The sequence below is a fragment of the Frankia sp. AgB1.9 genome (genome assembly GCF_016786355.1).
Lineage (GTDB): Bacteria > Actinomycetota > Actinomycetes > Frankiales > Frankiaceae > Pseudofrankia.
The window spans coordinates 57,672-98,055 of the sequence record NZ_JADWYX010000015.1 but is presented as its reverse complement, the minus strand read 5'-3'; the positions used below and the strand labels follow the sequence as shown (position 1 = coordinate 98,055).

At 70.9% G+C, this 40,384-nt stretch carries 34 protein-coding genes and 1 pseudogene (1 of these 35 running past the window's edge); 14 read left to right on the top strand and 21 right to left on the bottom strand.

Annotated features, from left to right (window positions below; translation table 11 throughout):
* From I6A60_RS08035 to I6A60_RS08025, 3 genes are all read right to left on the bottom strand, one after another.
* Positions 1-1,111: acyl-CoA desaturase (locus tag I6A60_RS08035; protein WP_238434987.1), on the bottom strand; the 1,111-nt coding region annotated here is incomplete at its 3' end.
* 42 nt (positions 1,112-1,153) lie between these two features.
* Positions 1,154-2,263: a ferredoxin reductase gene (locus I6A60_RS08030; RefSeq protein WP_307873582.1), complete on the bottom strand. Its 1,110-nt coding sequence runs from the start codon at positions 2,261-2,263 to the stop codon at positions 1,154-1,156.
* Positions 2,264-2,656: 393 nt separating this feature from the next.
* Complete coding sequence (locus tag I6A60_RS08025; protein ID WP_013427725.1) at positions 2,657-2,860, bottom strand: cold-shock protein; 204 nt, start codon at positions 2,858-2,860, stop codon at positions 2,657-2,659.
* Positions 2,861-3,395: 535 nt separating this feature from the next.
* On the opposite strand from I6A60_RS08025, the gene I6A60_RS08020 reads away from it, so the two are divergent.
* Positions 3,396-4,625, top strand: a complete 1,230-nt coding sequence (locus I6A60_RS08020; protein ID WP_203025202.1) for an RNA polymerase sigma factor — start codon at positions 3,396-3,398, stop codon at positions 4,623-4,625.
* 19 nt (positions 4,626-4,644) lie between these two features.
* On the opposite strand, the gene I6A60_RS08015 is transcribed toward I6A60_RS08020, so the two are convergent.
* From I6A60_RS08015 to I6A60_RS08000, 4 genes are all read right to left on the bottom strand, one after another.
* On the bottom strand, positions 4,645-5,502 hold the full coding sequence (locus I6A60_RS08015) for a class I SAM-dependent methyltransferase (protein WP_203025201.1): 858 nt from the start codon (positions 5,500-5,502) through the stop codon (positions 4,645-4,647).
* A 102-nt stretch (positions 5,503-5,604) separates the two neighbouring features.
* The gene (locus tag I6A60_RS08010; protein ID WP_203025200.1) at positions 5,605-5,949 is read right to left on the bottom strand and encodes a glyoxalase/bleomycin resistance/extradiol dioxygenase family protein; all 345 of its coding nucleotides are present in this window, start codon (positions 5,947-5,949) and stop codon (positions 5,605-5,607) included.
* 1 nt (position 5,950) lies between these two features.
* Positions 5,951-6,130 (bottom strand): CopG family transcriptional regulator, encoded by a 180-nt coding sequence (locus tag I6A60_RS08005; protein ID WP_203025199.1) that lies wholly within the window; start codon positions 6,128-6,130, stop codon positions 5,951-5,953.
* A 436-nt stretch (positions 6,131-6,566) separates the two neighbouring features.
* Complete coding sequence (locus I6A60_RS08000) at positions 6,567-6,770, bottom strand: cold-shock protein (protein ID WP_013427730.1); 204 nt, start codon at positions 6,768-6,770, stop codon at positions 6,567-6,569.
* Between the two features lie 2,197 nt (positions 6,771-8,967).
* Here I6A60_RS08000 and I6A60_RS07995 point away from each other — a divergent pair.
* The 3 genes from I6A60_RS07995 (at position 8,968) to egtD (ending at position 12,749) form a co-directional block, all read left to right on the top strand.
* A complete protein-coding gene (locus I6A60_RS07995; protein WP_203025197.1) occupies positions 8,968-10,191 on the top strand; it encodes a radical SAM/SPASM domain-containing protein in 1,224 nt (407 codons plus the stop codon).
* A gap of 204 nt (positions 10,192-10,395) precedes the next feature.
* Positions 10,396-11,724, top strand: a complete 1,329-nt coding sequence (gene egtA, locus I6A60_RS07990; RefSeq protein WP_203025196.1) for an ergothioneine biosynthesis glutamate--cysteine ligase EgtA — start codon at positions 10,396-10,398, stop codon at positions 11,722-11,724.
* A 29-nt stretch (positions 11,725-11,753) separates the two neighbouring features.
* Positions 11,754-12,749, top strand: coding sequence for an L-histidine N(alpha)-methyltransferase (gene egtD / locus I6A60_RS07985; RefSeq protein ID WP_203025195.1), 996 nt, complete (start codon positions 11,754-11,756; stop codon positions 12,747-12,749).
* Positions 12,750-12,829: 80 nt separating this feature from the next.
* Here the strand turns inward: egtD and I6A60_RS07980 are convergent, their stop codons facing one another.
* Entirely contained in the window at positions 12,830-13,627 is a 798-nt protein-coding gene (locus tag I6A60_RS07980; protein ID WP_203025194.1) for an SAM-dependent methyltransferase, read from the bottom strand.
* A gap of 387 nt (positions 13,628-14,014) precedes the next feature.
* Here I6A60_RS07980 and I6A60_RS07975 point away from each other — a divergent pair, with 387 nt between their 5' ends.
* On the top strand, positions 14,015-14,878 hold the full coding sequence (locus I6A60_RS07975) for a helix-turn-helix transcriptional regulator (RefSeq protein ID WP_203025193.1): 864 nt from the start codon (positions 14,015-14,017) through the stop codon (positions 14,876-14,878).
* 68 nt (positions 14,879-14,946) lie between these two features.
* On the top strand, positions 14,947-15,312 hold the full coding sequence (locus tag I6A60_RS07970; RefSeq protein ID WP_013427738.1) for an FKBP-type peptidyl-prolyl cis-trans isomerase: 366 nt from the start codon (positions 14,947-14,949) through the stop codon (positions 15,310-15,312).
* Between the two features lie 99 nt (positions 15,313-15,411).
* Here the strand turns inward: I6A60_RS07970 and I6A60_RS07965 are convergent, their stop codons facing one another.
* The 7 genes and pseudogenes from I6A60_RS07965 to I6A60_RS07935 all read right to left on the bottom strand — a co-directional run bounded on the left by I6A60_RS07965 (position 15,412) and on the right by I6A60_RS07935 (position 22,552).
* Positions 15,412-16,200 (bottom strand): SDR family oxidoreductase, encoded by a 789-nt coding sequence (locus I6A60_RS07965; RefSeq protein WP_203025192.1) that lies wholly within the window; start codon positions 16,198-16,200, stop codon positions 15,412-15,414.
* Between the two features lie 162 nt (positions 16,201-16,362).
* On the bottom strand, positions 16,363-17,427 hold the full coding sequence (locus I6A60_RS07960; RefSeq protein WP_203022007.1) for a dihydrodipicolinate reductase: 1,065 nt from the start codon (positions 17,425-17,427) through the stop codon (positions 16,363-16,365).
* Positions 17,428-17,674: 247 nt separating this feature from the next.
* On the bottom strand, positions 17,675-18,931 hold the full coding sequence (locus I6A60_RS07955) for a wax ester/triacylglycerol synthase domain-containing protein (RefSeq protein WP_238434985.1): 1,257 nt from the start codon (positions 18,929-18,931) through the stop codon (positions 17,675-17,677).
* 366 nt (positions 18,932-19,297) lie between these two features.
* A pseudogene (locus I6A60_RS07950) lies at positions 19,298-20,305 on the bottom strand (DUF3445 domain-containing protein); the annotation flags it as partial.
* Complete coding sequence (locus I6A60_RS07945) at positions 20,305-21,327, bottom strand: PDR/VanB family oxidoreductase (RefSeq protein WP_203022009.1); 1,023 nt, start codon at positions 21,325-21,327, stop codon at positions 20,305-20,307. The pseudogene I6A60_RS07950 and the gene I6A60_RS07945, both read right to left, overlap by 1 nt.
* The gene (locus tag I6A60_RS07940; RefSeq protein WP_203022010.1) at positions 21,327-21,893 is read right to left on the bottom strand and encodes a dimethylamine monooxygenase subunit DmmA family protein; all 567 of its coding nucleotides are present in this window, start codon (positions 21,891-21,893) and stop codon (positions 21,327-21,329) included. Before I6A60_RS07940 ends, I6A60_RS07945 begins: the two co-directional genes overlap by 1 nt.
* A 17-nt stretch (positions 21,894-21,910) precedes the next feature.
* Positions 21,911-22,552 carry a TetR/AcrR family transcriptional regulator gene (locus I6A60_RS07935; RefSeq protein WP_307873581.1) on the bottom strand — a complete coding sequence of 214 codons (642 nt, stop codon included), beginning with the start codon at positions 22,550-22,552 and terminating at the stop codon, positions 21,911-21,913.
* 296 nt (positions 22,553-22,848) lie between these two features.
* Here I6A60_RS07935 and I6A60_RS07930 point away from each other — a divergent pair, with 296 nt between their 5' ends.
* The 7 genes from I6A60_RS07930 (at position 22,849) to I6A60_RS07900 (ending at position 30,378) form a co-directional block, all read left to right on the top strand.
* Positions 22,849-24,114, top strand: coding sequence for an aromatic ring-hydroxylating dioxygenase subunit alpha (locus I6A60_RS07930; RefSeq protein ID WP_203022012.1), 1,266 nt, complete (start codon positions 22,849-22,851; stop codon positions 24,112-24,114).
* Positions 24,115-24,155: 41 nt separating this feature from the next.
* Positions 24,156-24,920: an SDR family NAD(P)-dependent oxidoreductase gene (locus tag I6A60_RS07925; protein WP_203022013.1), complete on the top strand. Its 765-nt coding sequence runs from the start codon at positions 24,156-24,158 to the stop codon at positions 24,918-24,920.
* A gap of 80 nt (positions 24,921-25,000) precedes the next feature.
* A complete protein-coding gene (locus I6A60_RS07920) occupies positions 25,001-25,813 on the top strand; it encodes an Fpg/Nei family DNA glycosylase (protein WP_203022014.1) in 813 nt (270 codons plus the stop codon).
* 209 nt (positions 25,814-26,022) lie between these two features.
* A complete protein-coding gene (tatA, locus tag I6A60_RS07915) occupies positions 26,023-26,295 on the top strand; it encodes a Sec-independent protein translocase subunit TatA (RefSeq protein WP_203022015.1) in 273 nt (90 codons plus the stop codon).
* A 685-nt stretch (positions 26,296-26,980) separates the two neighbouring features.
* Positions 26,981-28,195 (top strand): amidohydrolase family protein, encoded by a 1,215-nt coding sequence (locus tag I6A60_RS07910; protein WP_203022016.1) that lies wholly within the window; start codon positions 26,981-26,983, stop codon positions 28,193-28,195.
* Positions 28,196-28,310: 115 nt separating this feature from the next.
* The gene (locus I6A60_RS07905) at positions 28,311-29,459 is read left to right on the top strand and encodes an alkaline phosphatase family protein (protein WP_203025393.1); all 1,149 of its coding nucleotides are present in this window, start codon (positions 28,311-28,313) and stop codon (positions 29,457-29,459) included.
* Positions 29,460-29,511: 52 nt separating this feature from the next.
* Complete coding sequence (locus tag I6A60_RS07900; protein WP_203025394.1) at positions 29,512-30,378, top strand: CoA ester lyase; 867 nt, start codon at positions 29,512-29,514, stop codon at positions 30,376-30,378.
* Between the two features lie 158 nt (positions 30,379-30,536).
* Here the strand turns inward: I6A60_RS07900 and I6A60_RS07895 are convergent, their stop codons facing one another.
* The 3 genes from I6A60_RS07895 to I6A60_RS07885 all read right to left on the bottom strand — a co-directional run bounded on the left by I6A60_RS07895 (position 30,537) and on the right by I6A60_RS07885 (position 33,470).
* Positions 30,537-31,703 (bottom strand): acyl-CoA dehydrogenase family protein, encoded by a 1,167-nt coding sequence (locus tag I6A60_RS07895; protein ID WP_203018266.1) that lies wholly within the window; start codon positions 31,701-31,703, stop codon positions 30,537-30,539.
* A gap of 45 nt (positions 31,704-31,748) precedes the next feature.
* The gene (locus I6A60_RS07890; protein WP_203018340.1) at positions 31,749-32,210 is read right to left on the bottom strand and encodes a MaoC family dehydratase; all 462 of its coding nucleotides are present in this window, start codon (positions 32,208-32,210) and stop codon (positions 31,749-31,751) included.
* Positions 32,211-32,471: 261 nt separating this feature from the next.
* The gene (locus tag I6A60_RS07885; protein WP_203018268.1) at positions 32,472-33,470 is read right to left on the bottom strand and encodes a threonine/serine dehydratase; all 999 of its coding nucleotides are present in this window, start codon (positions 33,468-33,470) and stop codon (positions 32,472-32,474) included.
* An 83-nt stretch (positions 33,471-33,553) separates the two neighbouring features.
* On the opposite strand from I6A60_RS07885, the gene I6A60_RS07880 reads away from it, so the two are divergent.
* Entirely contained in the window at positions 33,554-34,486 is a 933-nt protein-coding gene (locus I6A60_RS07880) for a LysR family transcriptional regulator (protein ID WP_238434984.1), read from the top strand.
* A gap of 103 nt (positions 34,487-34,589) precedes the next feature.
* Here I6A60_RS07880 and I6A60_RS07875 read toward each other — a convergent pair whose 3' ends face one another.
* The 3 genes from I6A60_RS07875 to I6A60_RS07865 form a co-directional block, all read right to left on the bottom strand.
* Positions 34,590-37,094, bottom strand: coding sequence for a glycosyltransferase family 39 protein (locus tag I6A60_RS07875; RefSeq protein WP_203018270.1), 2,505 nt, complete (start codon positions 37,092-37,094; stop codon positions 34,590-34,592).
* 202 nt (positions 37,095-37,296) lie between these two features.
* The gene (locus I6A60_RS07870) at positions 37,297-38,664 is read right to left on the bottom strand and encodes a bifunctional glycosyltransferase family 2/GtrA family protein (RefSeq protein ID WP_203018272.1); all 1,368 of its coding nucleotides are present in this window, start codon (positions 38,662-38,664) and stop codon (positions 37,297-37,299) included.
* A gap of 309 nt (positions 38,665-38,973) precedes the next feature.
* Positions 38,974-40,384 carry the 3' portion of a cell wall metabolism sensor histidine kinase WalK gene (locus I6A60_RS07865; protein ID WP_203018274.1) on the bottom strand. 515 nt of this gene lie beyond the right edge of the window, so 1,411 of the gene's 1,926 nt are visible here — the last part of the coding sequence; its start codon lies beyond the right edge, outside the window — the gene reads right to left on this strand; the stop codon is at positions 38,974-38,976.

Genomic DNA, 40,384 nt, shown 5'->3' with positions numbered 1-40,384 from the left:
GGGCCCCCGCCCCGGGGGGCGGCGCCCCGGGGGGCCGGGGGGCGGCGGCGGGCCCGGCGGCGCCCGGGGGGGCCGGCCCCGGCAGGGCCATCCGCAGGACCCGCTTCCAGACGTTGGCGGCCTGCCTCGGGAGTGAGCCCGTCGTGTAGGGGATCCCGTACCGCTCACACAGCGCGCGTACCTGCGGGGCGATCTGGGAGTAGCGGTTGCTGGGCAGGTCGGGGAAGAGGTGGTGCTCGATCTGGTGGCTGAGGTTCCCGCTCAGGAGGTGGAAGAGCGGGGGGCCCTCGATGTTGGCCGAACCGCGGATCTGGCGCAGGTACCACTCGCCGCGGGTCTCGTTCTCGGCCTGTTCGGCGGCGAAGACCTCGACGCCGTCGGGGAAGTGGCCGCAGAAAATGATCGTGTGCGCCCAGAGGTTACGGACGATGTTCGCGGTCAGGTTGCCGAGAAAGACCGGGAGGAAGGCCGGCCCGGCCAGGACCGGGAATACCACGAAGTCCTTCAGGACCTGCCGACCGCCCTTGCGCAGCACCGCGCCGAACTGGCTGAGGGCCTCTTTCCAGGTCTTCTCGCCGTTCCAGGCGCGATCGACCTCCACGTCGAAGATCGCGATGCCCCACTCGAACGTCGCCGCGAGGCCGAGGTTGTAGAGCGGCTGCGCGAGGTATATCGGGTTCCAGCGCTGCCCCGGCGTCATCCGCAGGATGCCGAAGCCGATGTCGCGGTCCTTGCCGAGCACGTTCGTGAACGTGTGGTGCCGGTAGTTGTGCGCCTGGCGCCAGTGGCCGGCCGGGGACACCGCGTCCCATTCCCAGGTGGTGGACTGGATCCTGGGATCGCCCATCCAGTCCCATTGCCCATGCAGGACGTTGTGGCCGATCTCCATGTTGTCGAGGATCTTGGCCGTCGTCAGCATCGCGGTGCCCGCGATCCAGGCCGGCGGCAGAAAGCCGGCGAACATCGTGATCCGCCCGCCGATCTCCAGGAGGCGCTGAGCGCCGATCACCCTGCGGATGTAGCGCGAGTCATTCTCGCCGAGGCTGGCTACCACCGAGGCCCGAAGCTGGTCGAGCTCGTGGCCCAGCTCCTCGATTTCCGCCACGGTCATCTCGCGTCTGTCCGGCAACGTGCCTCCCTGTGTGCTGGTGAACTAAAGATCGATGTCGACGTCGCCGGCAGCCGCCGACACACAGGTCTGGATGAAGTCGCCGGGTTCGCCGTGCTCGACACCGGTGCGCAGGTCCCGGACCTGGCCGGAGCCGAGCCGGACGACGCACGTGCGGCAGATACCCATCTGGCAGCCGCTCGGCATCAACACCCCGGCACGCTCGCCGGCGGACAGCAGTGGCGTGGCCGCGTCCGTGGCCACCCGGCGGCCGCTGCGGGTGAAGTGCACGCTGCCCTCGGCAGCCGTGCCGGCGTCGAGACCGGCGAGCGCCGGGCGGAACCGCTCGACGCGCAGCCGGTCGGGGATGCCGGTCTCGCGCCACAGCGTCTCGGCCGCGGCCAGCAGGCCGGACGGCCCGCACGCCCAGGTCGATCGCCGCGCCCAGTCCGGGCAGGTCGCCAGCAGCTCCACCAGCGGCGGGCGCTCGCGGTCGGCCGCCTCCGGGGTGTCCGCTCCCGGGCGGGTGTAGTGCTCATGCAGCTGTAGCGGCGTACGCCGAGCCGCGAGCCCGCGCAGCTCAGCACCGAAGATCACATCGGCGCGGGAACGGGCCAGGTGCAGCATCACGATGTCGGGCATCTCGCCGCGCAGTTCGAGATCGCGCAGCATCGACATCACCGGCGTGATCCCGCTGCCGGCCGTCAGGAAGAGAATCCGCTCGGGGAGTGTTCGCGGTAGTACGAACTCCCCGGCCGGCGAATCGAGGCGCACGACGGTGCCTGGCGACACCCCGAACACGAGCTGGCCGGACACCCGGCCGCCGTCGACCGCCTTCACCGTGATCTCGAAGCAGCCGTCCGGACGGCCCGGTGCGGACGACACCGAGTACGTGCGCTGCCGCCACACTCCGGCCACCTGGACCGCGATCCCGACGTACTGGCCGGCGCGGTGTTCCCGCCAGCCCCGCCCGGGTCTGATCGTCAGCGTGGCGGCGTCGGTGGTCTCCGGGCGCACGGCCAGCACCCGGCCCCACAGCTGGCGGCGCGACCAGAGCGGATTGACGAGCTCGACGAAGTCGTCCAGCCGCAGGGGAGTCATCAACAGCGAAGCGGCGTTCGACGCCAGCCGATACGGGGCGGTTCGCACGGTCACCTCACCCGCGCCGTCTCCGGCGGGCCCGTAATGATCACAGCCGCGCCCCCTCGGTCGCGCGGGCGGAGGGCCGCCTGCGTCGGCGTGCTCCGGAAGGACCAGGTCTCGGCCCGGGAAGCTACCCGGAAGTCAGGCCTCGGGCACGCGGAGGGCTCAGCGACGCGCCGCGGCGGCAGTTTCGCCGACAAGGCGGGCGTGACGACGGAAAGGTGGTACACGCGCTCGAATAGCTGCTTAACGTGTCTGCCTCTCAGCTTGTCACCTTATATCCGGCATCACACCGCGTAAAAATACCGCCGGTCGCCCAGGGAGGCCCGACGTTCTGGGTCTGGGTAGGACAAAAAAGCGCGCGGCCAGCCGGTCGCGCGCTTTTCCGTTCAGGTCTGTGTGTCGTCAGACAGGCATGACCTTCTCAGCCTGCGGACCCTTCTGGCCCTGCACGATCTCGAACTGCACGGTCTGTCCCTCGTCAAGCGACTTGTAGCCGTCGGCCACGATCGCGGAGAAGTGGACGAACACGTCCGGGCCGCCCCCGTCCACGGAGATGAAGCCGAAACCCTTTTCCGCGTTGAACCACTTAACAGCGCCCTGAGCCACGAGCGTTCTCCTTGCTAGCTTTCCCGGCTGACGTCTCTCGTCTCCCGGGTCTCGCTCCGGCCGCAGATCGCTCCACGCTCGGCCGTTCCGTTCGACGATGCATGACGCTCACACAGCGGAGAACAGGTAACGCCGCCATCGTACTCGTCATCGGCCCTGCGGGCTCCACCGCGCGCCGGTCCTGGCCCCGGTCCACAGGGCACGAACAGGAAACCGATCGGGATTGAGCCCCGCACGGGACCGGCATCCCTGAGCAGGCCAGGGCTGTTCCGGCCGGGGGCGCCGCGCGGGCTCGGGTCCCGGTCGGCGCTGTGTGGTGGCGTAGCCTGGCGTAGATCGCCGCACACTCCTGCCACCCGTTCCATCGTCATACACAACCGACGCTGGACGGCAGCACTACCCAACTGCAACCATCGCCCGACGACAGTCGCATGCCGCCGCGAACGATGCCCCACGGACATGAGGCAGCCTGGGTCGTGACCCATGACTTTGGTGACTCCACCGCACAGATCCCTCCAACAGGCTGGAGTTAGCCATGCAGAGCACGACCCGGGTCGCCAGCGGACGCGCCCCCACGGGCCGGCGGACCACGACGATCCCGGTTCGTCTCGTAGGCGAGCCTGACGGCGAGAACGGCCTCGGACTCAACGGCACCGGCGGCGACACCGGCCGCGGCACCGGCGGCGGACGTCCGGAGGTCGAGGGCGACATCGACGGCAACGAACCCGAGAACAGCGTCGACAACGGTGCGGACGACGCGGCGCAGGACGACCCCCAGGACGACGGCGACCCGGCCGACGAGCCGAAGACGCCCGCGCGGCGCCGGGCGGCGACCCGGACGACGGCGACGACGACCGTCTTCGACCCGGTGCGGATGTACCTGGCGAGCATCGGCAAGACGCCACTGCTGACCGCCGAGGGCGAGGTCGACCTCGCGAAGCGGATCGAGGCGGGGCTGTTCGCCGGCCACAAGCTGGAGACCGCGGTCGAGGAGATGTCCCCGGGGCAGCGGCTGGACCTCATCGCCATCGAGCGGGACGGTCAGGTGGCCAGCCGGCAGCTCGTCGAGGCCAACCTCCGGCTGGTCGTCTCGATCGCGAAGCGGTACGCCGGACGCGGAATGCTCTTCCTCGACGTCGTGCAGGAGGGCAATCTCGGCCTCATCCGGGCGGTCGAGAAGTTCGACTACACCAAAGGCTACAAGTTCTCGACCTACGCCACCTGGTGGGTGCGGCAGGCGATCACCCGGGCGCTGGCCGACCAGTCCCGAACGGTCCGCCTTCCGGTGCACCTCGTCGAGCTGCTCAACCAGCTTGTTCGGCTGCGCCGAGAGCTGCTGATGGAGCTCGGCCGCGAGGCGACCCGGGAGGAGCTCGCCACCGCTCTCGGCGTCACCGCCAACAGGGTCGACGAGCTTCAGCGCATCTCACGAGAGCCGGTATCCCTCGACAGCCCGGTCGGCGACGACGCCGATACCGAGCTCGGCGACCTGATCGAGGACACTGCCGCGATCGAGCCGGTCGAGGCGGCCATGGTCTCCGTTCGGGCGGCGCAGCTGAGTGCCGTCCTGCGCGCCCTGCCGGACCGGGAGCGACGGGTGATCCAACTGAGGTTCGGCCTCGCCGACGGCCAGGTCCACACGCTGGAGGAGATCGGCCGCGAGTTCGGGCTGACCCGTGAGCGCATCCGCCAGATCGAGCAGCGGACGCTGGCGAAGCTGCGTCATCCCGCGCGGTCCGAGGCCCTGCGCTCGTACCTCGAATAGGTCGCCCCGCCGCCAGCCGTCAGGTCGTGGCCACCAGGATGTCCTCCCCGCTCGACGGGCGCAGGCCGTCGGCGCGACCGGCGAAGTAACGCTCGGCGAGGAGCGCCCCCGGCACATGCCGAACCTCGGTGAAGCCCGCCTCGCGGGCCAGCGCGAGCATCTCGTCGGGGGTGTAGAAGCTGACGAACGGGGTCCCCGAAGCCTGCGCGCCCTGCTTCGACGCCTGTAGCCCGACCCGGTCGGCCTCGTCGAGAAGCTCGGGGGGCAGCAGGAACGTCATGGCGAACGTGGAGCCGGGAGCGAGCCCGGCGATCTGACGCAGCGTCGCGGCGGTGGCCTCCTTGGAGAGGTACATGGCGACGCCGGTGGAGACGACGAGCGCCGGCCGCCGGTCGGAGAAGCCGGCGACGGACAGCTGCTTCAGCCAGTCCCCGCCGGCCTCGAAGTCGACGGGTACCAGCCGCAGCCAGTCGGGGACGCCGTAACCGAGCTCGACCAGGCGCGCGCCTTTCCAGGCCTGGGGCCCGGGCTGGTCGACCTCGAAGACCGTCAGCCCGCCGGCGACCTCGGGCCTGCGCTGCGCGAACGTGTCCAGGCCCGCACCGAGAATCACGTACTGGCCGAGGCCCTGCGCGGCCCGTTCGACGAGCAGGTCCTCGATGAAGCGGGCCCGCGCCACGATTGACGCCCGGAACGGGCTGGTGCCGCGCGGGTCCATGTCCGGCCGGGACCGCCAGCCGTCGTCGGGCCCGACCAGTCGTAGGCCGACCTCATCGACGAAGACGTGCGGCGCCGCGTCGGCCTGGACGTGCAGCGCCCGCCAGAGCGCGACTCGGACCGCCGAGCTCTCCGGTTCCTCAGCCTGTCTGTCTGCCATGTCGTCTCCCTTTCCCCGCGATCGACTCCTGGTTCCCCGCGGCCAGTTCTTGGTGGTCGGCGTCAGTTCTTGGTGCCCGCTGTCAGTTCTTGGTGCCTGCCGTCAGCGCCTGGCCGGGGCCTGCAGGCTCCACAGCCGCCCGTCTGGGTCACGGACGGTCATCATCCTGGTGCCGAAGTGGGTCTCCTCGAACGGCGTGACCACCTCTACGACCGGGTCCGCCTGGAAGGCATCGGCGTCCGGCACCTTCAGCACGACCTGGAGTCCCGGCTCGCGATGCTCGGGGATCTCCGCGATGAACACCGTGGCGCCGTCACCGTTGCGGAGCTGGCCGGAGTTGTGGTCGGTCTCGAACTCGAGCTCGAATCCCAGCGCCTGGAAGAACCGCGCCGCCTTGCCCCAGTTGTGGGTCTCCAGGAACACCGCTTCGATTCCGTCGGTACTCACGTCAGCTCTCCGTCTCAGCCGATTGCTCGCGCGGATCGTAGGTGTCGTCGAGGTAGCCACGCAGCGCTTCGGCGACCAGCGCGGACAGCGACAGGCCCGACTCGATGGCGCGGTGCTTGACCTGCTTGATCAGCCCGATCGGCAGGTACACGTTGAACTGCTTGACGTCCTCATCGCCCACGGTTCGATGCTAGCAAGCTAGCACGAGGGTTGGAGTGCCGTCGGGCAAAGTCGCGCGGAGATGGTCTGAACGGGGCCCGCCGAGTCGACAGCCCGGCCGCTGCTCGTCGGCGCCAGTGGCGTGACGACCAAGGTCTACCCATCGCCTTGATCGCTGTTTAGGCCCTCTGGTGGCTACGAAACAGACTCGGGCACGACCATCGGAGGGCCGAAACAGCGCTCAAGGGGATCTAAGGACCGGCCGCACCTTCTCGGAGGCGGCGCCGGCTGGTCGGCACCGGCATGTCTGCGCTGTGGCAACCGCGGCTGCGACTCGGCACACGCGGCTCGCATGAGGTGCTTCGGGGTCTCACATGGCCCGAGGCGACGAACGGCCGTGGAACGAGAACAGCGCGCGGCCCCCGGCCGCGCGCTGTTCCGTTTGAGGTCTGGGTGTGTCAGACAGGCTGAACCTTGTCGGCCTGCGGGCCCTTCTGGCCCTGCACGATCTCGAACTGCACGCTTTGCCCCTCGTCCAGCGACTTGTAACCGTCTGTCAAAATCGCCGAGAAGTGGACGAACACGTCCGGACCGCCACCGTCCACGGAGATAAAGCCGAACCCCTTCTCCGCGTTGAACCACTTGACGGTACCCTGAGCCACGAGCGTTCTCCTTGATGTTTCTCCGGTAGACGTCCGTCGTCTCCCGGTCTCGCATCGGCCGCCGATCACCGCACAGCCGGTCGTTCCGTTCGACGATGCATGACGCTCATACAGCGGAGAACAGGCAACGCCACCACCTTACGCGCCATCGGCGCCCCGGGTCCCACCGGTCCGGGCCCCGGTCCGCGTGCGTCGCGGCGGGAACCGGCAAACGGCCGCGCTCACGGCCGACCGGGCGCCGCTGGACATGCCCAAGCGGTTCAGCCGACATAGACCGCGGCCGGAGCGGTGACCCGAGTCCTGGCCCGCACCCAGCCATGACGAGGCCTGCCGGCCCCACCACACACCCGCCACCAGAGGGGGAGTCGGCCAGTTCAATCATTGCCCGACGACATCTGCGCCTCGCCACCGACGAGGCCCAACGGGCACCCGCCGACGCTCACGCCACGCTCATCCGGGGTACCCCGCCGCGCAGCCCCCTCCGACGAGCCAAGACGGCGACGGCCAGCATGGACCGGACTCGGTTTGGGCGCTGGGACGACGCGGCCCGGCCTCCGACCAAGCCTGACCCGGCTGAGCGCCGGACCCTTCCGGCGCCTGTCCCCCGAGGCCACGATCTCGCCGCACGGAAACGCCCACCGGAGGCTCGGGTGGCACCGCGGGCGCGACCGACCGCGTCGGCGGCGGCCGGTACGCGGTTCGACGGACTTTCACGTCCGCCGGCGGTCTCCGACCGACGACGCAGCTGGAGAACACCCGACCGTTCGGGCCCGGACGACCACCTGGCACCGGCGCGGCTGCTCGGTAATCGTGGGTATCTCGGACCCTCATTCCAGCCGGTACATCCTCGATGAAATGGTGCAATGCGCCGAGGGCGCAAACGCGGCGTACCGAAAGAGTCGGGCATTCCGCTGCCGATCGCCGCCGCCGCCCTGTGCTCTGTCCTGTCCGCGGCGCCCGCCGAGGCCTCCGTGGCCAGAGCGCCGGCCGCCGGACAGTCGCACCCGAGCGGCATTGCTCGCCCCGATTTCCCGACAGGCGAGCAGCCTCCGGCTGTGGGTGCCGCTGGATGGCGCCCGTCACCCGCTGGCACGCCTCCCGGCTCGGGCTGCCACGGCCAGGGACGCCGGCCCGGCCCGGGCCACGCCACCCGGCCCGGGCCGCCACGGCCAGGGGCGCCGGCCCGGCCCGGTGAACCGACTCGACCGAGCTGCGCCTGGCCCACCCGCGCGGTCCCGCCTGGCTCGCTGGCGCCGACTTGCCTGCGCAGACGCCGATCATCCGGCCGGCCGGGCAGGCTGCTGCATCTTGATCGAGAACTGCGCAGGGATAAAGAGGACAAATTGGGGTACCGGGCGCCCTCTTGCCTGCGCAGCTAGTGATCAAGGCTCGACGATCGGACGCGAGGTCGCATTGATCACCAGGTGCGCAGGGGGACTGGTGGGTCGGCCGGGGCCCCGCTCCCGACTTCATGCCCAGTGCCGGTCCGGACGGCCGTCGTCGCGCCGATCGCGGACCTGACCTCCGTCGCCGTCACCATTAGCCTGGGGATGTCACGCACTGTCTGGACTTTTCGCGCTTCCGGCCCTGAGTGGGCCGGCCGCTCCGCCAGCGGACGGGCCCCACGGAAGGTGACGCCTGTGCCACAGGACTCCCCCGAACCGCGCCTGCCCCGCGGACCTGGCCGCGAGGACCAGGTGAGCCGGGAGCGGGCCGACGACATCGCGCGCCGGCTCGCCGCCGAGGAGGCCGAGGAGAAGGCCGACGCCACGGCCGAGGGCGAGACCACGATCGACCTGGGCGAGGGCGGGTTCCCCCGAGTCGCTCCCGGACCAATCCCGCCAGCCACGCCCTGGACCGACCAGCGTGGCGACCCGCCCATCCCCCATGGCGCGCCGTCGCCCCACCCGTTCGGGCACCCCACCGGCGATCTCCATCCTCCCTTCCCCGCTCCGCCCCCGGCACCCGTCTACGGCGGACCACCACCGCCTTGGCCCACTCACGTCGGACCGACACCACCGCCACCACCACCGGCACCCGTTTACGGCGGACCGCCCATGTCTGGGCCCGCTTACGTCGGCCCACCACCACCGGCACCGGTCTATGGCGGCCCGCCGCCAAGAATCGACCATCGCTCGCGGACCGAGCCGGGACGCCCGTCGGGCTGGCGCCAGCTGCTGGCGCGGATGCTGGGCCGATGACCACGCCCCGGCGGACGTACGCGGTCTGGGAGCTGACGCTCGCCTGCAACCTGGCCTGCGGGCACTGCGGCTCCCGCGCCGGCAGTCCCCGGGACGCCGAGCTCACCACGGCGCAGGCCCTGGACGTCGTCGCCCAGCTCGACCAGGCCGGTATCGACGAGGTGACGCTCATCGGCGGCGAGGCCTTCCTGCGCCGGGACTGGCTGACGATCGCTGCCGCGATCACCGGCCGCGGCATGACCTGCACGGTGACGACCGGCGGCTACAGGCTGAGCGCGGCGATGGCCCGGGGGCTGCGGGCCGCCGGCGTCAGGCAGTGCTCCGTCTCGGTGGACGGGATGGCCGGCACCCACGATCGGCTGCGCGGCCGCGCCGGCTCGTGGCAGTCCTGTTTCGTCACGATGGAGCGCCTGCGCGCCGCGGGCGTCACCGCCACCTGCAACACGCAGATCAATCGGCTGACCGCGCCGGAGCTGCCCGAGCTCTACCTCGCGCTGCAGGCCGCCGGAATCGCCGCCTGGCAGTGGCAGCTGACCGTCCCGATGGGAAACGCGGCCGACCAGCCCGAGATCCTGCTCCAGCCGGTGGAGCTGCTGGACGTGTTCCCGATGCTCGCGCGGGTCGCCCGGCAGGCGGCGTCCGACGGCATCGGCATTCATGCCGGGAACAACGTCGGGTACTACGGCCCGTACGAGCGGCTGCTGCGCTCGCCGGAAGGCACGGCGTTCTGGACCGGCTGCCAGGCCGGCCTGTCCACCCTCGGTATCGAGGCGGACGGCACGATCAAGGGCTGCCCGTCGCTGCCGACACGGGACTACGCGGCCGGCGACATCCGCGAGCGACCCCTGGCCGACCTGCTGCGCGACGCGCCAGAGCTCGCCATCAACACCGGGGCGGGCACCGCGGCGGCCAGCGACGGCACCTGGGGATTCTGCCGGACCTGCGAGTACGCCGACGTATGCCGCGGCGGCTGTACCTGGACGGCGCACACGTTCTTCGGCCGCGGCGGCAACAATCCTTACTGCCATCACCGGGCGCTCACCCGTCAGCGGGCCGGGGTCCGGGAGCGGCTGGTCCAGACGGTGCCCGCCCCGGGCCGCCCGTTCGACCATGGCCTGTTCGAGCTCGTAGAGGAGGACCTCACGGCGCCCTGGCCAGCCGGCGAACGCGCCCGCCTCACCGCTGCTGACATCCGATGGCCGACGTCCTGGGGTAGCTGACCCGGCTGCGTACGGCTCGCTCCGCTGGTCCCAGGTCAGCCAGGTGCACGAAAGCGGGATCCGGCGGCCGCTGGCCGGAATGTCCGTGCATGAGCAGTCGTTAGCTGTCTGGGCAGAAAACCTGCCAGCAGACTCGACCACCACGACCCGCGCCGACCCGCGGCCAGCCCACCACGGCTGACCGGTCCGGACCTGGAGGGGTTCATGGCACGACGGCAAACGCCGGAGGCGTCGACGCGCCCGGCGGACGACCTCGGCGAGGTGGTGGAGCGGCCCGCCGACGTCCACGACTTCGCCGAGCGGACGATGCTCGCCGACACGGCCGTCGGCCAGGTCGGGATCGAGACCGAATGGTTCGTGGTCGACCGGCATTCCCCCGGCAGCCCGGTCGCGCCGGAACGGACCCGGGCGGCGCTGGGCGGCTGCGGTCCGGACCTTCCCGGCCGGAGCCGGATCACCTTCGAGCCGGGTGGCCAGTTCGAGCTGTCCGGCCCGCCGCTCGCGCTTCCCGCCGCGCTGCGGGCGATGTCCGCGGACCTCACCGCCGTGCGCCAGCGCCTCGCCGACGAAGGCCTGCTGCTGGCCGGCCTCGGCGCGGACCCGCTGCGCGCGCCCCGGCGACTGCTGACCGAAAGTCGTTACGCCGCAATGGAGGAGTATTTCCAGGCGGGCGAGTTTCCCGCCGGCCCGGTGATGATGTGCTCGACCGCGGCGCTGCAGGTCAACCTGGAGGCGGGCCCGAAGGCCGGCTGGGACGATCGGTGGCGCCTCGCCCACTCGCTGGGACCGGTACTGGTGGCGATGTTCGCCTCGTCGCCGGTCCTCGCCGGCCGGCCGACGGGCCACCTCTCGACCCGCCAGAGCATCTGGTCGGGCATCGACGCCACCCGGACCGCCCCCGTCGCCGACGCCCGCACACCGCCCACGACCGACGGACCGGCCGCGCAGTGGGCCCGCTACCTGCTCGACGCCCGGCTGATGCTGGTCCGCGCCGGCGACGACCGGTACGTCCCCGTCCGCGACGGCTCGACCTTCGCCGCCTGGGTCGCGGGGGCCGGCCCGGTGCCACGTCGCCCGACCGTCGACGACCTCGCCTACCACGCGAGCACGGTCTTCCCGCCCGTGCGGCCCCGCGGCTGGCTGGAGCTTCGCTACCTCGACGCCCAGTCGGCGGCGCTGTGGCCGGTCGCGGTCACGGTCGCGACCGCGCTGCTCGACGACCCCGAGGCCGCGGACATCGCCCGCGACGCCTGTGCTGGCGTGGCTGGCCACTGGGCCGAGGCGGCCGCGCTCGGCCTCGCCCAGCCCGACCTGCGCACAGCGGCGCTGCGTTGTGTGATGGCCGTGGTCGAGGCGGCCGCGCGGCTGGGCCTGTCCCCAACCCTGACCGCGGCGGTCGCCGACTTCGCCGACACGTTCGTGCGGCGCGGGCAGTGCCCCGCCGACGCCGCGCTCGCCTCCTGGCAGGCCGGCGGCGCCTCCGCCGTCCTGCTGGACGCGACGACATGGGTGGAAATACCGCAACCGATCTAGCCGGCCAGCCCAGGAAGAGGAGATCACCGATGATTCCCACGAAGCTGAGCGACACCGGCAGTCGGCGTATTGCCGTGCACCTGACCGCCGCCGACCGGGCCACGCAGCTCGCCGCCGACGTACGGCAGGGTCTCACCGCGACGCCCAAGGAGCTGCCGCCCAAATGGTTCTATGACGAGACCGGTGGGCTGCTGTTCGACGAGATCACCCGCCTGCCGGAGTACTACCCGACGCGGCGCGAACGGGCGATCCTCACCGAGCACGCCGCCGAGATCGCCGCGTTCTCCCGCGCGGACACCCTCGTCGAGCTCGGCTCGGGCACGTCAGAGAAGACCCAGCTGCTACTGAACGCGCTGAGCGACATCGGAACGCTGCAGCGGTTCGTCCCCTTCGACGTCGACGAGGCCGTACTGCGCCACGTCGCGGATTCCCTGGCCACGACGCGCCCGGCGCTGCGGGTCAACGCGCTGGTCGGGGACTTCGACCACCACCTGGGCCACCTGCCGGCCGCCGAGGCCCGCCTGGTCGCGTTCCTGGGCAGCACGATCGGCAACATGCGCCCGGACCAGCGGCTGGGCTTCCTGGCCCGGCTGCGGGCCACGGCCTCGACCGGCGACGTGCTGCTGCTCGGCACCGACCTGGTGAAGGACCCGGGACGGCTGGTCGCGGCCTACGACGACGCCGCGGGTGTGACGGCGGCCTTCAACGGCAACGTCCTGAGGGTGGTCAACCGTGAGCTGGACGGCGATCTCGACCCGGACGGCTTCGCGCACCTCGCCGTGTGGGATCCGGACGCCGAGTGGATCGAGATGCGGCTGCGCTCCCGCCGGGCCCAGACGGCGCGGATCGCCGCGCTGGACCTCACCGTCCCGTTCGAGGCGGACGAGCAGCTGCGGACCGAGATCAGCGCGAAGTTCCGCCGGGACGGCATCGAGAAGGAGCTTGCCAACGCCGGGTGGGGCATGACCCACTGGTGGACGGACGCCGACGGTGACTTCGCCGTCAGCCTCTCGGTCCCGGCCTGAACCGGGCGCTGGCAGGAGGAGCACGACCGAGGACCCGTTCGTCGCGACCCGTACCCGCGGCACGGAGGCGCCAAGGCGCGTCAGAGCTTGCGGCCGACCCCGCAGTGGGAGGGCAGGATCTCGGGGTCGGGGGCATCCGGGCGCCACAGCGAGTTCGGGACGAGACCGGGCTCGACGAGCTCGGTGCCGTCGAAGAAGCTCGCGATCTCCTCCAGATAGCGGACGGTGTATTCGTAGCCGCCTTCGGCGATGGCGTCGGCGGCCTTGTCCGCGTCCCCGTGCACGCTGTCGTTGATGGCGACGTAGCTCCCCGGCGCCATTCGCGCGAGAATCTGCTGCACGATGCCGCGCGCCTCGGCCGTGTCCTTGACCGCCGCCCCGAGGACGCCGAACATGATCAGGCCGATCGGCTGCTCGAAGTCGAGGGTGCCGGCGGCCTGGTCAAGAATCGTCGCCGGCTCGCGCACGTCCGCCTCGAGGTAGGACGTGGCGCCCTGCGGCGTGCTGGACAGCAGTGCCCTGGCGTGCAGGAGGACCATCGGGTCGTTGTCGACATAGACGATCCGGCATTCCGGGGCGCTCCGCTGGGCCACCTCGTGCGTGTTGTTCTCCGTGGGCAGCCCGGTCCCGATGTCGAGAAACTGGCGAACGCCCGCCTCCTCGACGAGGTACCGCACGACCCGGGCGAGCGCCTTACGGGACTCCCGCGCGATCGCCACGATGCCGGGATAGGCGGTGATGGCCGCCTCGGCGACCTCCCGGTCCGCCGGGAAGTTGTCCTTCCCGCCCACCCAGTAGTTCCAGATCCGTGCACCGTGCGGGATGTCCGGGTTGTAGCGGGGGTCCACTTCGGCCGCGACCTCGTCGTCGGTGCTCATGGATGACTCCTGGTGTTGGGGAACGAACCAACAGGTCGGGAACGCCAGCATGATCGACTACGCGCCCGGCATGGTGACTGTACTTATGCGCAGAGACCTCGTCCATGGCCTGGAGCGCTTGCACAGACACGTTTACTCTCTGTTTCCGGGGGCTCGGCGATACCCCGGGAAACCTCGACCCGGTTGCGGTCGGTAGGCCGTTGGCCAGCATCGACTACCTAAAGACACCAATCGTTCACGTCACGGAGAGGGAGCTTGCCGTATACGACCGACCGTGCTGTGATCGCGTCGCGCGTCGACCCCTCGAACCGGGTCGGCCCTTGGGTGGCCGGTGGCGTCTCGATAAACTGAGCTATCGCACAAGGCGAGTGAAGCGGGGGAACAGGCGTGGCCGTACCGGCGGGCGGCAGCCCGACCGTGCGTCGCATCCTCCTGGGTTCGCAGCTGCGGCGGCTGCGGGAGGACAAACACATCAGCCGCGAGGACGCCGGCTATCACATCCGCGCCTCCGAATCGAAGATCAGCAGACTGGAGCTCGGCCGGGTCGGTTTCAAGGAACGTGACGTCAACGATCTGCTCGTCCTCTACGGCGTCACCGACGAGACCGAACGCGACGCGCTGCTCGCGCTGGCCAGGGAGGCGAACCAGCAGGGCTGGTGGCAGTCGTACTCCGACGTTCTGCCCAGCTGGTTTCACCCGTACATCGGGCTGGAGGAGTCGGCCTCCCAGATCCGTACCTACGAGCTCCAGTTCATCCCCGGCCTGCTCCAGACCGAGGACTACGCACGCGCGGTCATCACCCGGGGTGCCCTTGGCGCGCCGAAAGAAGTGATCGACAGCCGGGTGAACGTCCGGATGAACCGCCAGCGGGTGCTGGCCAGGGAAAACCCGCTCCGGCTCTGGGTGGTGCTCGACGAGGCGGCGCTGCGCCGGCCGATCGGTGGCGACCGGATCATGCACGCGCAGATCAACCACCTGCTCGAGCTGATCAGCAGCCCCTTCCTGACCCTCCAGGTGATGCCGTTCGCCTTCGGCGGTCACACCGCGGAAGGCGGCGCGTTCAGCATCCTGCGTTTCCCGGACCCCGACATGGCGGACATCGTCTATCTCGAACAGCTTTTCGGCGCGGCCTACCTGGACAAACGCGAGGAGGTCGACCGCTACACGATCGCGATGGACCGCCTCTGCCTGGACAGCAGCACGCCGGACCGGACCGCCGACGTACTCCGAAAGATCGACAGAAGCCTGTAAGGGCGCGGTCGTCCTGACTGACGATGTCGCCACGGAGCCAGCGCCGGAGCGCCCGTAGGGTGGGGACCATGGAGAAGCCAAAGATCGACCTCGTGGACAAGACGCCGCCGAAAGACCTGGTCGTCCAGGACATCACCGAGGGCGACGGCGCCGAGGCCACCGTCGGCCGCGCGGTGTCGGTCCACTATGTCGGCGTCGCCCTCAGCTCGGGCAAGGAGTTCGACGCCTCCTACGACCGCGGCAAGCCCTTCCGCTTTCAGCTCGGCGCGGGACAGGTCATCGCCGGCTGGGACCAGGGCGTACAGGGCATGAAGGTCGGCGGACGCCGTCAGCTCGTCATTCCGCCGCATCTGGGCTACGGCGTCCGGGGTGCCGGCCCGATCAAGCGGAACGAGACCCTGATTTTCGTCGTCGACCTGCTCGGCGTCGGCTGATCCCAGCCCTCGGGTCCGGCACCTGCCCCGGTCCCGCGTGAAAGCCATTCCCGTCGGCCGGGTAAGCCGGCCCGGTCTACCGCGGCCGGCGCCCGCCGATCAGGACTCCTCTACCTTGCGCGCCAGGTGCCGGATTCCGGCCAGCCATCGATCGGGGTCCGCCGCCTTCTGCGCGTAGTACCCACCTACCTCGGGATGAGGCAGGATGAGGAACTTTTCCGCGTCAAGGCCGTCGATCACCGCCTCCGCGACGTCCTCGGCCGTGAGCAGCGTTCCGGACGCGGCGACGACCCGGGCCGCCGCGTGTCCTTCCCGGAGGCCGTCGAGCAGCAGTGGCGTGGCCACTCCCAGCGGGCAGACGGCGCTGACCCGAATTCCCTTGTCTCCATAGGTCACGGCCAGCCATTCCGCCAGGGCGAGCGCGGCGTGCTTGGTGACGGCGTAAGGCGCGTCGCCGGGGGTCGTCAGCAGGCCCGCGGCCGAGACCACGTTGAGCAGGTAGCCACTGCCCTGCTCCAGCATCGACGGGACGACGGCGCGGGCCGCATGGACGTGCGCAAGCGTGTTGACCGCGAAGGTGTCCAGCCATGTCTTGGTGTCGACTTCCAGGCCGCCGCCGACGGACACCCCGGCATTGGAGCAGAACAGGTCGATCCGGCCGTACTCGGCGAGAGTCTGCTCGACCAGGGCGGCGACGGCCGTCTCGTCGGTGACGTCCGTCCGAACCGACCGCCCGCCGATCTCGGCCGCCACGCTCGCCGCCGCGTCCGCGTCCCGATCGCTGACCACGACGGCCGCCGCGCCGCCGGCCGCGAAACGCCGCGCCAGCGCGGCTCCGATCCCGCTGCCCGCACCGGTGACCACGATGACCGCGCCGTTGACATCCACCTGGGTTCCTCTCCACGCCTCGGACCAGCACCTGATCATGCACACATCAGGCCGTGCGGGGCGCGATCCGCGGAGCGGACCGAGGGCGGTCGGCAGCGGGCCGCGCCGGCATGTACCGCGGCCGGCGCGGCCCGTCCTGACGTCAGCCGCCGTGGACCAGGGTCAGCGCTTCGTCGCGAAACGCGAGGCGACCGTCGGAAGGTCGGCATAGGTGACGATGCCCGGCCGGGCGGCCACCACGGCGGGAATGGCGTTGACCACCGGCAACGCGGTGAGCATCGATCCCATCACCGACGCGTCCTCCAGCGTGAACGTCTCCAGATTCTCCGGCAGGACATCCACCCGCAGATGGATCTGCGGCGCGCCGAGCACCGTGATGAGGTGGCCGCTCGCGACCTCCCAGGCCGGCTCTAGATCCGCGACGACCGTCCAGCGGATGTGCGCCTCCACCAGGTCGACGCCGGCGCTGGCGCCGATCCAGCGGGCGTTGATGCCCGCGACCGTGCCGCGCTTGACCGTCCGGCCCGGTACGTCGGCGTCGCTGGCCGCGTGGGCGAACTCGACCTCGCACCGGATGTCCTCGATCGCCAGGCCGAGCTGGGCGCCCATCGACTCCACGGAGTCGGCGAAGGGGGCGGTCGCCTTCCGGATGTCATCGGCGTGGCCGGGGTCTCCGGCCGGCCGGCCCCAGCCCAGTTCGTCCTGGTTGGCGTCCGCGGCCCACAGTCCGATGTTGGTCGACTCGGTCACCCGCAGGTAGCTGACCTCACGGCAGATACCGGAGGCAACCGTGGCGAGATAGGCGACCCAGCCCGGATTGATGCCGCTGCCGAACAGGCTGACCTTCCCCTCCTGGGCCGCCGCCTCCAGGGCCGCGCGCGCCTCGGGGCCGTACGCGTGGCCGGTGATGAAGCTGGCCGTCGAGGCGACGTTGATCCCGGCCCGCAGCAGGCGGGTGAGGTGCTCTACATCCGGGTGCAGCGGCATGTAGATGACGCAGTCCGGCTTTAAGGCGATCAGGGCGTCGATGTCGTCGGTAGCGGTGACCCCGAGGTCGCGCCCGACCTTGGCGAGCTCGCCGGCGTCCTGGCCGACCTTCTCCTTGCTGAAGGCGAACACACCGACCAGTTCGAGGTCGGGGCGCTCCGCGATGGCCTTGACGGCCTCACTGGCCACCTTTCCTGTCGTCCATTGCACGACCCGCAGGGGGTGGTCGGTGGTCGCCATGGCGTCCTCCTCGGTAGCGGCGATGAGCTGAGCGCGCGGCACTCAGACGACTCGTTGGGCAGTCGCCAAAAGGGGCCGGTCAGATGCTTAGCATGCGCGCGTCGGGGCCGGCAAGGCACGAGGTACGCGGAGCGGGGCAACCGCCCGGCGGCGCGAGCAGGACGCCCGCGCCGGCCGCCTCACCCGCGCGGCCCGAGACCGCGTTCGCCGAAGCTCTTTCTGCGCGGTGGCTGCCGGCTGCCCGAAATCACGGCCAGAGGGTGGGAGTGGACCGGCCCGACGCGACGGCGGTCCGGGCCAGGTTGTCGAGTTCGGCGAGCCAGCGGTTGGCCAGGGTCGCGCCACGGGGGACGTTGCGATCGATCGCGACGCCCAGCGACGCCGTCGGGCCGACCCCGCCGAGGATGACGAACATGCGCTGGCCTGGAACGGGAACCGGGACCGGGACCGCCTCTTTCACCGGGCTCCCCGCGATCGTCAACGGAGCGGGCATGACGCCCAGGTTCGACGTCGAGACCGCCACTCTGCGCGGATCCATGCCCATCGCGACCGCGACGCGGCCATAGCGGGTAGGAACCCGCTCGAACCACCAACGCTCGCCGGCACCCGCGTCCGTACCGCGCCGATAGCGCGAGGTCTGCCGCCTGACCACCCCGAATCGGCGCGACGGCGAACCGGGGCCGCAGGGCAGCCCTACTCGGGTGCCCACCACGAAGTTGCTCAGGTGGTCGCTTTCGTCCGGTCGGCGGGCGCTGACCGGCATGAGGATCTTCAGTCGGCGCGCGCCACCTACCGGGCGAGACCAGGCCTCGAAGGCGCCCGCGAGCGCGACCAGGAAGACATCGTTGACGGTCGCCCCATACGCCCGGCCGAGGGCCCGTAGTCTCTCGACACTGGTCGAAGCCCAGTAGAGGTCGTGCTCTCCGGCCACCGGCCGAGCCAGTGCCTCAAGGCTGGCCGTCGGCGTCATCCAGCCGGCGAGCCGCCCGCCGGCCAGCGCGAGCGATCGCGGGGTCACCCGCCCCTCGCGCAGCCAGCCGGCGGAGGCGACCGCGGTCTCCGCGCCGAACAGAGCGGTCAGCACCCGGTGCAACGCGGTCCCGTCCAGCCACACGTGGCTCGCCCGGAACAGGACGTAGAACTCCGCCGCACCCGGAGCGTGCAACAGGCAAAGCTCCCAGGGCGGGGCGTCCAGCGGAATCTGCGTCTGGCAGCGCCGCGCGACGAGAGCCCGCACGTCCGCCGCGTCCGCGCCGGCCGGCAGGCGATGTTCCCGCACATGGGTGATCACGTCGAACCACGGGTCCGGCGCCCAGTCAGGCCAGCTGGCCTGGCCCGCGCCGTGCGTCACCCGATGAGCGAGGAGCGGGAAGAGGGCCGCCCTTTCCAGGACGGCCTGCCGCAACGCGCCGACCGAGCACCTGCCCTCGGCCCGCAGGAGATAGGCGACACTCAGCGGTGTGGCGCGGTTTTCCCGCTGATATCCCAGCAGTGCCCGGTCCATCCTGCTCAGCGGGCGCGGGCCCGCGTCGGCGGCCCGAGGGCACATATACACCACCACATTCCTGGGCTGCGGGACCGGTCGCCCAGCGGGCGGAATCTCCGCTTCAGAAGGCGGTCACGGCGCCCTGTCAAATGGGTCACCGAATTCGGGGTGACTCTAGACCGAAGCCGATCGGCCTCGATGGAAAAGTCCGTTCCGGGACCCGGGGACGGCGCTTCCCCGAGAATCCGCACCGGCCCGGCTATCGGGCCGTCGGGTTCCATAGTCCGACGCGGCGCCCGTAGGAAGAATGCCGTAGCCGCCACCTGCGCCCCGCCTCGTGCCGGCGGCCCGTACGCCGCACTTCCCGGCCGAGACCGCGAGTCAGCCGGGGCCGTCGGGCCCGGCCGTGATCGGCCTGGCCCGCAGCCAGCGGACGGCCCGGTCCCGCAACGGCAGGATTCCCTTGTAGTCGGCGATGTCGGCCGGCAGGTCGGCGAGGACGCTCGCGGCGCGCCGCCGCCAGTCCTCGACGGTGGCGAGCTGGTCGAACGGGAGCTGATAGGTCCGGATGAGAAAGAGCACCGCGCCGGAGTCGGGCAGCCGGAGCAGGTGCTGCACCTCGACCCGCAGGTGGAGCAGCCGGCCGAATGTGTCGTCGTCCGCCTGGGCTGCCGCGTTCCGGTCCGGCGCCCATTCGGGGTAGCGCTCCAGAGACAGGTCGAGACGGCGGCCGAAGCTCGTGGACCAGTTGGTGCGTCGGTAGGCCTGGTGCGGCTGAAGCCGGCGGATGAACTCCTGCGCCCGGGTGACGACGCCCTCGTCATGAATGCGCGGGACGGGACCGTGAATTTCCTGAAAGCTCATCCCGAGGTCGAAGCCGAAGCTCCAGGCCGCCGCGAACGTCACCACGCCGGCCTCGATCCAGAGCTGGCCGGCCCGTTCGTCGAGAAGAACCAGATCCTCCTGGACCTGGTGCGCTATCCAGCGCAGGGGCTCGCCGCCCAGGCATGCTTCGTCGCCATATCCGAAATCCGCGGTGATGCCGCGGAGACGGTTCTCCCAATGCCAGGTCTCCGGGCCGGTCCGGGTCAGCCGCATGCTTTCCGGATAGCTGGCGGAGAGCTCCCGCATCAGGGTGAGCGCCGCGTCCCAGGCCGCGGTCCGCATGTGCCCGGGGACCGCGTGCCTGCTCGGGTCGGCGGCCAGGATCTCCGCGCGTTCGGCGAGATCCCGGTGGTACTCGCCGTCGATGTCGATGACCGACGCGCCCCAGGAGCCGACCGCCGTCCGCACCGGCACCCGGGCCGGCTCGACGTTGGTCGCGTAGCGGAACTGGTCGGCGGTGAACGGGAACGGGAAGCCACGCAGCCGCGCCGCCTCGGTGGCCGACATCAGAGCGGAACCTCCAGGCGCGGGCCATTCGCTCGGGAGACGCACGGCATCAGGCAGTCGGCGGCGGCCTTCTCGGCCGCGGTGAGGACCAGGTCGCGATGCAGCGGTGGTCCGGCGGTGACGGGGGTTCGGCACTCGCCGCAGACGCCGTGCCGGCAGCGGTTCGGAATCGCGAGTCCGGCGGCTTCGAGGGCCTCCAGCAGGCTGGTACCGCTCGGCACCCGGACCGTCCGCCCGCTTCGGGTGAGAACCACGTCAAAGGGCGCGCCTGGGTCAGTCGTGCCGGCACCGAAGCGTTCGACGTGGATCCGGGACCCGGGCCAGCCCAACCCGCGCGCCGAGCCGACGACCCGGTCGATCAGCGGACCTGGACCGCAGACGTACAGATGCGTGCCCAAAGGCTGGTCCACGAGGGTTTCTTCGAGGCGGGCGGCGAACGCGACGCGATCGGTGAAGATGCCGGCACGGCCGTCGGTGAGGCCGCGGACGTCGTCCAGATGGGCACCACGCCCGGCCCGGTGGACGTACAGCACGCGGCGATCCTGGCCTCGGTGAGCGGCGGCACGCAGATGGGAGACGATCGGCGTCACCCCGATGCCCCCGGCGACGAGCAGATGTCGGCTGGCCCGGGCGATCGGCGGGAACCCGCTGCGCGGCGGGCGAGCCGTCACCCGGCTGCCCAACTCCAGGTGCGTGTGCAGCCAGCGCGAGCCACCGTTGCCGTCCTCGACGCGGAGCACGGAGATCTCGTAAACGGTCGGCGCGAACCCGGCGGACGTCAGGCTGTAGGCGTTGGTTCGACGGCCACCGTCCGGGCTGCCACCGTCTGGGCTGCCACTGTCCGGGCTGGCACCGTCTGGGCTGGCACCGTCCGGGCTGTCGCAGTCCAGGATGAGGTGGCTTCCGGGTACGAAGGCGGGTAGCTCCCGGCCGTCGGCCGCCGCGAGCCGGAAGCTGCGCACCCCGGGAACGGGCTCGGTGATACCGACGACCACGAGGTCCAGGATCGCTTCGCCGGCCATCAGGCGCTTCCTCCGGCGTCGGCCTGAAAGCCCAGGAAGCTGCCCAGCCGGCGGGAGACGTGCTGGAAGACCACCAGTGGACGCCCGCAGCCGGGGCAGTCGACGACGTCCCCGATCTCGGCATCTGCAGCGGCCACAAGGCCGCAATGGACGCAGGCGACGTCGATCGGGCCGCGACCGACCGGTACGACGACCAGCTCATCGTCCTCCAGCCCGGCCGCGATCGCAGTGGCACGCAGCGTCAGGCAGGCGCCGACCGGTCCGGTGACCCATACGCGCACACCGACCCGTGCCTCCGCCAACGCTGCCGCGAGCAGGACTCGCGCGGCGTTGCCATCCGGCGCGCGCAGGACCCGTACCGCGGCGCGGGTCCCGATGGGCTCGGCCGTCCAACGCGCCAGGACCTGCGCCGACTCCGGGCCCACGCCGACCAGCAGAGCGCAGGTGCCACCTGCACCGGCGGCGGTCGGCAGGGCGGGCGAGACAGGCCCGCGCGCCCATGGCGGCAGGCTGGTGTGGACCAGCTTCGCCGGGTCGACCCGCGGGCGGGCCACGCCGTCCTCCACCTCGCAGCCCCTGGCCGTCAGTCGGGCCGGCGGACCAGCAGGCCATTCAGGAAAAGCTCGATGGCGTGCTGAAGATGTTGTTCCTCGACCTCTGGCGTCCGGTAGATGCCGTAGGCGGCCAGCCAGGCCGGCATCGCGCCGACCATCGCGAAGAACTGCTCGGCCGCGATCTCCACGTCCTTGACGATGATGGTGCCCTCGACCTCGTGGCGACGGAGCAGATCGATGATGACCTGAATCCGCGGCGACCAGGTGACGGCCTGCGAGCTCAGCGCGAAGTCAGGGAAGCGCGCCGCCTCGGCGATCGCGATCCGGCTCATCCGGACGATGTCCGGGTCGACGGAGCGGGCGAGGATCGCGCGGGCGATCACGGTGAGGCTTTCGGCCAGGCCGTCGGGCAGTTCCTCCGTGACGCGTTCGTTGCGTTCCTGCCGGGTCAGCGCCCACGAGCTGACGGCGATGAAGAGCGCTCGCTTGTCCGGGTAACGGGCGTACAGGGTGCCCTTGGTGACGCCCGCGGCCTGGGCCACGGCCTCCATGGTCGTGCCGTCGTAGCCGTTCTCGAGAAAGGCGTCGAACGCGGCGCGGCGAATGCGGTCGGTCAGCCGCGCTGCCTGGGTCGGTGTTGGTCGTCCGGACCGGGAACGTTCCACGCTCACCTGGACAACACCATCCATCAAGTATGCGGCCCGGCGGCGGCAGCCACCGAGGCGAACGTCCCCGTCGACCTCCGCCACCGCGGCCGGACCGGGCCGCGGCGCGGTCTGGCCAGGACGGCAGGCCCAGAGGTCCCTGGCCAGGCCCCCGTTGACCCAAACCGTACGACACCGTACGGTTAACTAACCGTACGGCACCGTACGATTCTTCGCGTCGGCGTCACGTGCCCGGCGCGGGCGAGCCACGGCGGCACCGACCAGGTGCCGCGTGGCGTCACGGGTGGCATGGAGGTCGATCGATGGCGCACTTCCCCAAGCCCGCCGAGGGCAGCTGGACGCAGCACTACCCCAGCCTCGGCACGGGCCTTGTCTCGTTCGAGGACTCGATCTCGCCCGAGTACTACGAGCTGGAGCGAAAGGCGATCTTCGAGAAGACCTGGCTGAACGTCGGCCGCGTCGAGCAGCTGTCCCGGACCGGCAGCTACTTCACGAGGGAGATCGCCGCCGCTCGCCGCTCGGTGATCGTCGTCCGGGACGCGGCCGGCGAGATTCGCGCGTTCAACAACATCTGCCGCCACCGCGGCAACAAGCTGGTCTGGCAGGACTTCCCGAACGAGGAGACCAGCGGCACGGTCCGGCAGTTCCAGTGCAAGTACCACGCCTGGCGGTACGGGCTGGACGGCGCGTGCACGTTCGTGCAGCAGGAATCCGAGTTCTTCGACCTCGACAAGTCGTTGTTCGGGCTCCTGCCGGTGCGCTGCGAGGTCTGGGAAGGGTTCGTCTTCGTCAACTTCGACGACACGGACACCACCTCGGTGCGCGACTACCTGGGCCGGTTCGCCCACGGCCTGGAGGGCTACCCGTTCGGTGAGATGACCCAGGTCTGGAAGTACCGGGCCGACGTGGGCAGCAACTGGAAGCTCTACATCGACGCGTTCGCGGAGTTCTACCACGCGCCCGTCCTGCACTCGAAGCAGTACGTCAGCGAGGAGTCCCGCAAGCTGCAGGCCTTCGGCTACGAGGGGCTGCACTACGAGATCGACGGTCCGCACTCGATGCAGTCGGCATGGGGCGGGATGTCGCCGCCGAAGGACCTGAGCATGGTCAAGCCGATCGACCGCGTGCTGCGCAGCGGCAACTTCGGGCCCTGGGACCGGCCGGACCTCGCCGCCCTCGACTCGCTGCCGGAGGGCCTGAACCCGGCCCGTCACCCGCGGTGGGGACTGGACTCGTACGTCTTCTTCCCGAACTTCATGATGGTGGTCTGGGCGCCGGGCTGGTACCTCACCTACCACTACTGGCCGACCGCGTACAACCGGCACATCTTCGAGGGAACGCTGTATTTCGTGCCGCCGAAGGACGCCGCCGAGCGGCTGCGTCAGGAACTGGCCGCGGTCACCTTCAAGGAGTTCGCCCTGCAGGACTCGAACACCCTTGAGGCCACCCAGACGATGCTGGAGTCACGGGTCGTCCGGGAGTTCCCGATCAATGACCAGGAGATTCTCATCCGGCACCTTCACAAGACCGCGGCCGACTACGTCGCCGCCGCGCAGCGCCAGAGCTAGCCGACGAGCCCGTCGGTATCAGGTGAGCTGAAAGGAATCAGATGGCCGGGAACCAGGTCGGCAAGGTCGCGATCGTCACGGGCGCCGCGTCGGGCATCGGTCGGGCGTGTGCGACGCGCCTGGCCCAGGACGGCGCCGCCGTCGCCGTCCTCGACCTCAACGAGGGGGACGCCAAGGCGGTCGCCGACGAGATCCAGTCGGCCGGCGGCTCGGCGTTGGCGGTGGCCGCCGACGTCGCGGATCCGGAAAGCGTGGCCCGCGCCCTGGCGGCGGCCCGCGACCGGTTCGGCCCGGTCACCATCCTGGTGAACTCGGCCGGGAAGACCGGCACGAAGCGCTTCCTGGACATCACCCTGGAGCAGTGGACCTCGGTGCTGACCGTGAACCTGACCGGCACGTTCCTGTGCTGCCAGGCGGTCGTCCCGGACATGGTCGAGGCCGGCTGGGGGCGGATCGTGAACATCTCGTCGTCCAGCGCCCAGGGCGGCCAGGCACTCATGAGCCACTATGTCGCGTCCAAGGGCGGCGTCATCGCCTTCACGAAGGCGCTCGCGCTGGAGCTCGGCCCGGCCGGCATCACGGTGAACACGATTCCGCCGGGCTTCGTCGACACCCCGATGCTGCGGCGCGACGAGGCCCGTGGCCGCTGGGGCCCGAACACCGCCGACGACCTCATCGCGCGGACTCCCGTGCGCCGGATGGGCCTGCCGGAGGACATCGCCGCGGCGTGCTCCTTCCTCGCCTCCGAGGAGGCCGGCTACATCACCGGCCAGGTCTTCGGCGTCAACGGCGGCCGCAACACCTGAGCTCGGCGAGCGCGTCCCGGCCCCGGCGGGCGGGCCGGGACGGCATTCCGGGCGACCGCCAGCGATCGATAGGCTCAGTCATGCCCGAAGGTCACACCGTGCACCGGCTGGCCGCCGCCCACGCGGAGATGTTCCGTGGCCGGCCGGTCGCGGTGACGAGCCCGCAGGGACGTTTTGCGGACGGGGCGCGAAGGCTGACCGGGCGGGTGCTGGAAAGCGCCGACGCGTATGGCAAGCATTTGCTGCTGCGCTTCGAGGGCGAGCAGGTTCTGCACGTTCACCTCGGGATCTACGGCAAGTACACACTCAGCCCGGGCCCCGCACCGGTGCCGACCGGGGCCGTCCGGCTGCGGCTGACCGCCGACGGCGGCTACGCGGACCTTCGCGGCCCGAATGCCTGCGAGCTGTTGGAACCCGGCGATGTGAAGACGCTGCTGGACCGGCTCGGCCCCGACCCGCTGCGTCCCGACTCCGACTCCGAGCTTGCCTGGCGCCGCATCAGCCGGAGCAGGACGGTCATCGCGCAGTTGCTGATGGATCAGGCAGTCGTCGCCGGTCCGGGCAACATCTACCGGGCCGAGGTGCTGTTCCGCGCCGGCCTCGACCCGCGCGTGTCGGGCAAGGACCTGGCCGCGTCGCAGTGGGCAGCGCTCTGGGCCGACCTGGGCGTCCTGATGGCCGACGGCGTGCGCACAGGGCGGATCGACACCGTCCGGCCGCAACACACCCCCGAGGCGATGGGCCGCCCACCGCGGGTCGACGACCACGGCGGCGAGGTCTACGTCTACCGCCGTACCGGTCAGCCCTGCCTGATCTGTGGGAACCCAGTTCTGACCACGGAGCTTGCGGGCCGCAACCTCTTCTGGTGCCCGGTCTGTCAATCTCCGCGCTAGAACGTCGGCCTCAAACAGGACGCAGGCACGGGCGGATTTAGGCGGCGGAGAGAGGTCGCCGGGGCCGAAAGACAACGGAGTAGAACCGATCAGGCGGCCCAGACCACACGACGGAATGGGTGGTCCGGGCGTCGGCCGTCCAGCGGGCGCCGTAGCATTCGGTGAGTGCTGGCGTTATGCCGGCGTCCAAGAGTGGAGGAGCGAAACATATGCCAGATCTGGGCGCTCCGGAACTGATCATCATTGCCATCGTGGCGGTCGTCCTGTTCGGGTCGAAGAAGCTGCCCGAGGCCGCCCGGTCGATCGGCCGGTCCATGCGGATCTTCAAGTCCGAGATCAAGGGCCTGCAGGAGGACGACAAGCCCGCGGCGATCGCCGCTCCCGCTCCCCCGGCCGCCCTCCCGGCTCCCGCCGCCCCGGCTCCCGCCGCCGAGCCGACCCCGGCCCCGGTCGCGCTGGCCAAGGACGCCAGCGCCTCCTAGCACCGCCTCCGACCAGTTCCACCCGGTCCGGCGCCCCCATGATCGCTGCCTCGACCCTCCCGTGGCCGTAACCGGGCCTGCTCCGTAGCCACCAGAGGGCGAAAACAGTGATCAAGGCGGCGGGTAGGCGTTGGGGTGGTTGTTGTCGCGCCCTTCTCGCGATCGCAGGAGGGCGCATCCGACGACCACGCTGACGGGTAACCTGCACGGCGCCGGTCGCCGGGACTCCTGCCCAGCCCTACACCGTGGTCGCGGGGCGGGCAGAACCACCACCACAACCCAGGGCTGAACCCAAGTCCGGGTCGGCACGGCGCCCAAGGCGCCAGGCCACCGTCCCAAGTCGGGGCGCGCCGCAGCGGCGAGAACATCGTTGCAACCCGGAGGTGCTCTCCGACCCCGGACCAGAGTCGCCGATCAACGGCCGCTAGTGCCGCATCTGACAAGGTTGGCCTGGTCCCGAGACCAGCAAGATCGCCGTTTTCGCCCTCGTGTGGCTGTAGCCGCGGCGGGTTTGTGACCAGGTGAGGGACAAAACGGCGATCAAGCCAGCGGGCCGACCTCGCCGATCAACGGCCGCTGGCCGCCGAGGTCGGGCAGGCTGGCCATCCTGCCCGACCGCTTGACAGCCAATACTGAAATCGCGTTCTATCGGTCGTGTCCACCTTGACGCGATCAGGGAGTGCCCGTGGCCGCCCGGTACACGATCATCTCGGCTGACACCCACGCCGGTGCCAACCACGAGACCTACCGCGAGTACTTGGACCCGTCGTTCCTTGAGGACTTCGACGCCTGGCGCGGTAGGTACAAGAACCCCTGGAAGGACCTGCGCGACACCGACCTGCGGGTCCGCAACTGGGACGACGAGCGGCGCGACCGCGACCAGCTCGCCCAGGGCGTCGTCGGCGAAGTGATCTTCCCGAACACCGTGCCGCCCTTCTACCCGGGCTTCGTGCTGTTCGCCGGGCCGCCGAAGGCCGAGGAGTACCGCCACCGCCGCGCCGGCATCCAGGCGCACAACCGGTGGCTCGCGGACTTCTGCTCCCGTAAGGCCGCCCAGCGGGCGGGTGTCGGTCAGATCTTCCTGAACGACATCGACGACGCCATCGCGGACGCGACCTGGATCAAGGAAAACAACCTGCGCGGCGGCGTCCTTCTGCCGAACGTGGCCCCCGACGTGAGCTGGGTCAAGCCGCTCTACGACCCGGAGTACGACCGGCTGTGGGCCGCGCTGCAGGACCTGGAGATCCCGGTCAACCTGCACGGCGGCACCGGTTCGCCCAACTACGGCCGCTACGCGGCCACGCCGGCCCTCATGATCAGCGAAGTGGGCTTCTACGGCATGCGGCCCTTCGTGCACATGCTGCTGGCCGGCGTGTTCGAGAAGTTCCCACGGCTGAAGTTCGTCATCACCGAGGCGTCCGCCGCAGGCATCCCGCCGCTGTTGAAGCAGCTGGACGGCGTCCTCGCGAACATCCGCGGTGGCTCGATCGGCGAGCTGAAGTACCGGAAGGAAGACGCGCTCTCGCGTTCGGCGACCGAGTACTTCGAGCAGAGCTGCTGGGTTGGCGCGAGCTTCCCCCGTCCCGACGACGTCGCCGCCCGCAGCGTGATCGGCGCCGATCGGTGGATGTGGGGCAACGACTACCCGCATGACGAGGGGACCACGCCTTTCACCCACGAGGCGCTCCGTCAGGTTCTCCACCACCTGTCCGAGGCCGAGCTGCGGGCCGCGCTCGGCGGTAACGCCGCCAGGCTCTACGGCTTCGACCTCGACGCCCTTGCCCCGCTCGCGGCGCAGTACGGCCCGACCGTCGAGGAAGTCGCCGAGCCCCTGCTGGCCCTGCCGGAGAACGCCAACATGGCGTTGCGCAACGCCCAGGCCCAGCTGACCGCGGCCTGAGCACCACCGATCGACCCGGCCGGGACCGAACCGGCCGGGTCGATCGGCCGAACAGCCCGCGGCCAGCCGGTCAAACCGGTTCGCCCGCCGGTGTCCGGCGCGAGAGACTCAAGCCGTGCAGCCTCCCGCGCTTCCCCGGTATGGCGTTGATTCGCTGGCCGAGCTGGTGCCGGCGCTGCTGGCTTCGGTCGTGGCCACCGGTGTCGCCGGTGCGTCCCAGTTGGGACTGGAGCCGGCACGATCGGCCTGCCTGCTGCTGGTGGACGGGCTTGGCGACGAGCTGCTGACCGCCCACGCCGAGATCGCGCCGACCCTGGTCGCTCACCGGGCGGGGGCGCTGACCACCTGCTACCCGTCGACGACGGTCACCAGCCTCACGTCCATCGGCACGGGCCGCGCGCCCGGCGACCACGGCATGATCGGCTACCTGTTCGAGCCGTTCGCCGGCGCCGGCGGCCTGTTGAACGCGCTTCGCTGGCAGTTCCAGGGCCAGGACCGTTCGCTGCTCGACACCCTGCTCCCCGAGCAGCTCCAGCCCGAATCGACAGCCTTCGAGGACGCGGCTGCGGCCGGACTGCTGGTCACCTCGGTCTCGCCGCCGCAGTTCAGGGAGTCCGGGCTGACCCGGGCCGGGCTGCGCGGTGGCCGGTACGTCGGCGCACCCACCTGGGGCACGCTGGTCGACGCCGTCACCTCAGCGCTGCGCGAGCCCGGTCTCGTCTATGCCTACGTCTCCGACCTGGACACGACCGGACACGTGCTCGGCCCAGGTTCAAGGGGCTGGCAGGCGCAGCTCGCGTTGGTCGACCGGCTGGTCGCGACGCTCGTGGCGGCACTCCCCCCGGACACGCTGCTCGTCGTCACGGGCGATCACGGCATGGTCACCGTGACCCCGGACGACCGGGTCAGCCTGGACGCGGCGCCCGAGCTGCTGGCCGGAGTCCGCGCGATCGCCGGCGAGCCCCGGGCCCGGTACGTCTACGCGCAGCCGGGCGCGGCCGAGGACGTCCTGGCCGCCTGGCGGGAGGTGCTCGGCGAGCGGGCGTGGGTGCTGTCGGCGGAGCAGGCCGTGGCCGACGGCTGGTTCGGGCCCGTCGTTCGCCAACGGGTCGTCCACCGGCTGGGCCACGTCATCGCGGCGGCCCGAGGGACGACGGTGCTGGTCCGGCCGGAGATCGAGCCGCACCTGACCACGATGCGGGGCCAGCACGGCTCGTTGACGTCGGCCGAGATGAACGTCCCGTTGGTCCTCGCACGCGGCTGAGTCCGTCACATCCCAGGTGAACCGGTGGCCGGTCACCGCTAGCGTTCCCGCCATGACCACGGGAACGCTTCGGTGGCGGTCGCCACTGTTCACGCCGGCCAACCGGCCCGACCTGATTGCCAAGCAGGCGCGCTTCGGCGCCGACATCGTGATCGTCGACCTGGAGGACGGAACGCCGCTCGGCGCCAAGGCCGCGGGCCGCACCGGCGCGATCGAGGCCGTTCCGAAGCTGCGCGCCGAGTTCGGCGGGGCGATCTTCCTTCGGGTCAACGGAGTGACCGACACGGAGAACTTCGACGCTGACCTGGACTGCTACGCGGACCTCGGCCTCGACGGCGTCGTCGTTCCGAAGATCGAGACGGTCGGCGACGTCGACGCACTGGCCGCGGCGCTCGGTGCGCGCGGGCTCGGCGACCGGGCCGTGATGTACGGGCTCGAGTCGGTCGCCGGGGTGCACCGGGCCGCCGAGGTGCTGGCCCACGCGGCGAGCACGGCCCGCGTGGACGCGGCCTACTTCGGCGCCGAGGACTTCATCGCCGACCTGGGCGGCCGGCGGACCCGATCCAACGCCGAGGTACTGACGGCCCGTTCCCAGGTCGCGATCGCCTGCCGGCTGGCGGGCGTCGTGGCGCTGGACCAGGTCACCACCGCGATCAACGACCGGGACCGGTTCCTGGAGGAGGCATCCTTCGCCCGGGACCTGGGCTACGGCGGAAAGCTGTGCATCCACCCCGGGCAGGTGGCGCTGGCCCACGAGGCGTTCACTCCGTCGCCCGAGGAGTACGACCGGGCCCGCCGGCTGGTCGACGCCTACGAGGAGGCGCAGCGCGAGGGCCGGGGGACGATCAACTTCGAGGGCGGCATGGTCGACGTCCCACTGGTCGCCCAGGCACGCCGCGTCCTCACCGCCGGGGCCTGAGGCCCGAACGCCGGCTCGGCGGCCCGCCGCGGCCGCGCCGCGGGGCGCCCCCCCCCCCCCCCGGCCGGGCGCCGCCGCCCCGCCCCCCCCCCCCCCCCCCCCCCCCCCGATGCCCTGCACGGCCGGCCGCTCAGGGCACCGGCCGCCGGTTACCCCGATCAGTACGAGCGAGGCAGCCCGAGAACGTGCTCGGCGATGTAGTTCTGCACCATCTCCTGCGAGACCGGGGCAATCTTCATCAGCCGCGACTCGGCCCAGAAGCGGCCGACCGGATACTCGGTGGCGAACGCGAAACCGCCGTGCGTCTGCATCGCCCGGTCCGCGGCGAAGAACGCGGCGTCGGAGGCCAGGAACTTGGCCGTGTTGGCATGCTCCCCGCACGGTAGGCCCTGGTCGTAACGCCAGGACGCCTGCCGGATGACGAGCTCCGCGGCGGCCAGGCGCATGTGCGCCTCGGCGAGCGGGAACGCGATGCCCTGGTTCTTCCCGATCGGCCGGCCGAAGACGACCCGCTCGTTGGCGTACTGGGCGGCGATGCGCAGCGCGGCCTTTCCGATACCCAGTGCCTCCGAGGCGATGAGAATCCGCTCCGGGTTCAGGCCGTCAAGCAGGTACTTGAAGCCCCGGCCCTCCTCGCCGACCAGGTCCGACCCATCGACGCGCAGGCCGTCGTAGCGCACCTCGCAGGAGCCGACGGCGTTGCGGGCGATCTTGTCGATCTGGTGGATGTCGACTTCGGGGCGGCGCAGGTCGGCGAGCAGCAGGGTCATGCCGTCGGTACGCTTCCGGACCTCCTCGAGCGGAGTCGTCCGGACCAGGAGCAGCACCTTCTCGGCGATGTGGCCCTTGGTCGTCCAGACCTTCTGGCCGTGCACGATGTAGTCGTCGCCGTGACGGACGGCGCGGGTGGTGATCGACGTCGTGTCGGTACCGGCGTCTGGCTCCGTGACACCGAAGGCGACCTGCATCTCCCCGGTGGCGACCTGGGGCAGGTACTTCTCCTTCTGCGCCTGGCTGCCGTACTTCACGACCGGGTTCATGCCGAAGATGGAGATGTGCAGCGAGCTGGCCGCGTTCATCGCGCCGCCGGCGGCCGCCACCTCCTCCATCACGATCGACGCCTCGGTGATACCGCCACCGCCGCCGCCGAACTCCTCCGGTATCGCGATGCCGACCCAGCCGGCCGCGGCCATGTCGTTGTAGAACTTCCACGGGAACTCGTGGTCCTTCTCATGCTGGCGCCAGTACTCGGCGTCGTACCCCTTGCAGATGTCCCGCACGGCCTCGCGGATGGCCGTGTGCTCGGCGGGTTCAGCGAACTCCATGGAGACTCCTCGCGCCTCTCTTACAACCAGCTGGGTGGCAAGGGGTTACTCGGCCTCGTCGGCCGGGCGGCAGTGCATCATCGCGGACCGGAACGCCCGGCAGACCAGCTCGTCGTGCTGGTTGTAGCCGTCGTGGCGGAACTCCACGATGCCGACGCCGGGGCGCGAGCTCGACAGCCGCGCCTTCGTCACCTCGGTCACGACGTGCAGGGTGTCGCCCGCGAACATCGGCTTGGGAAACTCGATCGAACCGAAGCCCAGGTTCGCCACCGTCGTTCCCAGCGTGAGCTCCGGCACCGCGAGGCCGACGACGGTCGCGATCGTCATCATCGAGTTCATCAGAGGCCGCTTGAACTCGCTCCCGGCCGCGAACTCGTGGTCGAGGTGCAGCGGCTGCGGGTTCATCGACAGCGTCGTGAGCAGCACGTTGTCGGTCTCGGTGAGCGTGCGGGTGATCGCGTGGTGCACGACGGTCCCGACCGGCAGCTCCTCGAACCAGGAACCCATCCTCCGGCTCACCGCACTCGCCTCCTCAGATCCTGCGCCAGCTCTGGCCCGACGTGTCAGCCCGACCGCGTCAACAGTCCGCTTCTCGCCTGGCGAGAATGCCATGTCCGACTACTACACCACGCCGGGCCGTGGGTGCGCCCCGGAAAGTGGCGCGCGCCGCCGCCCGTTCGCGCGTGCCTGAGCATCATCGCCAGTTCGCCGGTCGGGCGGGCAACCCCGCTGGGGTTGGTCGACGGGAGCGGAGCGCGCTGGACGCGTCTACGCCGCGTCGGAGACGGCAGTCCTCGCGGCGCCCCCGAGCGCGGCGATCTCGGCCGGTGATGCGTTCCCGCCAGTGACGACGACCGCGACGCGTCTCCCGGCAAATCGCGCCGGATGGGCGAGGATCGCGGCCAAGGATGCCGCCCCGGCGCCTTCGGCCAAGGTGTGGGCATCGCTGGCCAGCAGGGCCTGCGCGGACCGGATGTCGTCGTCCGTGACGAGCTGGAAGTCCGCGAGGCCGCCGCACAACACCGCCTGCGGCAGCTCGTAGCCCCGGCCGGTGGCGAGGCCGTCGGCCCAGGTGCGGATCGGCCGGCGCACGCACTCGCCCGCGCGCCAGGAGTCGTGCGCGGCCCGCGCGGCCGTGGACTGCACGCCGATCACCCGACAGTGCGGCGCGAGCCGGGCGGCAGCCAGACACGCTCCCGAGGCGCCGGTGCCGCTGCCAATCGGAACGATCACGGCGTCGAAGTCGGACCGGGCCTCGAAGATCTCCACATAGGCCGTTCCGACGCCGGCGATCAGTTCAGGGGTGTCACCAGGGCTGACGAGGAGCTGACCCGTCTCGACGGCGAGCTCCTCGGCTCGGGCCTGCGCCGCCGCCATGTCGAGTCCGTGAAGCTCGACGACGGCGCCAAGGGCCGCCAGCGCTCGCACCTTCGAGGACGCCGCGTTCGACGGCATGACCACGGTGCAGGGCGCGTCGAACTGGGCGCTGGCATAGGCCATCGACTGGGCGTGGTTCCCCGTCGAGTACGTGATCGTCCCGATTGCGCGCTGAGCCGGCGACATACCGGCGAGCAGGTTCAAGCCGCCGCGGACCTTGAACGCCCCGGTCGGTTGGACGTTCTCGTGCTTGATGTGGACAGTCGCGCCGACCGCAGCGTTGAGGGCTGGATATGACCACATCGGGGTGACGGGGAGGTGAGCGGCCAGAAGGTCGCGAGCGGCGGCGAGGTCGGCAAAAGTGGGGAGCGGGGCACAACCGTCTGCCATACGAGCATGGTCCGACAAGTCCATCCATCGGTCCAATGCCAACTATCACCCGAACCCATCAATCAGACTGATACGTTCGGCGCATGCTGGACGTGACCAGGCTGCGGGTACTCGTAGCGGTTGCTCGGCACGGCTCGGTGACCGCCGCGGCCCGGGCCCTCCAGTACGCGCAGCCGTCCGTCAGCCACCATCTGTCCCGGCTGGAGGCGGAAACCGGCAGCCAGCTGATCCAGCGGGTCGGCCGGGGCGTTCGCCTCACAGAGGCCGGCCAGGTGCTGGCCGAACGGGCAGAGGAGATCCTCGGCCGCCTCGACGCCGCCGAGGCCGAGCTGGCGACGTACACGGGGCTGCGGGCAGGGCGGGTCCGTCTGGCCGCATTCCCGTCCGCCCTTGGGACCTTCGTGCCGACGGCCGCGGCCGCGTTCGCCGCCGCCAGCCCTGGCATCGAACTGCGTCTCACCGAGGCCGAGCCGCCCGATGCCATCCGGCTGCTGCGTTCCGGTGAGGTCGACGTCGCCCTGATCTTCAGCTATCAGAGCAGGCCAACGGCGGAGAACGAGCCGCCGGGCAAAGAGACCGCCGATCAGCCGACTGACGACGGCCTGCGTCGGGTGCCGCTGTTGACCGAGCCGATCTATCTGGTGACTCCGAAGGACATGCCCGGAGATCGGCTGGTCGACCACAGCTCGAAGCGGTGGATCGCCGGCTGTGAACGGTGTCGCACCGCGTTGGTTCAGTCCTGCGCCGCCGCCGGTTTCTCCCCCGACATCGCCTTCACGACGGACGACTACCTGGCGGTCCAGGCGTTGGTCGCCGCTGGCCTCGGCGTCACCACATTGCCCGGTCTGAGTCTGCGGTCGCACCGTCACCCCGGAGTCCGCGTGACGGAGATCCCCGGTCTCGCCCGCACGGTGACGGCCGCCGTCCATGGCGAGCCGCCGGACCCGCCGACCACCGCCGCCCTTCTCCAGCACCTTCGCACCGCGGCCGCGGCCTGGGCTCCTCAACAGCCCTAGAGCTCCTCAGCAGGCCAGACGAGAAAGATGCTGGTGCCGGCGAGTCGCGCCGGCACCAGCACCCTGGGTCGTCCCCGCTGGGCGAAGCCCGCGGGTGAGTGGGTTACGACTTCGGCTTGGTCAGGTCGTACAGGGTCTGGCCGTTGACGGTGACGGTCGAGTAGTTCGCCTCGACCCAGGTGGTGATCTGGCTGATCACGCCGTTGCCGCCGCCACCGAAGCCGCCGCCGCCCTCGCCGAGGTAGTAGTGGATCTCCCCGTCCTTCACGTACTTCTGGAACTGGGCCAGGGTTATGGCGTTGTCGCTGCCGGTGAAGCCGCCGATCGCCATGACCGGGAGGCCGCCGCTGCCCAGCTCCAACGAGGCCGCGGACTGCGAGCTGCTGACAGCGGCGACCCAGCGGTACAGGCCGGCGTTCGTCGACAGAAGCTTCGTCACCGCGCTGTCGGCCTGGGCGTCCATGCCCATGCCGCCGCCAGATCGGGCAGCTGTCCCGGTCTGGCCTTCGGCCGAGGTCCCGCCTTCGGCTGAGGCCTCGTTACCAGTAGCCGGTTGACCGCCGGTGGCCGAGCCGCCCGGCCCGCCAGCACCGCCGAAGCCGGGGAAACCGCCAGGCGCGGAGCCAGCCTGGTTGGTCCCGTCGGCGCCACGAGCGGCGCCCGGGTTGAAGCCGCCACCCGGCCCGCCGAAGCCGCCGGCTCGGGCCGACGCCGGCCCGGCGAGCGGAGTGGAGCCGGTGTGCGCGACCGAAGCGGTTTCCAGCGCGTAGGCGGCCGGCGCGCCGACCGTCCCGAACGCGGCCGCGGCCAGCGCGACGATGGCCACCGCCCGGCGCGCCGGAGTCAGCCGGCCGGTCGGGGCGTCGATGTCCTCACGGTTGGACAGCCACGGCCAGGCCAGCAGGACGACGGCGGCCAGCAGGCCGGTCAGCAGGACGGGGTAGCGCAGCCAGCTCTGCCAGTCGGTGCGGCCGAGCAGAACGAAGGCCCAGACCGCGGTGACCCCGCAGCTCACGGCGAGAACAGCCCGGCTGACCAGCCGGTCACGGGTCTGCCACAGCGACCACGCACCCAGCGCGACCGTCCCCGCGATGCCCGGGGCGAGCGCGACCGAGTAGTACTCGTGGATCGTGCCCTTCATGTAGCTGAAGACGAGAGCGGTGACGACCGTCCAGCCGCCCCAGAGCACCAGCGCCGCGCGGAGCCGGTCGGTCCGGGGCGCCCGCCTGGTCGCCCACAGGCCCCCGACCAGCAGGATCAACGCCGCCGGCAGCAGCCAGGAGATCTGAGCCCCGAAGTTGTCGCTGAACATCCGGGTGATGCCGGTCGCGCCACCGAAGCCGCCGCCACCACCGCCGCCAGCGCCGGTCGGCGCTCCGCCCGCGAATCCTTCGGCTGCCCGCGCCGCCGCGCCGGCCGCCGCGGTCGACGCGTCGCCGGAGGCGTTGGAACCGAGCGCGGTCAGCGCGTCCGCAGCCTGTCCGGTCGGCCGGCCGCCGCCACCGCCGTTGCCGTCGCCGCCGAAGATCCGCCCGAGGCCGTTGTAGCCGAAGGCGAGGCCCAGCACGCTGTTGTTACCGGAGCCGCCGAAGTAGGGCCGTGAGCTCGCCGGCCACAGGATGGTGGCCAGGACCCACCATCCGGCGCCGACGACGATGCCGACCCCGCTGAGGAGCACGTGGCCGATCCGGGCCCGCAGCCCGGTCGGGGCGGCGATCAGGTAGGCCAGCGCGAACGCCGGAACCACCAGGAACGCCTGCAGCATCTTGGTGAGGAAGCCAAAGCCGAGGAGGACGCCCGCCAGCGTGAGCCACCGCCAGGAGGCGAATTCCAGCGCCCGCGTCACGCAGTAGGCGGCGAAGACCAGCAGCAGGACGAGCAGCGCGTCCGGGTTGTTGAAACGGAACATCAGCACCGCGACCGGCGTCAACGCGCACACGGCGCCGGCGAGCAGTCCCATGGCCGGCCCGGCCACCCGCCGCACCGCCCCGTAGAGGAGCCCCACCGAGGCGACGCCGCAGAGCGCGTTCGGAACGAGCATGCTCCAGCTGGAGAATCCGAAGATCCGGCCGGACAGCGCCATCATCCAGAGCGAGGCGGGCGGCTTGTCGACGGTGATGTAGTTCGACGCGTCGATCGAGCCGAAGAAGAAGGCCTTCCAGCTCTTCGTCCCGGCCTGGACGGCGGCGGCATAGAAGCTGTTCCCGTAGTTGGACGCGCCCAGGCCCCACAGGTAGAGGACGGCCGTCGCGGCGAGCAGGACCAGCAGCGCGGGCCGGGCCCAGCGGGGGTCGTCGGGCCGGCCCCGCAGGAGCCGACCGGACCGTCCGGGCCGGCCGTGCCGCCCGCCGCCGGAACCCCGGCCACCTGCGCCACCGCCGGAACCGTCGCCGCCGCGCTCGCCGTCGCCGTCCGCGGGGCCGGAACCGACGGGACGCTCGCCGTCACGTGGAAACTCGGGGGCCTGCCGGCCCGGCCAGGTCTCGACGACGTCGATCCCGCCGGTCTGGCTCGCGTCCGCCGCATAGGGATTCGCCCGCGGCGGCTGGGTGGCGTAGGGGTCAAGGGAGTGTTGCGGGGCGCGCCAGGCGCCCTCGTCCGCTCTCATCGGTCGTTCTCCGAGTTCCAGTGATTGGCGGGGAAGTAGCTGCCAGGTCGGACAGGTGCGGTAAGTGCTGGGCCAGTTCGTGCGGGCCGGGCCAGGCTGCGAAGCGACACCAGGCGGGGAAGCGGGGCCGAGCGAGAACGCGATGCCGGGCCGGGCGGGGAAGAGGAGCGCGGGTTGGCACTCCCAGTGCCCGGCCGCGTGGTCACTCGTCGCTGTGCGGGCTCCGCGGGCGGATGGGCTGGAAGAGACTGCCCGGCACCGGCTCGGCGGTTTCCTGACCGGTCGGCGGGTGGCTGGAGCCGGCCTCGGCTCGGCGCGGGTGGAAGACCCACGCTCGGAAGGCGACGAAGCGCAGCAGCGTCGCCATGAGGTTCGCCGCGATCAGCGCCGAGAGCTCGACACCACGGCCGGCTCCCGGCGCCAGTGCCCGCACCGCGCCTAGCGCACCGCTCGTGAGCGCCAGGCCGAGGCCGAAGACGATCAGGCCCTCTATCTGGCTGCGGGCACCGACGCCGCGCTGCCCGAACGTCAGGCGCCGGTTGGCTGCCGTGTTCGCGATGGCGGTGACCAGCAGGGCGAAGAAGTTCGCGCCCTGCGCGCCGAACCATCCGCGCAGCAGGACGAACAGCGCCAGGTACGCGGCGGTGCTCGCGATGCCGATCGCGCCGAACCTGGCAAGCTGCTGGATCAGCTGACGCTGGCCGGTGGCCTCGGTCGCCGCCTGGGTTCCCGCGGTCAGCGGGCGACGGCCCAGCTGGGCGCGCACCTCCCGCACCGGCAGCCGGCCGGTGGCCAGGTCCCGGCCCAGACGAGCGATCCCCCGCAGGTCCGCCATGGCGGTGGCCACGATGTCGACCCGGCTGTCCGGATCATCGACCCAGTCGACCGGGACCTCGTAGATCCGCAGCCCGGAGCGTTCCGCGAGCACGAGCAGCTCGGTGTCGAAGAACCAGCCGGTGTCCTGCACGAGCGGCAGCAGCGCCCGGGCCACATCGCGACGAATCGCCTTGAATCCGCATTGGGCGTCCGAGAACCGGGCGGCCAGCGCGCGGCGCAGCAGCAGGTTGTAGCAACGCGAGATCACTTCGCGTTTCGGGCCACGCACGACCCGGGCGCCCGGGGCGAGCCGGCTGCCGATCGCCAGGTCCGAATGGCCGGAAATAAGCGGCGCGACCAGGGGAAGCAGGGCACGCAGGTCCGTGGACAGGTCGACGTCCATGTAGGCGAGGACCGGCGCCTGGGACAGCCCCCACGCCGTGCGCAGCGCTCTGCCGCGACCTTTCGCGTCAAGGTGCAGCACGGCGACCTCGGGAATCGTCGCCTCGAGGTGGTTCGCGACGGCCAGCGTCCGGTCGGTGCTGGCATTATCCGCGATCGTTATCTGAAAGGGATAAGGAAATGTTTCGACGAGATGCCGCCGTAGCCGGGTGACGCACGGCTCCAGGTCAGTTTCCTCGTTGTAGACGGGAATTACCACATCCAGCACGGGACGTGGCCCCAGTTGCTCCGATCGAGCCGGAATGTGCTCGACCAGCGCCGCGGTGCCTTGCGGGTGCCCTGTCGTGGTCATGGTCCCAGGCTGGCGCCTCGGCCTGTGCTCTCCATTGCGGCCAACTGTGGGTCCGCTGTGAAAACGTCGAGCCGCCCCGCGCGCACGCCGTCCGGAACTAGCCATCCGCCCACGAGCCGCAGGTCACGACGCATAAAAGGCATGCCACATTAACGGCAGGCCCGTCGAAGGGCGATCTTCAGTCGTGTGCGCGACAATATCGCAAACGCCGCGACAATGACCGGACGACGTCGGAAATGTTTCACCGACATGTCGCCCGGTGGCCCGCGGCGGACCGTTTCTCACGTGGCTTCCCACCCGCGCCCGAAGTCAGCGAATCCGGATCTCTCCCGGTTGCCCGGAGCCCGCCGAGGCCAGGTCCACCACCGTGTCCAGGTCGTCGACGGCATCGAGGTCATCCGCCAGGTACAGCCCGTCCTCGGCCCCCAGGCCGACCCCGGCCTCCAGGCCGTCCGACGGGTCGAACTCGTCCGGCGCGTACCGGTCGTCCAAGGAGTGCTGGAAACCCAGCGGATGGTGGGCATCCGCCGCGCAGAGATCACCTGCCACTCCCGCGACCGCCGGCGCGGCGGCCGGCACGGTACGCGGAAGCGTGACGGTGAAGGCCGTGCGCCCGGGGCTGCTCGTCACGCTGATCCGGCCGCCGTGCGCCTCGACGACCGCGGCGACGATCGCCAGCCCGAGTCCGGTGCTGCCAGCCGCCCGGGAACGCGACGAGTCTCCCCGGGCAAACCGTTCGAAGACGTTGGGGAGCAGGTCGGCGGGGATACCCGGCCCGTCGTCGATGACCGAAAGCTGGACCTCGCCGGTCCACGACTTCTCGGTTCCGGACCCGGGCGGCAGTTCCAGCGCGACGGTCACCGAGGTACCGGCCGGTGTGTGGGTACGGGCATTCGCCAGAAGATTCGCCAGAACCTGATGCAGCCGAGCCTCATCGCCACGAACGGTCACTGGATCGGCCGGCAGCGACAGGCTGAAGCGATGCCCAGGCGCCGCGATATGCGCGTCACTGACCACGTCCACGACGAGCAGGGACAGGTCCACTTCGCCATGTTCAAGCGGCCGGCCGGAGTCCAGGCGCGCCAGCAGAAGCAGGTCCTCCACCAGCGTGGTCATCCGTTTCGTCTCGGATTCCACCCGGCTCAGCGCGTAGGCGACGTCCGGCGGCACCACGGGTCGGCGAGGGTCGTCGAAGCCGTTCTGAGCCCCGATGCGCCGCGTCAGCTGGGCATAGCCGCTGATCGCGGCCAGCGGTGTGCGTAGCTCGTGGCTGGCGTCGGCGACGAACTGGCGCACCCGTGTCTCGCTCGCGTGCCGGGCGGCGAGGGCGGCGCCGACATGGCCGAGCATGTGGTTCAGCGCCGCGCCCACCTGGCCGACCTCGGTCCTCGGGTCGGTGTCGACATCTGGGACGCGGACCCGCAGCGTGACCGCTCCCCGGTCCAGCGGCAGCTCGGCGACCTGGGCGGCGGTGGCGGCCACTCGGCGTAGCGGTCGAAGGGTTCGCCGCACGGTCACCGCGCCGACCACTCCAAGCAGCAGCACCCCGCAGCCCGCGACGCAGCCGGCGATGATGATCAGCTGATCGACCGTCGCGTTGACCTCGCTGAGCGAGAGCCCGCTGACGACGGCCGTGCCGTCGGGGACCAGCCGGGCCTTCACCCGGTACTCCCCGAAACTGCCCAGCGTCACGGTTCGTGGCGTGTCGTCGACGGGGATG

Excerpts from the sequence above, each read along its gene's own strand:
- I6A60_RS07980 (WP_203025194.1), bottom strand. The coding sequence starts at position 13,627 with ATGAGCACCGACGACGAGGTCGCGGCCGAAGTGGACCCCCGCTACAAC.
- egtD (WP_203025195.1), top strand. The coding sequence starts at position 11,754 with ATGATTCCCACGAAGCTGAGCGACACCGGCAGTCGGCGTATTGCCGTG.
- I6A60_RS07995 (WP_203025197.1), top strand. The coding sequence starts at position 8,968 with ATGACCACGCCCCGGCGGACGTACGCGGTCTGGGAGCTGACGCTCGCC.
- I6A60_RS07970 (WP_013427738.1), top strand. The coding sequence starts at position 14,947 with ATGGAGAAGCCAAAGATCGACCTCGTGGACAAGACGCCGCCGAAAGAC.
- I6A60_RS07875 (WP_203018270.1), bottom strand. The coding sequence starts at position 37,094 with ATGAGAGCGGACGAGGGCGCCTGGCGCGCCCCGCAACACTCCCTTGAC.
- I6A60_RS07880 (WP_238434984.1), top strand. The coding sequence starts at position 33,554 with ATGCTGGACGTGACCAGGCTGCGGGTACTCGTAGCGGTTGCTCGGCAC.
- I6A60_RS07955 (WP_238434985.1), bottom strand. The coding sequence starts at position 18,931 with ATGGACCGGGCACTGCTGGGATATCAGCGGGAAAACCGCGCCACACCG.
- I6A60_RS07885 (WP_203018268.1), bottom strand. The coding sequence starts at position 33,470 with ATGGCAGACGGTTGTGCCCCGCTCCCCACTTTTGCCGACCTCGCCGCC.
- I6A60_RS07925 (WP_203022013.1), top strand. The coding sequence starts at position 24,156 with ATGGCCGGGAACCAGGTCGGCAAGGTCGCGATCGTCACGGGCGCCGCG.
- I6A60_RS07900 (WP_203025394.1), top strand. The coding sequence starts at position 29,512 with ATGACCACGGGAACGCTTCGGTGGCGGTCGCCACTGTTCACGCCGGCC.
- I6A60_RS07945 (WP_203022009.1), bottom strand. The coding sequence starts at position 21,327 with ATGGCCGGCGAAGCGATCCTGGACCTCGTGGTCGTCGGTATCACCGAG.
- I6A60_RS07930 (WP_203022012.1), top strand. The coding sequence starts at position 22,849 with ATGGCGCACTTCCCCAAGCCCGCCGAGGGCAGCTGGACGCAGCACTAC.
- I6A60_RS07920 (WP_203022014.1), top strand. The coding sequence starts at position 25,001 with ATGCCCGAAGGTCACACCGTGCACCGGCTGGCCGCCGCCCACGCGGAG.
- I6A60_RS08015 (WP_203025201.1), bottom strand. The coding sequence starts at position 5,502 with ATGGCAGACAGACAGGCTGAGGAACCGGAGAGCTCGGCGGTCCGAGTC.
- I6A60_RS07870 (WP_203018272.1), bottom strand. The coding sequence starts at position 38,664 with ATGACCACGACAGGGCACCCGCAAGGCACCGCGGCGCTGGTCGAGCAC.
- egtA (WP_203025196.1), top strand. The coding sequence starts at position 10,396 with ATGGCACGACGGCAAACGCCGGAGGCGTCGACGCGCCCGGCGGACGAC.
- I6A60_RS07895 (WP_203018266.1), bottom strand. The coding sequence starts at position 31,703 with ATGGAGTTCGCTGAACCCGCCGAGCACACGGCCATCCGCGAGGCCGTG.
- I6A60_RS07960 (WP_203022007.1), bottom strand. The coding sequence starts at position 17,427 with ATGGCGACCACCGACCACCCCCTGCGGGTCGTGCAATGGACGACAGGA.
- I6A60_RS08020 (WP_203025202.1), top strand. The coding sequence starts at position 3,396 with ATGCAGAGCACGACCCGGGTCGCCAGCGGACGCGCCCCCACGGGCCGG.
- I6A60_RS07890 (WP_203018340.1), bottom strand. The coding sequence starts at position 32,210 with ATGGGTTCCTGGTTCGAGGAGCTGCCGGTCGGGACCGTCGTGCACCAC.
- tatA (WP_203022015.1), top strand. The coding sequence starts at position 26,023 with ATGCCAGATCTGGGCGCTCCGGAACTGATCATCATTGCCATCGTGGCG.